The sequence below is a fragment of the Actinomadura keratinilytica genome (genome assembly GCF_039539665.1).
Taxonomy (GTDB): domain Bacteria; phylum Actinomycetota; class Actinomycetes; order Streptosporangiales; family Streptosporangiaceae; genus Spirillospora; species Spirillospora keratinilytica.
The window spans coordinates 1-57,671 of sequence record NZ_BAABDO010000006.1 but is presented as its reverse complement, the minus strand read 5'-3'; the positions used below and the strand labels follow the sequence as shown (position 1 = coordinate 57,671).

Genomic DNA, 57,671 nt, shown 5'->3' with positions numbered 1-57,671 from the left:
CGAACCGGTCGTCGTCCTCCTTGCCGAACAGGCTGCGCACGTACGCCTTGTGCCCGTCCTCCGTCCAGCGCGGCCAGGCGGGCTCGCCGCCGGGCGGCACGTACCCCCACTCCTCCTGGAACTGCCGCAGCAGCTCCCAGCGCGGCCCGGTGTCGGCCAGGTGCTCGGCGAACTCCTCCTCCGACATCCGCTCCCGGTCGTCCCAGCGCGGTATCACCCGCCGGAGCCGCTCCGCAAAGCGTCCATAGTCCACGATCCCCGTCACGAGGCCCGACCTTACCGACGGGGAGGGACACCCTGGCGCGGTTCGGGCGCCTTCGGGCACCGCGGGCGGCCGGGAACCGGCACTTGGCGCGTTCATCAACCGTTCACACTGATTTCGCCGATTACTAATCCATGTGTCGTCAAGCCTTTTCCACCGCGACGTAAACCGACCCGGAAGTCTGCCCGGAAACCGCTTCCGCCCCCCCGATTCCCCCGATTCAGGCATGGTGGGCGCACCGGCCAAAGTAAGCTGCATTCGGTGCCGATCGCTGGTTTGCCTGCTTGGCGCCGACCAGTATCGTCTCCCCTGACGCCGAGGAAGTTCCCGGACGCGGCGTCGCCCGTGAGGAGACCGCACGGCGAGCGGCACGCACCCCTGCGACATGCGGTCGAGCCGGTCGCGGCGGACCACCGCGACCGGCCCGTGGCGCACCCGATGAACGAATACGAGGGTCATTTTGAACATTCTGGAAGCGGTCTTCCTCGGCGCCGTGGAGGGGCTGACCGAGTTCCTGCCGATATCCAGCACCGGGCATCTGACGATTCTGGAGAGCCTGCTCGGATATTCCCCCGACGATTCTGATATCACCGCGTTCACCGCGATCATTCAGGTCGGCGCCGTCCTGGCGACGCTGCTGTACTTCCGCGCCGACTTCGCCCGGCTGATCGGCGCGTGGCTGCGCGGCCTGTTCCGCCCCGAATTCCGCGACGACCTGGACTACCGCCAGGCCTGGGCGGTGGGGCTCGGCGCGATCCCGATCGGCGTCGCCGGCCTGCTGTTCAAGGACCAGATCGAGACGACGCTGCGCAGCCTGTGGTTCGTCGGGTCGGCGCTGATCCTGTGGAGCGGGGTGATGTACTTCGCCGACCGCAGCGCCGCCCAGTCCCGCAGCGAGAAGGACGTGACCTGGAAGGACACCCTGGCCATCGGGCTCGTCCAGTGCCTGGCGCTGATCCCGGGGGTGTCGCGTTCGGGCGCGACGATGTCCGCGGGCCTGCTGCGCGGCCTGGACCGGGTCACGGTCACCAAGCTGTCGTTCTTCCTGTCGGTCCCCGCGCTGACCGCCGCGGGCGGGCTGCAGCTCGTCGACGAGTACGACACGATCTCCAAGGGCGTCGGCTGGCCCGCGACGCTCACCGCCACGGCGGTCAGCTTCATCGTGGCCTACCTCGCCGTGGCGTGGCTGCTGAAGTTCGTCGCCAAGCACACCTACACCGTCTTCATCGGCTACCGGGTGGTGCTCGGCGTCATCGTGCTCGCCCTGGTCGCCACGGGCACGGTCTCCGCCTCCTGAGCGGAGAACACGTGGCGACCGGCGCCGTTCAGGCTTTGCCGGGCAGGAAGGCCTCCAGCTCCATGGAGGGGTGGGGGTACTTCCAGTCGAGGCCGGCGAACGGGACGTACATGCCCTCGTGCCGGCCCGCGAGGAAGTAGTTGCCGTTCCACCGGTTGGGGTTGGTGACCGGGTCGCCGACCGGGAAGTTGGCGCCGAGCGGCTCGTGCGGCACGCCGACGCCGAACATGGCGTACACGGCGGCGTCCACGAAGTTGTTGTGCTCGATCGACCCGCGCAGGTGGGTGCCCTGGATGGCCAGGCCGTGCACCCGGTCGCGGACGAAGTACAGGGAGCTGAGGTCCTTGACGACCTGGTTGAAGTCGTGGGCGCCGTCGTGGTGGACGAACGCGCGGGTCTGCGGCTCGGCCGTCAGCACGGTGCTGACGTAGGTCGGCAGGTCGCCGTGGAACATCCGCACGCGCGCCATCGCGTTGGGGAACAGGCGGCGCAGCCGCTCGCGGGTGAACTGCAGGTAGGCGTGGTTGACGTCGACCAGGTCGAGTTCCAGCCCCATCGGCTCCACGCATCCGGCCAGGATGGCCGACGAGCCGCCCATGAAGACGCCGACGTCCACCAGCCGGGTCAGCTCCAGGTGGGTGCGCTCGACGCGGGTGAAGACGTCGAAGTAGTGGTGGGCGCTGCACTGGTCCTCGTAGGCCACCTGCGACGACTCGATCCGCGCGGTGATGCGGTCGAAGATCGTGCTGCGTCCGGCGAACTTCTTCAGCGGGGCGTGGTGCCCGCTGTAGATGGGGATGTTCAGCGCCTCGTGCAGCTCGTCGACGTCGGCCAGGGCGGGGTCCGGTTCGAGGAAGGTCCCCCAGGTCTCCTGGTGCATCGCGACGGTGGTGACGTAGTTGCCCAAATCGTCCCTCCTCAACGTGCGCGGCCGCGGCGGCGGGTCGGGTCCGGTCAGGATGCCGCGGCCGGGGTGTAACGATCGCGCGGCGCCCCGGCGTTCCCGGAGCGGGCGGCGCGGGTGCACAGCCAGGTCATCGTGCCGAGCGCGATCAGGCCGGCCGTCGCCGTGAGGAGGGCCGTGGCCGAGCCCAGCGGGGGATGCCACTCGCCGGTGAGCGGGTTCAGGGCGGGCACGCCGGGCCGCAGGCCGTGCTGGTACCTGATCATCGTATACGCCAGCCCCGCCAGGTGCGCGGGGAGCACGACCGCCGCCAGCCAGCGCGTCACCGACGGGGCGAACGGCCGGGCGAGCAGGCCGCGCTCGTCGACGGTGTAGGCGGCCAGCAGGGCGGCGCCGACCGCGCACGGCAGCATGTAGCGGCCCTGCGCGACCATGCCGTCGGACTCGGCGCCGAAGACGTCCATGCCCAGCGGCAGGGCGAACGCGCCCGCCACGGCGAGCAGCAGGCGGAGCCGGTCGCGGCCGGTGCCCGCGGCCAGCGCGGCGAGCAGCAGGAACCCGGCCGCGGCGAACCACACGGCGTAGAAGGCGGGCGGCATGTTGAAGTCCAGCCAGCCGAACTGGCCGACCATGGACTTCAGGTAGAACGACAGGCGTTCGACGGCGACCACGCGCAGCGCCTCGGCGGGGCCGAGCCCGGCGCCGCCGGGGACCGGCACCAGCTCGGTGGCCTTCATCGCCAGCGTCCAGATCCCCGAGGTCAGGCAGGCCGCGGCGACGGCCGGGGCGACCAGCCGGGCGGCGCGGTCGCGGGCCAGCCGGGCGAGGCGGGCGCGGCCGGCGGTGCCGACCAGGACGGCCAGGGCCAGCGCGACCGCCAGCGGTCCGGACGGGCGGGTCCACGCCACGACGGCGGCGGCGACACCGGCCAGCACCAGCAGCCGCCGGTCGACGGGCCGCTCGGCGGGCCGGTCAATGGGCCCGCCGCCGAGGACGGCGGGGATCAGGGCCGCCCACATCGCGATCGCCGCGGTGATCTCCAGCCCGTTCGGGTTGATCACGCCGGTCAGGTGCAGCGCGAGGGGCGTGGCGGCGACCAGCAGCCCGGCGAGCAGGAACGGCCGCCGCGCCCAGGCCAGCACGGCGTACGTCGCGGCGGCGAGGAAGGCCGCCGACAGGGCCGCGCTGAGCAGCCGGGCCAGCAGCAGTCCGGTGTCGTCGGGCCATATCCGCAGCGGCCAGCCGACCACCGCGTGGTAGGTGGGGTGGTAGCGGCCCGTGGCGGAGAACCCGTCCGCGGGCGCGTGCGGGCGCGGCGCCCGGGCCGCCTCGTCCAGGCAGCTCGCGGGCTGCTCGGGCTTGAACGCGAAACACGCGGGCGACTTGCGCAGCACCCCGGACGGGACGGTCTGGCGGGTGCCCGGCAGCGGCCGCGGGAAGCCGGGCACGGTCAGGTAGTCCGGCGGTGCGGCGACGTCCCCGCCGACCACGCCGGCCGCGCGGGTGATGTGCGCCTGCTCGTCCGGACCGCCGTCCCAGGGCAGCGCGATGGCCCAGCCGCCGCCGACCGCGAAGAAGCCGAGGAAGGCCAGGATCGCGATCAGCCGGGACGGCGGCGCCGGGGTCATCGCCCGTCCGGGTCCCGGCGCACTCTGGCGGTTATGGCCCGCCCCAGCTGGGTGACGGCGGTGCCGAGCTCGGGCGGTGCGGCGCGGCGCGGGGCCGCCCGCCGGGCCAGTTCGGCGCGCAGCCCCTCCAGTTCGCGCCGCCGGGTCGCGATCTCGGCGTCCCGTCGTTCGAGTTCGCCGCGCAGCCGTTCGATCTCCCGCTGCTGGGCGGCGATGGTCTCGGCGAGCCGGTTGGCGCCGTCGGCGTGGGTGCGCGCCTCGTACTGCAGCTGCAGCACCCGCGTGTACAGCGCGATCCGGTTGTTCTCCATGGCGGCGAGCAGGGCCGAGGACGTGTACGGCCGCAGCGCCGCGAACAGCTCCGCGGCGCCGGGGGCCGCGTCGCGGGCCAGCACGCCGAACCCGAACACCGCCGGGACGATCGCGAACCGCCAGCCCGCGCCGCCGTCGGCCAGCGCGTCCTCGACGGCCGTGAGCACGCCGTTGCGTTCGCCGCCCGCGTGCGCCGCGACGGTGTAGGCGCCGTCGCCGACGAATCCGGCCGGGGTGACCTCGTCGTGCCAGACGGTGGGCCCGTCGCGGGTGGCGTCGTGCACGTCCGACGGCGGCAGGGGGGACGGCTGGTAGTAGAAGTCCCGGCGGCCGCACGGCCACAGCACGTCGTGCAGCACCACGACGGCGTCCGGGGCGTGCTCCATGATCCAGGCCAGTTCGCGGCGGACGACGGCGTAGTTGTGGTCGCCGTCCAGCACGTACAGGTCGGCGGCGGGCAGCTCGCCCAGCACGTCGGGCGACGCCCCCTCGACCAGGTTGAGCCGCGGGTGCTCGGCCAGGAACTCGCGCAGCCGCTCGTCGGGGTTCGGCTCGACGCAGTACACGGTGGCGCCGAGGTCGGCGTACACGGCGCTGACCTGCCCGGACTCCACACCGACCTCGACGACGGCCGACACCTGGCGGTGCGCGAACACCAGCTCGAACAGCTCGCGGAACACCGACATGGAGTGCAGCAGCAGCGGCTGCTCGCGCGCGGCCCGGGCCTGGCGGTGCGGGTCGCCGCGCGAGCCGCCGATCTCGGCCGGGTTCAGAACGCACCTCCCAGCTTGCGCCTGGCGACGCGGCCCGCCCCGGCCGCCACGCCCTTGACCCCCGAAGTGCGGTACTCCTCGCGCAGCCGCCCCGACAGGCGGGCCGCGCGCGCCGACAGCTCCGCCCGCTTGTCGACGGGCATCCGCGGGGCCATCCCGCTCATCGACTGCGGCAGCATGGCGAAGGCGACGCTGACCTGGCCGGACGACACCACCGGCGCCCCGGCGCGGCGGGCGATCGGCAGCCACACGGCCGCGTGCGGGGCGAAGAACTCCATCAGGTTGCCGCCGAGGTAGCGGCAGTCGGCGTAGTGCAGGCCGACGAAGTCCTCCGGCTTGTCCCAGCGCAGCACCTGCTCGCGGCGGCGGCCGCCCGCGATGACCCGGGCCTCGATCCAGTCCACCCGCACGATCGCGGGACGGCCGGGGATCGCCAGGGAGATGTCCACGGTGTCGTGGTGCTCGAAGCGCAGCCGGGCGAACGACAGCCCGTTGTGGTTGACCCGGACGCGGCAGCGGATCGTCTCGTGCCAGCGGTCGTCCACGGTGCGGTAGCGCAGCCGGGTGTCGACCGGCTCCCCGGCCGGTTCCAGCGCCCGCCGGTCGAGGTGGCCGTCGGCGATGACCCGGGCGAGCGCGCCGAGCTGCGGGTCGGACGCGGCGATCAGACCGGGCCAGAACGAGTCGCGCATGTGCAGGTCGGCCAGGTCGTTGACGGACAGGTACGGCACGGCGGCGCGCAGGTCGTCCGGCAGCAGCGTGGTGACCAGGTCGGAGCCGAAGTTGTCCTCGTGCACCCAGTTGCCGAAGACGGCGGCCTCGGCGGGGGTCGGCGTCTCCAGGGCGGCCACCAGGATGCGGGCGAGGCGGTCGCGGGCGGCCCGCGGCTCGGCCAGGTCCGGCCAGGGGGTGTCGGCGGCCGCCGCGTACCGGTTCCAGTTGCGCTGGAAGGCCAGGATGCCGTCCTGGACGGCGCGCCGCTCGGCGTTCTGCGACGGCGTGTCGGCGGTCTCGCCGAGGATCGGGGAGCCGTCCTCCTCGAACCCGACCAGCGACCCGCACAGCGCGTTGACGCACTGCTCGACGATCTCGGGGCTGCGGGTGACGGTCGCGGCGACCCGCTCGGGGTGCCCGGCCTGCGCCAGGTAGCCCTCGGCGCGCAGCCCGGCCAGGTAGACGCGTTCGGACCGGCTGTCGGTGGCCAGGTAGAGCCCGGCGGGGGCGACGTCGATCCCGGCGATGCGCAGCGCCCGGGCCAGCTGGAGCTGGATGGTGCCGCCCCAGCCGAGGTCCACCAGGGTCAGCTCGCCCCTGCCGTCGGCGCTTTCGTCGAGGGCGCCGGCCTCGCGCAGCGAGCGGATCATCCGCTCCCGGGCGGCGGTGACGGTGACGGCGAGCCGGTTGCGCAGGTGCGGCGTCTCGGTCAGCGCGCGGGCGACGCGTTCGGCGATGTCGCCGTTGTCGATGACGGTGTCCAGCTCGGTGGCCAGGCCGGGCACCTCGCCCGCCTGCAGCTCCAGCACCGTCAGCACCTGCCGGACGGTCATCTGGTAGCCGCTGCGCACGAACGCGTGGACCGCCGCGGTGTCGAACGGGTCGAGCCCGGCCAGCGAGGTGACGAACCGGGACAGCCAGACCGGGTGCGCCTCGACGTCCCAGCCGCGGGTCCGCGCCGCGTTGTTGATCATCTGGGAGAGCAGTTCGCCCTCGCGCATGGGGCACCACAGCCGGCGGATTCCGGATGCGTGCGCGCGGGCGGCGGCCCACTCGGCGAACCCGGTGAGCACCGGGCCGAGCACGCCCGCGCCGTACCGCCAGGCGGTGTCGAGGGCGGAGGTGGCGTGCGGGCCGCCGGCGTGGATCGTCTTGGCGCGCAGGCTGGTCAGGCCGAAGTCGCCGTGCACCTGGTCCAGGTCGGGGGCGTGCGTGTCGAGGTCGTCCAGCGGTTCGCGCTCGCGCCGCAGCACCTCCTCGTAGGCGTCGTCCAGCCGCCGGTAGTGGACGGCGCGCACGCCCAGCTCGGCCGGGACCTCGAAGTCGGCGGTCTCGTTGTCGCCGATGTGCACGATCTGGCGGGGGCTGCGGTCCAGCTCGCGCAGCACGATCTCCCACAGGCCGGACGCCTTGTCGGTGCCGTGCTGGTTGGAGCGGAAGATCGCGACGTCGTGCATCGGGCCGAGCTCGGGCCGGTCGAGCAGCAGCGACAGCTGGTCCTCGGTGAAGTAGGTGTCGGACACCAGCACGATCTGGATGTCCTGCTTGCGGGCGGCGCGCACGACCGCGGCGACGTCCAGGTCGACCACGGTGACGTCGCGCTCCAGCCGCACCTCGGCCTCGACGAGCTGTTCGAGCTCGGCGCCGGCGAACACGTCGGCGGGCATGGCGCGCCAGATGTCGGCCAGCGACACCTCGCTGCCCATGGCGTCGCGGCCGCGGCGGGCGGTGCGCTCGGCGGCGATGCGCATGCGGCGGAAGGTGGCGTCGGTGACCCACGGCGGGCACAGGCCCTCGGCGCGCAGCCGGGCCGCCAGCAGCGCGAACGCGTCGGTGGGCCGCGGCACCCGCCGCCACAGCAGGGTGTCGAAGATGTCCAGGGACAGCACCGCGCACTGCTTGTCGGCGACGATGCGGTGGACCTCCTCCAGCATCGGGCACCCGATCTCGTGCTCAGCCAACGCCGTCCCCTCCTGCTGCCTTGCCTGCTCTGCCCGACGTGCGGATGATGGTGCGGACACCCTATCCACGCGCACTACTTCGACGCGTTATCTCTGGATGCGTTCCGTCATCGCGGCAGAATCAGGGAGCCGTCCCATTATGTCCGCCGGGGCCGCCGGGGCCGGGCGTCCCGCCGTGGCCGCTGGTGGCCGCCAGCCGGCGGGCCTGCCGGTCCTCGCGCCACAGCGCACCGGCCTCCGCCACGTCCCCGTCGAAGATCTTGCGGCCGTCCCGCATCATCACGCCGCGGTCGCACAGCCGGGTCAGCATCCGGATGTCGTGCGCGACGATCACCATGGTGCGGCCCTCGCCGCGCAGCTCGCGGATGCGGGCCAGGCACTTCTCCCGGAACGGCGGGTCGCCGACGGCCAGCACCTCGTCGATGAGGAAGATGTCCGGTTCGGTGTGCGCGGCGATGGCGAACGCCAGCCGCATGAACATGCCGGACGAGTAGAACTTCACCTGGTTGTCCAGGAACCGCTGCACCCCGGAGAACTCGACGATCTGGTCGAACTTGGCGCGGATCTCCCGTTCGCCCATGCCGAGGATGGCCGCGTTGAGGTACACGTTCTCCCGGCCGGTCAGCTCGGGGTGCAGGCCCGCGCCGACGTCGATCAGCCCGGCGATGCGGCCGCGCACCAGCACCCGGCCGCGGTCCGGCCGCATCACCCCGGAGATCAGCTTGAGCAGGGTGCTCTTGCCCGAGCCGTTCAGCCCCATCAGCGCCACCGTCTCGCCGGGGTGCACGGTCAGGCTGACGTCGTCCAGCGCGTTGAAGGTCTCCGACAGCTTCTCCCGCCGCATCGCCCGCACCGTCATCTCCTTGATGGAGCGGGCGTGCCGCAGCGTGAACCGCTTGCTGACCCGGTCGATGACGATCGACGGAGGGACGCCCGCCCCGCCGCCGTTCGCGGCGCCCCCGTTCCAGGCGCCGGCTGTCGCGTCACTGCTCACGGCTACAGCTCCTCGGCGAAGCGGCGCTGGGCGCGGGCGAACAGCAGCCTGCCGGCCGCCAGCACGGCCGCCGCCGCGGCCAGCGAGACCGCGGCCCGCGCGTACAGGTCGGGCGGGAAGGCGAAGTCCTGCCGGGCGCCGGGGAACCAGAACGCCCGCTGGAACAGGCTGACCGCCGAGACCAGCGGGTTGGCCAGGTAGGCGTCCAGCACCCAGTCCGGGGCCTGGTCGCGCACATGCGTCCAGGGGTAGATCATCGGCACGGTCCAGGTGATGACGATCATCAGGATGTCGACGACCTGCTCCAGGTCCCGGAAGTACACGTTGAGCGCGGCGCACATCAGCCCGAGCCCCAGCCCCAGCACGGTCACGATCGCGAAAGCCAGCACGGCGGCGCCCAGCCCGGCCGGCGTCGGCAGCCACCCGTACGCCGCCGACGCGGCGAGCAGGACGGCGAAGCCGGGCAGGAAGTGCACCAGCGACACCAGCAGCGACGCCACCGGGAACAGCTCGCGCGGCAGGAACACCTTCTTCACCAGCGGCGCGTTGCCGGTGACCGAGCGGGTGCACGAGTGCAGCGTCTCGGTGAACAGGTTGACCAGCACCATCCCGGAGAACAGGTAGACGGGGAAGTGCTGGACCGCCCGGTCCATGCCCAGGAACACGCCGATGACGTAGAAGTACACCGCGAAGTGCACGGCGGGCCGCACGTACGACCAGCCGAGCCCCAGCAGCGACCCCTTGTAGCGCGCCTTCAGCTCCCGGCGCACCAGCAGCCGCAGCAGGTAGCGGCGCCGGAACACCTGCGCCAGCCCGCCGTCGGCCTCGGGCGGGCGCAGCCCGTCGGCGGCGGCCCGCGGCGGAGCCGCCGTCATCGGTCCCCGGCGTCCGCGGCGTCGAAGGTGCGGCGCCAGGTCTCGGGGGCGGCCAGGTCGTGCATGGCGGCCCGGTAGCGGCGGCTCAGCTCGGGCCACTCGCGGGTGAGCCGGGCGTGCAGCAGCGACGTGCGCTTCATGATCCGCTTGAACCGGTCGGGGTCGCGCTGGTACCAGGCCACCTTCGTGCCGTCGGCCGACGACACCAGGGCGCTGTCGAACTTCGACAGCACGCCCCAGTGCCGGTCGATGTGCGGGATGACGGTCTGCGGGTTGTCGCGGGTGGCGGCGTCCACCGGGCGCAGCTGCCGCAGCGTGCCGAGCGCGGCGCCGACCAGCAGCGCCGCACGGCCGCGCGGGGGCCGCGGCTCGCGTCCCCGCTTGGGCGGCCGCCGCCGCTTGACCTGCGGGAACTCCTCGTGGCTGGAGCGGTTCTGGGCGTCGGGGAAGGCGGCCCTGAAGGCCAGGATCTGCGGCAGCTTCCCGGCGATCTCGGCGTGCATGTGGTCCGGTCCGCGCAATACGTCCTCGATCGCCTGCAGCATCAGCTCGGCGGTGGAGTACTGCATGGCCAGGGCGTGCTTGATCGAGATGATCAGGCTCTCCTTGAGGAGGTTGCCGCCCCGCTCGTAGGGCGAGTGCAGCAGCGCGGTCACCAGCCGGTTGCGCTCGTGGTAGTAGGCCTGCCAGTCGATGCCGTCGTCCTTGTCCTGCCACGGGACGTGCCAGGCGGCCATGCCGGGCAGCGAGACGGTCGGGAAGCCGGCTTCGCCGGCGCGTACGCAGTACTCGGCGTCGTCCCACTTGATGAACATCGGCATGGACAGGCCGATCTTGCGCATGACGTCGACCGGGATCAGGCACATCCACCAGCCGTTGTAGTCGACGTCGACGCGGCGGTGCAGCCACGGCGTCTCCAGCAGGCTGCCGGTGCTGGCCTGCTTGGCCGTCAGCGGGTTGGCGGGGCGGGCGAAGTCGTGCTCGCGCCGGGTGTGCGGCGCCTCCTCCCACCACCACCGGTACCGCTGGATGCTCTCGCCGTAGGCGTGCAGCTGCGACCGGACGAACAGGTTGAACATGTGCCCGCCGACGATGGTGGGCGTGCGGGCGTGGTCGCCGAACGCCACCGCGCGCAGGATGCCCTCGGTCTCGGTGACCACGTCGTCGTCGAGCAGCAGGACGTAGTCGCTGCGGCCGGCGCGCAGCGTCTCGTCCATGGCGCGGGAGAAGCCGCCCGAGCCGCCCAGGTTGGCCTGCTCGATGACGTGCAGCCGCTCGCCGAGCAGCTCCGCGGCGCGCGGGAAGTCCGCATGGTCGCGGACCTTCTGGGTGCCCTGGTCGACGACGTAGATCGCGTCGAGGACGTCCAGCACCTCGGGCGCGCCGCCCAGCGCGATCAGCTGGTCCACGCAGAACGAGGGCCGGTTGAACGTGGTGATGCCCACGCTGACCCGGCCCTGGCGGACCGGCTGCGCCCCGTCCGGCTCGGCGCACCAGTCGGCCCGCTCCAGCACGGCGGTGCGCTCCCCGGCCAGCACGTCGAACCAGTACCAGCCGCCGTCGATGAACGGCTGCAGCGACAGCCGGAAGGTCTCCTCGCGCGGCTCGTCGGAGTCGATGCGCACCGACGCCACCCGCTGGATGTGGCCCTTGGCGGACGACCGGTAGACGATCACGTTGGCCTGGCCGCGCACCCGGACCCGCAGCAGCACGTCCTCGACGCCGGTCCAGCGCCGCCAGTAGCTGGCCGGGAAGGCGTTGAAGTAGGTGGCGAACGACACGCGGCGGCCGATCGGGACCACGACGGTGCGCCGCCCCACGTCCTCGGCGGCGACCTCGGGCGGCAGCTCGGCGGCCCGGGCGATGTCGTTCTCGGCGGCGCGTTCGGCCTCCAGCGCCTCGGCGCCCCGGGCGATGCGGCCCTCCACGTACAGCTTGAGCACGTCCAGGTCGCGGTCCACGGGCAGCACCACGCGCTGCAGCACGCGCAGATCGCCGGGCGCGCCCGGCGCGCCGGTCACCTCGGTCACTCGTCTGCTCCTCCGGTCACGAGACGCGCTCCCTCCGTGAAGTGGGGGCGCAGTTTGTTGTCGACCATGCTGAGCGCGCTGGCGATGGCCATGTGCATGTCCAGGTACTTGTAGGTGCCCAGCCGCCCGCCGAACAGCACGCCCTCCTCGCCGCGCGCCAGCCGCCGGTAGGCCAGCAGCCGGTCCCGGTCGGCGGGGGTGCCGATCGGGTAGTACGGCTCGTCGTCGCGCGCGGCGAACCGCGAGTACTCCCGCATGATGACCGTCCGGTCCGGCGGGTACCAGTCGCGCTCGGGATGGAAGTGCCGGAACTCGTGGATGCGCGTGTACGGCACGTCCTCGTCGGCGTAGTTCATCACCGCGGTGCCCTGGAAGTCGCCGGTGTCCTTGACCTCGGTCTCGAAGTCCAGGGTGCGCCAGCCCAGCTCGCCGTGCACGTAGCCGAAGTAGCGGTCCAGCGGCCCGGTGTACACCACCGGCACGTTGCCCACCACGTCGTCGCGCACGTCGAAGAAGTCGGTGTTCAGCCGCACCTCGATGCGCGGATGGTCGGCCATCCGCTCCAGCCACGCGGTGTACCCGTCGACCGGCAGCCCCTCGTAGGTGTCGTTGAAGTACCGGTTGTCGAAGGTGTACCGCACCGGCAGCCGGGTGATGACCTCCGCCGGCAGCTCGCGCGGATCGGTCTGCCACTGCTTGGCCGTGTACCCGCGGATGAACGCCTCGTACAGCGGCCGTCCGATCAGCGAGATCGCCTTCTCCTCCAGGTTGGCCGGGTCGGACACCTCGGCCGCCTGCCCGGCGATCAGCGCGCGCGCCTCGTCGGGGGTGAACACCCGGCCGAAGTAGGCGCAGATCGTGCCCAGGTTGATGGGCATCGGGTACACCCGGCCCTTGAAGGTCGTGTACACCTGGTGCCGGTAGCCGGTGAACTCGGTGAACCGGCGGGCGTACTCCCACACCCGCTCGTTGGAGGTGTGGAACAGGTGCGCGCCGTAGCGGTGCACCTCGATGCCGGTCTCGGGTTCGGGCTCGCTGTAGGCGTTGCCGCCGATGTGCCCGCGGCGCTCCAGCACCAGCACCCGCAGGCCCAGTTCGGCGGCGCAGCGTTCGGCCACCGTGAGCCCGAAGAAGCCGGACCCGGCCACTACTAGATCAACATTCACAGGACGACGCCGTCTCCGCGGGGGGCTTCGGGGGGTCTGACATGGGCCTGCTATCGGCCGATCGGTACTGATTCGGGGCTAAGATACCCGGGGTTCCACTGGTACAAGTGCAAGTCCGTGCGGATCCGCCGTCGGCGGGCGTCAGGATTCGCACGTCGACGCGTACGGCAACGAGGATCTCCGTGCCCCCGACCCCTTCCGGCAGCGTGCCCTCGGGCGACCGACCCGTGGTCTTCCTGCACGTGGGGGCGGCCAAGAGCGGCACCACGTACCTGCAGACGGTGCTGTGGCACAACCGCGAGCGGCTGCGCGCCGAGGGCGTGCTGTACCCGGGCCGCGACTTCGCCGCCCACGTCCGGGCCGCCTTCGACCTGCGCCGCACGTTCTTCCGCGGCGCCAGCGACCCGACGGTGCGGGGCGCGTGGCGCGAACTGGTGGACGCCGCCCGCGACTGGCCCGGCACGACCATCATCTCCCAGGAGCTGTTCGCCCCCGCCCATCCGCGCTGGGTGGCGCAGGCGCTGGACGACCTGGACTTCGCCGAGGTGCACATCCTGTTCACCGCCCGGGACCTGGGCCGGCAGATCCCGGCGCACTGGCAGGAGGACGTCAAGAACCGCTTCACCTGGACGTTCGAGGAGTTCGTGGCCGCGCTGTCGCGGCCCGACTGGGAGAACTTCGAGGCCGCGCGGCTGTTCTGGGGGCTGCAGGACCCGGTCGCGGTGCTGGCCCGGTGGGGTGCGCGGCTGCCGCCCGAGCGGGTCCACGTCGTCACGCTGCCGCGGCCCGGCGCGCCCCGCGACCTGCTGTGGCGCCGGTTCTGCGCGGCCGTCGGCCTGAACCCCGACGCCTGCGACCTGTCCGCCACGTTCGCCAACCCGTCGCTGGGCCTGGCCGAGACGCAGTTCCTGCGGCTGCTGAACGAGGCGCTGGAGGGCCGGGTCGGCTGGCACGTCTTCAACGACGAGGTCAAGCTGTTCCTGGCGCAGGAGGTGCTCACCCGGCGGCCCTCCCCCATCAAGATCCGGCTGCCCGCCGAGCACCTGCCGTGGGCGGTGGAACGGGCCGTGGAGACGGTCGAGGCGCTGCGCGCGGCCCGCTACCGCGTCGTCGGCGACCTGTACGAGCTGATCCCCGGCTACGAGACCCCGCCCGGCGCGCCGCCCGCGCCGCCGCCGGACGTCCCGCGCTGGACCGAGGCCGCCGACGTGGGCACCGATGCGATCGCCGCGCTGCTGGGGCGGCTGCTGGAGCGCGAGCGGCGGGCGGCGGCCGCGCCCGCCGGCGACGCGGCCGTCCACGAGCGGCTCGACGAACTGTCCGCCTACGCGCCCGCGCTGGCCGACCTGACCGCGCGGATGGCCCGCGACGCCGCCCCGCTCGCCACGCGCGCCGCCCTCGGCATGCGGCGCTACCCTGCGGTCCGGCGGCTGGGCGGCGCCTACCGCCGCATCCAGGCCCGGACCGGTGCCCGGCCGGACGCCGGCGCGGCCCGGGACGACCGCGCCGACAGCGAGTGAAAGTGAACGCGCACATGGCCGAACGACCCGCCGAACGACCCGCCAAGTCCGTCTTCCTGCACGTCGGCGCGCCCAGCGCCGGCGCGGAGTTCCTGCAGCGGGCGCTGTGGAAGAACCGGGCGCGGCTCGGCGACGCCGGGGCCTGCTACCCGCTCGGCGGGCGGGGGGAGCACTTCGGCGCGGTCATGGACCTGCGCGAGATGTCGTGGGGAGGCCGCCGCGACCCCGCCTGGGACGGCGCCTGGCAGCGCGTGGCCCGCCGCGCCCGCGAATGGGACGGGCCCACCGTGCTGTTCTCCCAGGAGCTGCTCGGCGGCGCCACCGAGGAGCAGGTCAAACGGGCCGTGGCGGCGCTGGAGCCGGCCGAGGTGCACGTGGTGTTCATCACCCGCGACCTGGGCTGGCAGCTGATCCTGGACTGGCAGGCGCAGCTGCGGCACGCCCACACCATCACCTTCGAGCGGTTCGTGGACGACCTGGTCGAGCTGGGCATCGCCGCGCCCGAACCGTACGGGCCGATGTTCTGGGGCCTGCACGACCCGGTGCGGGTGCTGCGGACGTGGGAGTCGGCGGTGCCGCGCGAACGGATCCACGTCATCACGCTGCCGCCGCCGGGGCCGGGGCCCGAGCAGCTGTGGCGGCGGTTCTGCCGGGTCACCGGGCTCGACCCGGACGCCTACGACGTGGCGGGCATCGCCGCCGAGGAGCCGTTGACGGTGGTCGAGGCGGAACTGCTGCGCCGCCTCAACGTCAAGATCGGGCCCGCGCTGGGCGCCGACTACGAGCGGGCCGTGCGCGACCACCTGGTCGGCGCCGGGCTGGCCGACGCCGCCGAGGACGCCGGCCGCACCCCCATGGGCCTGCCCGCCCGGCACGCCGCCTGGGCCGCCGACCGCACCCGCGAGCTGGCCGGTTCGCTGCGCGCGTCCGGCTACCGGATCGTCGGCGACCTGGACGAGCTGACCACCTCGCGGTCCCCGCGGGCCACGCTGCTGCCGGGGGACGTGCCGGACGAGCAGATCGCCACCGCGTCCGTCGCCGTCGCCGCCTACCTGCTGGAACGCATCGCCGAGGCGGGCGAGCGCATCGGCCTGGCCCATCTGCACAGCGAGCTGGCCAACGTGCGGCGCAACCTGGACCGGCTCATCGAGACGGCCGCGTCGCCGTCGCCCGGCCTGCAGCGGGCCGCCCGCCGCGCAGCCGGAAGGCGCACCTCGTGAGCGTCGCCGTGACGGCCGTGGTCGTCACCTTCAACCGGCGCGACCTGCTGGCCGAGGCGCTGACCGCGCTGCGCGCCCAGACCCGCGCCCCGGACCGGATCGTCGTGGTGGACAACGCCTCGTCCGACGGCACGGCGGCGATGGTGCGCGACCGGTTCCCGGGCGTCGACCTGCTGGAGCTGCCCCGCAACATCGGCGGCGCGGGCGGGTTCGGCGCGGGCATGGCGCGGGCGCTGGACGGGCCCGCCGACCTGCTGTGGCTGCTGGACGACGACACCGTCCCCGAGCCCGGTGCGCTGGAGGCGCTGCTCGCGGCGCGCGACCGCGCCACCGCCGGCGACGGCGCGCCCACGCTGGTCGCCAGCCGGGTCGTGTGGACCGACGGCCGCGACCATCCGATGAACACGCCGCGCGCCAAGCCCCGCGCCACCGCCGCCGAACGGCGGATCGCGCAGGCGGCGGGGTGCGTGCCGATCCGGTCCGCGTCGTTCGTGTCGGTGCTGGTGGAGGCGGCCGCCGTGCGCGAGCGCGGGCTGCCGGTCGCCGACTACTTCCTGTGGAACGACGACTTCGAGTTCACCACCCGGCTGCTGCGCGGCCGCCGCGGTGTGCTGTGCCCGGACAGCGTGGTCGTGCACAAGACCCGGGCGTTCGGCGGGACCGAGACCGACCCGGGCGACCGCTTCTTCTACGAGGTCCGCAACAAGATCTGGCTGTTCACCGGAAGCCCGGGGCTGTCGCCGCCGGAGCGCGTGCTGTACGCCGGGTCGACGCTGCGGCGCTGGTCGCGCACGTTCGCCGCGTCCTCCGACCGCAGGGTGCTGCGCCGCGCCCTGGTCCGCGGGCTCAGGGACGGGGTGCTGTCGCGGCCCCGGCCGACGGCGGCGCTGCTGCGCGAGGTGGGTGTGGACGCGACGGGCGGCGCAGGCGGGGGAACGGAGGGGAACGCGGAGGCGAACGCCGTGAACAAGGCGTCGCACTCCGTGGACGAACCGCCGCGTTCTTAGGCATCATCCCCAGATGTCCTACGCGACGTCTAATAAACACGCGCGCGCCGTGGACCATCGCACGCCCTCCCGGGCGGTCCGGCTGATGCCGCTGCTGCCCGCGGCGGCTGCGCTGGCGGTGACGCTGGCCGGGATCGGCGGGCCGTCGTTCTGGCTGGACGAGTCCGCCACGGTCAGCCTGGCCGGCCGTCCCGTCGCGGACCTGCTGCGGGTCTTCGACCACCTCGACCTCGTGCACGCCCCCTACTACCTGCTCATGCGTCCGTGGGCGGCGGTGTTCGGCACGGGCGAGCCGGCGCTGCGGCTGCCCAGCGCGCTGGCGACGGCCGCGGCCGCCGCCGGGATCGCGGTGGTGGGGCGGCGCTGCCACGGTCCGCTCGCCGGGCTGCTGGCCGGGCTGGCCTACGCGGGCGGCGTCACGGTGTCGCGGTACGGGCAGGAGGCGCGCTCGTACGCCATGGTGGCCGCGGCCGCCGTCCTCGCCTCCTACCTGCTGGTGCGGGCCGTGCAGCGGGACGCGCGGCGGCCGTGGCTGTGGTTCGCCGCCTACGCGCCGGCCGTCGTGCTGCTGGGGCTGCTGAACCTGGACGGCGTGCTGCTGGTGCCCGCGCACGCCGTCACGCTGCTGGCGGCGCACAGGGGGCTCGCGCGCCCCGGGCGGGTGTGGGCGGGCTGGTCGGCGGCCGTGGCGGTCGCGGCGGCGGCGCTCGTGCCGTTCGGGCTGGCCGCTTCCGGACAGAAGGTCCAGATCGACTGGCTGCGCACGCCGACGTGGCAGACCGCCGAGAAGCTGCCGGAGTTCCTGACCGGCGGGCGGTGGCTGGTCGCGCCGGTGCTGGCGCTGGCGGTGGTCGGCGCGGTCGCGGGCCGGCGGTCGCGCGGCACGGCCCCGCTCACCGCGCTGGCCGTGCCGTGGCTGCTGCTGCCCCCGGCGGTGCTGGTGGTCGTCTCGCTGGTGTCCGACCCGATGTACACCGAGCGCTACGTCTTCTTCTGCGTCCCGGCGCTGGCGCTGCTGACCGGCGCGGGCCTGGCCCGCCTCGGCGCGCTCGGGCGTCCGGCGGTCGGCGCGGCGGCCGTGACGGCGGTGGCCGCGGCCGTGGCGGCCGCCTCGGTGCCCCAGCACGTGGCGATCCGGCGGCAGGACAGCCGCCTCGACGACTTCCGGGCCGCCGCCCAGGCCGTGCGGGCCCACGCACGCGACGGCGACGCCATCGTCTACCTGGCGGGCATCGCCCGGTGGGGCGCGGCGGCCTATCCGCGCGTCTTCGGACGGCTGCGCGACATCGGGCAGGCGCAGTCCCCGGTGCAGGCCGAGAACCTCAAGGGACGCGACCTGCTCCCCCGCCAGATACGCGCCCCGCTCATCCGCTCGCAACGCGTCTGGGTGATGCGCACCAGGTCGATCGTCACGCGCCCGGGCGACGTGGTGTGGCGGCGCGAGCAGATGGTCCTGGCCACGGGGCCGTGGCGGGTGGTCGGCACGTGGCGGTTCCGGGGCGGCATGCTCACCCTGCTGGAGCGGACCGGCCCCTACCGCACCTCGACGTAGTCGATCTGGCCGCCGCCGTCCAGGCGCCGCAGGCCCAGCGTGTTCCACCCGGCGCTCAGGTCGCGCTGGACGGTCGCCGACGTCCAGGAGCCCTTCTTCGTCCTGCGCAGGCCCAACGGCGCGGGCGCCGCCCCGTTCACCGTCACCTCCAGGCGCGCTTTGGCACGCGACCAGTTGGCGTACTGGATCCGCACCGAATAGCGCCCGGCGACCGGCGCGAACACCGCGACGTCCACCGAGCAGCCCGGACCGCCCGACGGCCCGGCGGCCCTGCCGCCGGACGCGCGGGGCCGGCGCAGCGGCGTCATGCACCCGTTCAGCCGCGCCCGCTCGGCCTCGTAGCGCACGGGTGCGCCGCGCACCACGGGCCGCGCGCCGTCCCAGCCGAGCGCGGCCACGTACATGCCCCGGTTCACCTTCGACCCGCCGAGCCGCTGCCGGATGCCGTGGAAGACCAGGTAGTCGCCGCCGGTGTCGGCGAGCACGTCCACGCTGCCGGGCCCGCGCACCCGGCCGCCGTACCCGCCGGTCGACAGCAGCGGCCCGGCGGCCTTCTCGTACGGGCCCTCGATCGACGAGGCGACCGCGTACCGGGTCTGGTAGGAGGAGTCGAAGTACCAGCCGGCCGAGTAGAACAGCACGTACTTGCCGCCGCGCCGCACCAGGTCCGGCGCCTCCACCAGGACGGGTTCGCCGGCCCCGCGGCCGAGGATGCGCTTGGGCGGGCCCGCCAGGCGCAGCCCGTCGGCGGTCAGCCGGACGAGGTGGATGGCGGCCTTGCTGCGGGCGTCGGTCTTGTAGAGCAGGTAGCGGGTGCCGTCCTCGGCGATGTAGGAGGCGGGGTCGATGGCGCCGCCGAGGTCGGTCGGGCACACCAGCGGCTCGCCGTCCAGCGGGACGAACGGGCCCGCGGGCGAGGTCGAGGTGGCCACGCCGATGCACTGCATGTCGCGGTCGTTGCGGCGGGCGGAGAAGTACAGCAGGTAGGTGCGGCCGCCCGGACGCGGCGGCACGACCTCCGGCGCCCACGTCCACCCGGAGGCGGCCCACGCCGGCAGCCGCGCCAGGCCGTCGCCCGGCCTGCGGGTCCACGGCCCGGTCGGCGACGGGGCCGTGGCCACCGGCATCATCGCGTCGGGGCTGTTGGTGCCGTAGGCGTAGTACGTGCCCGCCGCCTTCACGACGGTCGGGTCGGCGAAGTAGTCGCCGATCACCGGTTTGACGGGCGAGTACCCGGGCGCGGTGAACGGCGTCGCCGTCTGCGCCGGGCTCGGCACCGGCGGCGCGGGCGTCCGCGATGCCCCGGCCGATGCCCCGGCCGACGGCGCAGGCCGTCCGGCCCGGGGTCCGTTCCGTCCGTCCGCCCCGGCCAGGCCCGGGTCCGGGGCGTGCAGGCCCGCGAGCCCGGCCAGCACCACGAGCGCCGCCAGCGCGCTGACCGGCGCGACGGCCCTGCCGTGGGGTCCGCCGGACGACAGCGGTCCGCGTGCTCGCAGGTCCACGATCAACTCCCTCGCCCCGCATGATGCCAAAACACCCGGCCCGCATGCCCGTTTCGACCTTTTTTGTCACTTATTACGCGTTCGGACCGCTCCGCAGGGACCTAATACGCTTACTGGTCGATCCCCGCCGGAGAGGAGACTCGGGACTTGTACCGGCCTAGGCGTCTCGGCACCGCCCGCCCTCCTCTCGTCATCGCACTGCTGCTGGCGCTCACGCTCGGCCTGGCGGGGTGCCTGGGCATCGGCCTGTCCCCGTTCGGCGGCGACCGCCCCTCGGTCGCCCCGCCGCCGAAGAAGCCGAACATCGTCTTCGTGCTCACCGACGACCTGTCCTGGGACCTGGTGCCGCACATGCGGCGCGTGCAGGACATGCGGGCCAAGGGCACCACGTTCGGCAAGTTCATCGTGGCCGACTCGCTGTGCTGCACGTCCCGCGCGACCATCTTCACCGGGCGGTATCCGCACAACACCGGCGTGCGCACCAACTTCCCGCCCGACGGCGGGTACGGCGTGTTCAAGGCGCGCGGCGGCGAGCAGGCGTCCTACACCCCGGCCCTGCGCAACGCCGGCTACCGCACCGCCCTCATGGGCAAGTACCTGAACGGCTACCTCCCCGCCGACACCCAGGGCGGGCCGCGCCCGTACGTGCCGCCCGGCTGGGACGAGTGGGCCGTCGCCGGCAACGGCTACCCCGAGTACAACTACAACCTGAACGAGAACGGCAAGCTCGTCCACTACGGCAACCGCCCGCAGGACTACCTCACCGACGTGCTGGCCAACAAGAGCGTGGACTTCATCAACCGCGCCGCAGCCGACCGCAAGCCGTTCTTCCTGCAGGTCGCCACGTTCGCACCGCACGGCCCGTTCGTGCCCGCGCCCCGCCACAGCCAAGCCTTCCCGCAGGTGACGGCCCCCCGGCCGCCGTCGTTCAACGAGGCGGACAACTCCGACAAGCCGTCCTGGCTGCGGTCGCGGCCCCGGCTGCGCAAGCCCGGCATCGCCCGCATCGACGCCGGCTTCCGCGACCGGGTCCGCATGGTGCAGGCGGTGGACGAGCTCATCGGGCGCATCCAGCAGGCGCTCGCCACCACCGGCCACGACCGCGACACCTACCTGGTCTTCGGCTCCGACAACGGCTTCCACCTGGGCCAGTACCGGCTGGCGGGCGGCAAGATGACGGCCTACGACACCGACATCAAGGTGCCGTTCGTCGTCACCGGCCCGGGCGTCCCGGCGGGCCGCACGACCGACGCCCTCACCCAGAACACCGACCTCGCCCCCACGTTCCTGGAACTGGCGGGCGCGCCCGTGCCGGCCGCGACCGACGGCCGCTCCCTGGTGCCGTTCCTGCGCGGCGAGGACCCCGGCGACTGGCGGAACGTGGCGCTGATCGAGCACGTCAAACCGCCGCCCAGCCCCGAGGACCCCGACCGGCAGGACTCCGGCCCCGGCGCGCCCCCGACCTACAACGCGCTGCGCACCGAGAACGAGCTGTACGTCGAATACGCCAACGGCGAGCGCGAATACTACGACCTGGCGCGCGACCCGCACGCCCTCGACAACCGCGCGAAGGCGATGCCGCCGCAGCGCGCGCAGGAACTGTCGGGTCTGATGTACGCGCTGACCCGCTGCTCGGGCGCCAAGTGCCACTCGGCGGGACGCACCCGCTGAACCACCCGGTCCCGTGCTCCGCAACATGCCGCCTTTACGAAAATCGAAAAACGCTCTGACGCACGTTCCCGCCTGTCACAGGCCGTTCCCGGCAACGGATGTGCCGCCGGGCACTGCCCGGCAAGACCGTTTCACGCGGCGCCGCCGATATGATCCGTGACGAACCTTTCTGATGGGCATCGAGCGCGCATACTTTGAGGCGCGCACAGTCGGGCGTCACACGATCACTGGAGACGGGCGTGACCGCACCCAGGACCCCGGACGGCGAACCGGGGCGCGACCAGCAGCAGGCGTCGAACCCGCAGGACGCGGCGGCCCCGAAGGACGCGGCGGCGCCGCCCCCGCCGCGGTGGCTCACCGAGGCCGACTCGCAGGCCGAGGCTCCCCTGCTGCCGGAGGCGCCCCCGCCGCCGTTCGACGCCGATGACGACGACGCCGACGCCACGCGCTTCGACGCCGAGGCCACCCGCGTCGACGGCGGGGCCATCCGCGTCGACGGCGGCGCCGGGCGGGACGGCGGCGAAAGCGGCGACGACGCCGACGCCACGCGCACCGACGTGTATCCGGCCAAGGCCGCCGCCGCGTCGCCCGCCGCCTCCCAGCCGTCGTTCGACGAGACCGTCACCGACCTGTCCCCGTGGCCCCCGTCGAAGGGCGAGGCCGCCTCCGCGGCCGAGGATGACGACGACGAGGAGGACCTGGAGCGCACCCGCGTCGACCGCCCGCGGCTGTCGAAGGACGAGTCGGCCGAACAGCCTCCGCCCCCGCCGCAGCCCGCGCCCGGGGTGACGGACGAACCCGCGCCGTTCCCCTACGCGCAGCAGATCCCCGGGACCCCGCTGGCCGCGCCCACCCCCACGGCCCAGCCGCCGGCCCCGCCCATGCCGTCCCCCTACTACGCCCAGCCGGACCCGTCGTCCGCGCCGCCCGCCCCCGGGCCGGCGCCGACGCACCAGCCGCCGGCGCCGACGCACCAGCCGCCGGCCCCGCCGGCGGAGAACCAGCAGCCCGCGGCGCCGTTCCCGTTCCCGCAGGAGATCCCCGACAACAAGCCGCAGCCGACGCCGTTCCCCTACGCCCAGGAGATCCCCGGCCACGAGCAGAACGCGCCCGGCCTGTCGGAGACGCGGTTCGACCTGCAGCCCGTGCCCAAGCCGGTGGCGCCGCCGCCGCAGATCGACGAGCCGTGGCGCACCGCCCCGAAGGCCAAGAAGAAGCGCGGCAAGCTCGGCAAGCGGATCGCGCTCGTCGCCGGCGCCGGGCTCGCCGCCGCGGCGCTGGTCGCCGGCGGCTTCGCGGTCGTGTCCAACCTCGGCGGAGACGACGAGGGCAGCGGTCCCGGCGCCCAGCTCGCCCGGTCGGTCTTCCCGGTGGACGCCACCGCCCGCACCGACGGGTACGAGCAGCGCCTCACCGGTGTCGCCGCGTCCGGCTCCACCGTGGTCGCGGTGGGCGGCGAGACCGGCGTGCGCGGCTCGCGCGGCGTGTTCCTGGTCTCCACCGACGGCGGCCGCACGTTCACCACCGCCCAGGTGCGCGGCGCCGACGGCGCCGCCCCCCGCGCCGGCGACGTCCCGGCCGCCGTGGGCGGATCGTCGCGCGGCTGGGTGGCCATCGGCTCGCGGGTGACCGGCGGCGCGGTGTGGACCAGCAAGAACGGCCGGGAGTGGCAGCGCCAGCCGGACGCGGTCGGCGACGTGTTCGGCGGCAACGTCCGGATCACCCGGATCGTGGCGGCGGGCGACCGCTACCTGGCCGTCGGCGAGACCTCCGCCAAGGGCGACTTCTCCGACGCGGTCCCGGCCGTGTGGCTGTCCGGCGACGGCCGCCGCTGGGAGCCGCGCTCGGGCGACCAGATCGGCCTGCAGGTCCGCGACGCCGACCTGCGGCTGGTCACGGCCGCCTCCAACGGCGACGTCATCCTGCTGGAGGCGCTGGTCACCCCGCGCAGCGGCCGCCAGAACGCCTACCGCAGGGTGTGGCGCTCGCAGGACGGCGGCCGCACCTGGACCAACTCCGAGGTCCCGGTGCCCAAGGGCTCGCGCGGCCTGATCATCGGCGGCGGCCCGGCCGGGTTCGTCGCGGTGCGCGAGCTCGGCACCGGCGGTTCCGCGCACGGCCAGGCGTTCACCTCCAAGGACGGCGTCTCGTGGACCCGGGCGGGCGCGCTGCGGATGTCCGGCTACCGGGTGACCAAGCAGCTGCTCGGCGACGACAAGGGCTTCGCCGCCGTCGTCACGCGCGGCCGCGACGTGCTGCTGTCGCGCAGCTCCGACGGCCGGTCCTGGCGCGACGCCGGGACGCTGGCCGCCCAGCCGGGCCGCGAGGTCACCGACGCGGCGCTGTCGGGGGCGCAGACCGTCCTCGTCGGCACCGAGCCGGGCGGCGGCGACGCCGACCCGCTGCTCGGCGTGTGGGACGACGGCGGCCGCCAGCTGCCCGTCGACCTGACCAAGGTGCCCGGCGCGGTCCGCTCCGACCACTCGGTCGTCGCGGTCGGCGCGTCCGGCGACCGCGCGGTGGCCGTGGGCAGCGCGGCGGGCGACGCGGCCGTGTGGACGTCCCAGGACGGCGCCACGTGGCAGCCCGCCCAGGGGCTCGGCGCCGCCTTCACCCGGCCGGGCTCGCAGCAGCTCCTGGACGTGACCTCGGGCGGCGCCGGCTGGCTGGCCGTCGGCTACGACCAGGTCGCGCCGCGGCGTCCGCTGGTCGTCACGTCCGCCGACGGGGTCAACTGGCAGGCCGCCGACACCGCCAACGCGGCGTTCCGCGGCAGCTCCCGGGCGGTGCCGACGACCAACGCGGCGGCGTCCGGCCAGTCCGGCTACGTGGTGGTCGGCACCGAGGGCACGTCGGCCGCCGCCTGGTTCTCCGCTGATCTGAAGAACTGGGAGCGCGGCCGCGCCTCGGGCGCCGACGCCGGTCCGGACGGCGCGCTGAACAGCCGCAACGGCGACTCCCGGTGGATGCTCGACGTGACCGGCGGCTCGTTCGGCTACGTCGCCGTCGGCGGCGTCCGCGATCGGAAGGCGGGCAACCGCCCCGGCGTGTGGACGTCGGCGGACGGCAGGCAGTGGACGCTGCAGGTGCTGTCGCTGCCGGCCGGCACGAAGGAGGCGCACTTCACGCACGTCGCGTCCAGCGGCAACATGCTGGTGGCCGCGGGGATCGCCGCCACGGGGCAGGGCCTGGGGTGGCTGGGCTACTTCTCGTCCGACGGCGGCAAGACGTGGCAGCCGCTGCAGGCGCCGGGCGGCGACGCCAAGGTCACCGTCACCGCGCTGGCCTCGACCGGCAAGGGCTTCACCGCCACCGGCACGACCGGCGAGGCGGGCTCGGGGGACGTGGTGGCGTGGACGACGGCCGACGGTTCGAACTGGTCGGCGGACAAGCCCGGCGGCACGGGCCTGGCGGGCGACGGCGAGCAGCAGGTCACCGGGCTCGCCGTGTTCAAGGGCAAGCTGCTCGGCGTGGGCCGCACCGCCGACCAGACCGACGACCAGCCCATCCTGTGGACGCGCCCGGCCCCCTGACGGCCGGTCAGCCCTCGCTTCCGCCGCCCGCGACCGCGTCACGCCGGTCGCGGGCGTGGCGGGGCACGTAGCGGGACGACTTCGACCGCCCGGCCGCGCCTTGCGACCGCCGGGCCGCGGACGGAGCCTGCTGCTGGGCGGGCGGCGCCTCGGGCACGCCGCGGTCGCGGTTGCGGCGGGCGCCGTAGGGGGCGACGAGCATCCGGTAGACGGGGCGGCGGATCAGCGTGGGCGTCAGGCGGTAGCCGCCCCGGATGGCGACGTTGCGCCAGTACTGCAGGCGGCTGATGAAGCCCTCGCGGTACATCTCGCGCTGCAGGCGCAGTTCCGAGCGCAGCAGATCGCGCCCGCCGCGCCGCTCGTACGCGCCGTCGCCGACGCGGTAGTACACCAGGGGCTCGGGGATGTTCACCACCCGCGCCCCGTTGGCGATCATGCGGACGAACAGCCAGTAGTCCTCCATCAGCGGCAGGTCGCCGTAGCCGCCGACGGCGACGACCGCGCTGCGCCGGTACACGACGGTCGGATGGTTGAACGGGTCGTGCAGGCGCGAGTAGCGGGCGATGTCGCAGGGGTCGCTCGGCGGGATGCGGCGGCCCACCACGTCGTCGATGTCGGTGCCGAACTCCAGCAGCCCGGCGCCCACCAGGTCGGCGCCGTCGCGCACCAGAGGCACCTGCCGCTGGAAGCGGTGCGGCATGGCCACGTCGTCGGCGTCCATGCGGGCCACGATGTCGAACCGGCTGGCCTGCAGCCCGGCGTCCAGGGCGGGGCCGAGGCCGCGGTTGTGCCGGAGCTGGACGAACGTCACCTCGACCGGGCTTTCGGCGATCAGCCCGCGCAGGCAGAACTCCAGTTCGGGGGAGACGGGGCCGTCCTGGACGAGGACGACCTGGTCGGGCCGGAGCGTCTGGTCGTGTACGGAGCTGCGGAAGGCGTCCCGGACGTACTCCTCCCGGTCACCGCCGTAGACGGTCATCAGGAGGGCGAAGGGTTCGGGGGGGCTGTCGGCCTTCAAGAACTGTCCATTCCCGGGAGCGGGCCGTCATGCGGTGTCGGGGGGTCGCACGCGGCCCCGCGGTCGTCACGGGCGGGGAGCCGTCACGTTCGGTCGTTTCCTTGCCAGGTGAGTGAAAGGTTCGTGAGCGTCGCCAAGATACAGCGCTGTCGGACGGACCATCGACCGGTTGCTGGCGTTCCTCGCTGGATTCACCCTCTTGTAACCTTCCCCCGCGCCTGCCCCGCGAGTGGCATGCCGGTCATGTCTGGGCGCAAACGTCCTGGTCGGCGCGGATCTCCCCGGCCACCTTGGGCACCTGGCTGGTCGTTCCTGCGACGTTTGCCCCGTCCCGTCCGATTACCAGGTACACCTGGCCGGGTTTGGCCGTCGGGGACGGCCGCGGCTGGCGTCCGGGCAGCACGGCGGCCAGCGCGGCGGCGTGCCGCGCGGCGCCGGTGCCGTAGAGGATCTGCGTGCGGGCGGTGGACTTGGCCTTGGTGCTGCCGACGCTGACGACCTGGAAATTCTTCTCGGTGAGCTGGTCGGCGACGCGCTGGCCCAGCCCGTCGGTGGCCGTCCCGTTGAGGACGACGACCTTCACCTGGTTCGCGGGCACGGGCTGCTGCGCGGCGCCCTGCTGCGCGGCGCCGGCCTGCCCGTTCTGCCGGCCCGCGGCGTTGGCCTTGGGGGCGGGTTTGTTCTGCGGGACCTCGTTGTCCTGGCGGATCGCCTTGAACAGCGGCCGGGCCTGCGCGTTGTTGAACTGCACCCGGTTGGGGTCGGGCGGATACTCCTGCACCGGGACGGTGACGAACCGCACCTTGCCGGCGCTGAGGCCCTGCAGGCTGCCCGCGAGCTGCTGCATCACCGACAGCGTCAGCCGGTTGTCGGTTCTGATCGACTTGGTGACGGCCGACAGGAACCCGTACACCCTGCCCGGGTCGGTCAGCATGCCCTGGCTGGTGGCCTTCTTGACGACCGAGGCCATGAACTGCTGCTGGCGCTTGATGCGCGACAGGTCCGAGCCGTCGCCGAGGCCGCCGGTGCGGGTGCGCACATAGCCGAGGGCCTGCTCGCCGTTGACGGTCTGCCGGCCCGCGCGCAGGTACAGCTCGGCCTTGGGGTCGTTGACGGCCTTGGGCACGCAGATCTCCACGCCGTCCAGGGCGTCCACGACCCGCTTGAATCCGGTGAAGTCCACCTCGACGTAGTGGTCGATGCGGATGTCGGTGACGGCCTCGATGGTCTTCCAGGTGCAGGCCGGGCCGCCGATCGAGTACGCCGCGTTCAGCATGCTCAGCCCGCCGGGCAGGGTGCCGCCGCCGCGCGTCTTGCAGGAGGGGCGCTGCACCATCAGGTCGCGCGGGAAGCTGATGCCGATGGCCCGGTCGCCGCCCGGGGAGATGTGCAGCAGGATCGTGGTGTCGGAGCGCTCGCCCTGCTCGGTGCCGTACCGGGCGTTCTCGCCCTGCCGGCTGTCGGAGCCCAGCAGCAGGATGTTGATGGAGTTGTTGAGCTTGGCCGGGCGGTTCTCGCCCAGCTTGTCGTCGACGTTCTCGCGGGTGATCTGCCCGTCCAGCCGGCGCCAGAAGCCGTAGGCGGTCAGGCTGCCGACCACCAGCAGCGCCGACAGCGCGATGGACACCCAGCCGAGCACGCGCCAGCGCCGACTCCGCCCGGGTTCCGGGGGCGGGGCCGCGCCGCTGTCGAAGTACACGCGCGGGGGCGCCACCGATCTCTGCATCCGTAACATTTCAGCACACAGGGGACAGCTGTCACGGGGTTCACGGCAAAGTCAGGCGGCCGCCCGCTCCGCCCGCTACGGGGCGCTATGGCATGACTAGACTCCGGTGAGGATGAGCATCGTGGACGCCCTCACCGACCAGGCGATGGTCGTGCTGCAGGACCGTCCCCTCGTGGCGCTGCACCCCTGGCTGGCCGGACTCCTGGACGACTGCACCGCCTCCGGGCGCACGCTGCACCTCGTCACCCCGATCGGCACGCGGCTGTCGCTGCCGCTGCGCTCGGTCGCGGCCGGGCGGACGGCGCAGTGGGTGGTGCGCGACGGCGACGGCTTCTACGCGGGCCTGACCGGGCGGCCGCTGCGCTGGGACGGCGCGACGTTCGTCCCGGTGCCCGACGCCCGCGACTACGCGCCGGGCTTCAAGACCCGTCCCACCGCACCGATCGGCGCGCAGCTCGCGCTGGTCTACCGTGCGCGGCACCGTCGCGGCGGCGGGACTCTCGGCGGCGCCGCCGGCCATCTGCTGCGGCTGCTGACCGGCCGTCCGCCGGCCGCGTGGGGCCCCGCCGAGCCCCTGGCGCACCCCTGGGATCCCGACCGGTTCACCGAGCACGCCCGCGGCCGCGCCTCGGCCCGGCTCCTCGTCATCGGCGACGGGCCGCGCACCGCCCAGGCGGTGTGCGAGTTCACCGCGGCGGGCAAAGGCGCGACCACCGAGACGACCACCGTCACGGTCGGCCACGCCCCCGGCGCCCCGCCGCCGCTGGGGCGGCTGCCGTCCCTGATCGCCGAGCTGGCCGCCGAGCAGCCGGTGGCCTCGCTGCTGGCCCAGCTGGTCCCGGGCCGCGCCGACCTGACCACCGAACCGCGCTGGACGGGCGAGCCCGCCGTGGTCTCGCTGGCCGTCGCCGGCGCCGTCGCGGGCCCGCCCGGCATCCCCGGCCGGCAGATCGGCCCGCCGGACGCCCCGGTCACCCTCTTCCCGCTCGGCGACGGCCGCTCCCCCGACGGCTGGCGGCGCCACCGCGAGGTCATGCGGCACCTGCAGTCCGCCCTGCGGCCGTCCTGACCCGCGGGCCGTCCGGCGGCGCCGCCGACCGTGGGCGCCACCAACGGCTCGCTAGACTGACGCGCATGAGCGCCGCGGCCGACGACGGCACCCCCGCCCGCCTGAAGGACGCGGCGAGCTGGCTGATCAACCAGGTCTCGCTGCACTCCCAGCGGCTGGTCTCCGAGGGCATGGCCGCCGCCGGCGCCCGCGGCTACCACTACCGGCTGCTGGCCGCCCTGGAGGAGTTCGGCCCCGCCAGCCAGGCGGCGCTCGGCCGCCGCACCGGCATCGACCGCAGCGACGTGGTCGCCATGCTGAACGAGCTGTCCGACCAGGGGCTGGTGCGCCGCTCGCCCGACCCCGCCGACCGGCGCCGCAACGTCATCACCCTCACCCCCGAGGGCACCCGCCGCCTGCACCGCCTCGACCGGGTGCTGGCGCGGATCCAGGACGACCTGCTCGCCCCGCTCTCCCCCGCCGAACGCGCCGAACTGGTGCGGCTGCTGTCGGTGCTGCTGGCCCACCACTCCGGCCGCTGACCGGCGCGAACGCCCGTCTCACGGTTCTTTCCGGACGGGGGAACGGCCGCGGCCGGCGTTGCGTCCCATGAACATCGGCCGCCTCGACTGCATCGAAAGAGACGGCCGAAACAGCGACAAACGGGGACTAAACGGGCCGCCTGTTGGCCGCCGAACCGTCCATGTCCCGCTGAAACCTCACCGTTCGACCTGTTCGGAGGGACCATGCAGCCGCCTCAATGGCCCGGGCAGCCGGGCTACCCGCCGGGGCCCCAGCAGGGGCCGCCGCTCGGTCCCGGCATGCCCAAGCCGCCCCCGCCGCCCAAGAGCGACGGCGCCGGCGGTGTCATCATCGCGCTGCTCCTCGGCGGCGGCTTCCTGGTGCTCGTGCTGATCGTCGCTGTCATCGTGGTGCTGGCCGGCGGCGACGACGATGACGACCGGACCTCGCCCCCGGTCACGGTGTCGACGCCCACGTACTCGCCGTACCGGTCCCCGACGCACTCGCCGTACAGCACCCCGACCACCAGCAGCGGCGGCATCGACCCGCGCGGCGTGCTCAAGCCGACCATCCGCACCGCGCGCGGCAACACGTTCACGCGGGTCGGGACGCGTGTCGACTCGTGCACCGCGCGGGCCAACTCCACCATGCTGGAGCGGCTGCGCACCTACCCGTGCACCGACCAGATGTACTCGGCGGTGTACGCCAACCCGTCGCGCACCATCGTCACCGTCATCTCGGTGGTGAACACGGGCAGCTCGACCGACGCCGGCGGTCTCAGCCGGGCCGTGTACTCCCAGGGCTGGCCGCGCCTGCTCAAGCCGTCCGACGACAGCGGCATGCCGCAGCTCAGCCAGGAGCCCAGCAGCTGGACCCGCGCCTGGACGCTGGACTCCACGGTCGTCTACGCCCAGTCGTACTGGGCGCGCGGCGGCTCCGTCGGCGACCGGAGCGGCTCGGTCTACAACACGGCGGGCGAGCTCGGCGTCGAGGTCACCAACGCCCTGCGCTTCAGCAGCTGACGATCCCGCACAGGGCCGTACCGCCGACCGGTACGGCCCTTCGCCATGTCCGCGGACCGGGCCTCAGCCGGCGGCGGCCCCGCCGGCGCTCGCCGCCTCGGCCGCCGTGCCGGCCGCCGTCTCGGGGGCCGCCTCGGCCGCCGTCTCGGCCGCGCGCCAGCTGCGCGGCCGGCCGTCGCGCTCGCCGTCGGGGTGGACGGCGCCGCCGAGCCAGTGCACCAGGGCGTCGGCGAAGCGGCGGGCCACCTGCCAGGCGTCCGGCACGTCGGCGGCGGCGCGGACGTCCACCCACCAGAGCCGGTCGAAGGACGCCAACGGCTCGGCGAACTCGGCGCCCAGCAGCCGCCGGATCTCCCCGGGGCCGGCCACCGGCAGCGGCGCCTCGATGGAGACGATCAGCCGTCCCGCCGAGTCGTACAGCCGGGTGGCCGCGGGCCCGCCGCCGCGGACCTCCACCGGCACCCCCTGGGCGACCAGCCCGTCGACGACCGCCCGCACGTCCGGCGGGCGGCGCACCACGGCGACCAGGTCGCGGCTCACCCGCCCACCTCCGGCGCGCCGATCGCACGGGCGAACACCTCGTAGGCGATGCGGCCCACGGCCGTCCCGGTCGCGTCGGACAGCCTCCCGGCGTCGACCGCGCCGCCGACCGCCAGCCGCCGGTCGTACGGCACGTGCACCACGGGCAGCCCCCACCGGCCGAGCATCTCCTCGGCGCGCTCCAGGTCGGCGCTCGCCCGCGGCGCGTGCGTCACCGTCGCCACCACGGTGCGCCCCAGCAGCGCCTGCCGGCCGTTGTCGCGGAACCACTCCAGCGCGCCGCCGGCGCTCAGCGCGCCGTCCACCGTGCCCGGCGTGACCAGGACGAGGCCGTGCGTGCCCGCGAGGAGGGCTCGGTGCAGGTCGGTGCGGACGCCCGAGCCGCAGTCGACGACCGCGGCGGCGAAATGACCGGCGACGGCGCCGAGCGCGGTCTCGAACACGTCGGGGGTGAACCGCTCGGCGATGCGCCCGCCGCGGGCGGCCGACAGCACCCACAGCCGTTCGCCCGCGCGGGTGAGGTAGGGCGCCGCCTCCTCGAACGACCGGGGCCGGCGCTGCACCAGGTCGGACAGCGAGCGTTCGGTCCGCACCCCGAGCCGCGGCGGCAGCGAGCCCAGCTCGGCGTCGGCGTCCACGGCCAGCACGCGGTCGGCGCGGTACCGCGCCAGCTCGGTCGCCAGCAGCGCCGCCAGGGTGGTCTTGCCCGCGCCGCCGCGCACGCTGACCACCGTGAGCCGCCGGAGACCGGGCACCGGGCGCCGCAGCATCTGCACGACCTCGGCCCGGCCGTGGCCGCCGGACGTTCCGGAGCCGCCGACGGCCTTGCGCACGCCCCGCCCCATCCGCACGAGCAGCGGGTCGCCGTGGTGCGGTCCGCGCCCCGGCTCGGCGCCGGCGCTCCCGTCTCGCGGCGCCGCGTCGTCCGGACGCCCGGACGGCGCCGCCGGGGCGGCCTCCGGCCGCACCACCGGAGCGGGGTGGGGGTGCGGTTCGCGCCGGGGGCCGCGCGGCCGCGGGTCGAGGGCGGCCAGTCCGCGCTGGGACACTCCCATCTCGCGCAGAACGCTCTCCTGCCAGCCTGCGTCGGACACTGCCTCCCCTTCGTCACCGCAAGCCTAATCACCGTCACGGCGGCCCGCGGCGCCCCGATCGGCGCGGACGGTGCGGGCGGCCCGCGGGGCACGGACGTCCGCCGATCGTCCAAGGAATGGCTCCGTATCCGACCATGCGGCGTCATATGCTCCTCTGGCGGACGGGATTCGATCTTGGAGGGGGACGAGGGTGGCGGAGTTCTCGGGCGCGGAGCTGGAACGGATGCTGACCGAGGCGCGCGAGACCCTGGAGTCGATGCGGCAGGGCGGCACGGCGCCCCGTCCGGCCAGGACCGCCGAGGCCGCGGACGGCGACGCGCTGCAGGGGGTCGGCGAGGCGGCCGGCGGCGCGGTCAGGGTGGTCGCCGAGGCCGCGGGCCGCGTCAAGAGCGTGCACCTGGACGAGAAGGCGATGCGGCTGTCCCCCCGGGAGCTGGGTGAGCAGCTGGTGACGGCGGTCAACGCCGCGCTGGAGGACCTGCGCGTCAAGGCGGCGACCGCCGCGGCGGCCCGGCGCGAGGCGGAGCCCGGCGAGCAGTCCGCGGACCTCCAGGACCAGAGCCTCCGCCAGATGGAGCTGCTCACCCAGGCCATCAACGACACCCTCGCCAAGATCGGCGGAAACCGCTGAGCACCGCGCCGCACCGGGCCGAGCCGGGGCGGTGACGGACCTCGGCCTGCCGGCTGTCGCAAGCCGGGATTAGCATCTGGCGCGTGCGAGCCTCCACGTCGACGACACCGCCCACGCGGCCGCGGTGGCTCGTGCCCGCATCGGCGGCGGGCGCGGCGGCGGTCCTGGTGCCGGTGCTGTGGCTGACCGGCGGGCTCCGCGAGACGCCGCAGGAGCCGATCAAGGCGCCGGGCCGGCCGATCGACCAGGGCTGGTTCGACGTCACCGTGCGGGACGCGCGCATCGTCAACGTCACGCCGCTGTTCGGCACCACGCCGCAGCGGCGGCTCGAAGTGCGCATGCGGGTGGTGAACAAGGGCAAGGAGACCGCCTCGCTGGGCCTCAGCGGGTTCGGCCAGGGGGTGGCGGCGCGCACCGCGAAGGGCAAGTGGGTCAAGCCCGAAGAGGTGGCGGGCACCGCCGCGGGCTCGGCCACCGACGCCGTCCAGCCGGGGCTGCCCGTCGAGGCGGCGGTGCGCTGGCGGCTCGGACCGCAGGAGACGCCCGCCACGTTCACCGTGGGCCTGCGCAAGTGGAAGTTCGGCACCGGATTCACCGACACCTCGTTCCGGTGGCGGGTGGAGGCCGAGGACGACGCGGGCCTGGCCGGACGGCTCACCCTGCCGGTGGGGCGGTCATGAACGCGGGCCGGCTGCTCGTCCAGGGCGGCGCCGCGCTCGTCGGCACCGCCCTGCTCGCCGCGGCGATGTGGCTGTACGACCTGACGCCCGAGGTGGAGTCGCGGCAGCTGGACCCGATCCGCGACACCGGCCGGATCGGCCAGGTCGTCGCCAACACGCGGTTCAGCATCCAGGTGCGGCGGGTGGCCGCCGCCCGTTCGCTGGCGTCCGCCACGCCGCGCACCGGGCCGCCGGTGCGCACCGAGGGCGTCTTTTTGATCGTCCACGCGCGGGCGACGAGCAGGCGCGAGCCGCTGCGGCTGCAGACGGCGCGGCTGGAGACCCCCGGCGGCTACGCGTTCCGCGCGAACCCGCGGCCGTCGGTGTCGCTCGGGCCCGATCCGACGTTCCAGCCGCTGATCTGGGACGAGACCGCGTTCGTGTTCGAGCTGCCGCCGCGGCGGCTGGCAGGCGCGCGGCTGGTGGTCGGGGAGGGCGGGCTGCTGCCGCAGCTGTCGGCCGCCGCCGAGATCGACCTCGGGCTGACCCGGGCGCGCGCCGCCGACCTGGTCCGCCGCGCCACGGACAACTACGACCTGCGGACCGCGACGTCATGACCCACCGGGCACCTTTCCACGACCCCGGCGACCGGCCCCGGCAGGCTGCGGGCGGGCGCGATGCGCCACCGCCCGCCGGTCCCGATCCGGGGGGCGAGCGGCCCGGCGGCACCGCACCGCGCGGGGTGCCTGCCGCGGGCCGCTACAGCAGGACGGCGCGCAACGGGATCGCGCAGCCGGCGGCCCGCCCGCCCGCGCGGCAGCGGGGACGGCCGCGACCCGAGCAGGACGGCCTCCCGGACGGCGCCGCGGACGGCTCGGCGGGCGCGGCGCGGCCGCGGCGGCGGATGCGGCCCGCGGACCGGCGGTTCCTCCAGGCGATGGCCCTGGTGACGTTGCTGCCGGCGCTGGTCGGGCTGCACTGGCTGGACGACACCCGCACCATCCAGCAGCGGCTGGAGCGCCCCGAGAAACCGACCACGGTGGCCAAGGACAAGGTCGGCGTGCTCGCCGACACCCGCTGGCTGTTCGTCCGGCGGACGGTCGCCCAGGCGCCGCTCAACCCGGACCCGAACGTGGCGGAGGTGCGGATGGTCGTGGCGATCAAACCGCTCACCCAGGAGGGCGCCAAGACCGTCGGCTCGTTCGGGATGTCCTACCGGCTGCGCGACGACGAAGGGCACATCTGGTCGGCCACCGCACTGCCGTCGTCCACGCCGCGCGCGGGCGCCATCACGCTGCTCACCGTCCGGGGGGTGCTGCCCCGCGCCAAGGCGCAGACGGCGACGCTTGAGGTGCGGCCGCCGACGACATACCGGCCGAAGGAGCCGCTGCCTTCGCTGCGGTTCGCCTCGTGACCCTGGCCACGACCAGGTCGAACGCCGCCGCCAGCAGGCAGATCCGCAGAATCTGGAACACCAGGGCGGTGGCGAAGCCGATCAGCGTCAGGCGGGGCACCCACCAGGCCGCCGAGTGCGGGCCGATCAGTTCGTAGATCTGCCGCCGGGCCAGCCGCTCGGCGACGTCCAGGCCCATGAACAGCGCGCAGAACAGGCCGAACGGCACCACCCCCGACCGGCGCACCAGCCGCAGCCCGTACCAGGCGGGCAGCCACATCTCCCGCAGGCCGCGGGTGGCGACCTCCCGGGGGCTGCCGGTGCGGTCCAGGTCGCCGGCGCGGGCCAGCCGCCGGGCCGCGGCGCTGCGGCCGAGCACGACCCGCTCGTCCGCGGTGTCCAGGCCCAGCACCACCCCGGCGATCACCAGCCAGATCAGCGAGCCGAGCACGGCGTGCTTGACCGACGGCCACAGGTCCAGGCCGCCGCCCGCGGCCTGCTCGACCCAGTCCCACGCCCGCCGGTCGGCCGCCCACTCGCCCGCTTCACGGCGCAGCCGGTCCACGGTGAAAATGCCGAAAAGCGCGAAATTGATCTCCAGGAAGGCCAGCAGAACGGCGCCGGGGGCGCCCAGCCGCCGCCGGGCCAGCCATTCGAACGCCACCTTCAGCGCGAAGAACCCGGCGGTGAGGGCCACCGCCAGCGCCAGGTGCCGTTCGAGGGTGATGAGCATGCCGAGGCCCTCGATCTGGCCGGTGAGTCCGCTCTCGGCGAAGCCGCGGCTCTGCGCCATGTCGACGAACTCGCGGGCGTCCTCGCGGTGCAGGCCCCAGCCCAGGTAGAACACCATGAACGGCAGGACGGCGCGGCCCAGCGCCTCCAGCGCCGTCTCCCGGTTGCCCACGGCCCAGGGGGTGAGGTCGCCGCCGGGTTCGCGGGCGTGCACCGCGTCCAGGCCCTCCCGGACGCAGTGGATCATCGCCACCGTGACCGTCAGGGAGATCATGACCAGCAGGCTGACGGTCACCAGCGGCGCCACCGTGGCCGCGGCGCCCTTCAGCTGGCCCAGCCGGTAGCCGCCGTACATCGCCCCGTACCGCAGCAGCTCGCCCACGGTGAACCACAGCGCCAGCGGCAGGGCGAAGCGGCCGGCGAGCCTGAGCGTCGCCCACGGCAGAACGAGCGGTGAACGCGCCGACAGTCCAGGCATTCCGTGAATGCTACACAAACGACATGTGATATGGCTTTTCGCCCTCGGTAATCTGCCGGGGCATGAACACTCCCCCCAAGAGCCCGGCGGTGACCGTTCTGGCGGTATTGGCGTTCCTCGCCCTCGCGCTGTGCGTGGTCTTCACCTTCGCCACCCTTTCCAGCGGCACCAGCCAGGTCAACGGCACGGTGAACTGCGGGACGGGCCGCGACACCGACATGGGCTGCTACGCCCAGGCCGAATTCGTCCAGCGCGGCCAGATCGCCGACCGCGAGGCCAACATCAAGATCGGCATGACCTTCACCCTCGCATGCGGATTCGCCGCGCTCACGCTGGCGGCGTGCGCCGCCGCGTTCGGCGCGAACCGGGGCCCGTCCGCCAAGGCGGCCCCCGTGGCGTTCCCCGCCTCTTCCGGCACCCCCGGCGGGGCCGCATATCCGCAGCCCCAGCCCGGCGTCCAGCAGCCCTACTCGCCGCCGCAGCAGCCGCCCGGCAACCGGGCGTGAGACGCGGCGGACCCCGGCGCCCGCATGATGACGGGTGCCGGGGTCCGCCGGTCGTTCGCGATCGCGTCAGCTCAGATGGCGACCTCGACGGCGGCGACCTCGCCGGTCTTGGCGGTGACGGTGGTGTCGACGCTCACCCCGCCCGCGGCCAGCACGCGGACGGTCCAGTCGCCGTCGGCGGCGAAGAAGCGGAACACGCCCTCGTCGCCGGTGACGACCTCGGCGGTGAACTCGCCCGTCGAGTCCAGCAGCCGGGCGTAGGCGCTGGTCACGGGGGCGCCGTCACGGGTCACCTTGCCCTGGATGACGGCCTCGTTGGACAGGTCGACGGTAGCGGGCAGATGCGCCGTCTGCGCGGGCGCTGCGCAGCCCTGGGTGGTCATTTACTCCTCCACATCTCCGGGACACGGCGGGCACGGCCGCCGGGCGGCTTGGCGGGTCTCGGCCGTCGGGTGCGGCCTGGCATCTCGACCGGCCGGGGGTTGCCCGGCCGGGTGTTACTTGGCCTCGCCGAGCTCGATCGGCACGCCGACCAGCGAGCCGTACTCGGTCCAGGAGCCGTCGTAGTTCTTCACGTCCGTAAGGCCCAGCAGCTCGTGCAGGGCGAACCAGGTGTGCGACGAGCGCTCACCGATGCGGCAGTAGGCGATGGTGGGCTTGGACAGGTCCACCCCGGCCTCGGTGTAAAGCCGGCGCAGCTCCTCGTCGGACTTGAAGGTGCCGTCGTCGTTGGCCGCCTTCGACCACGGGATGTTGCGCGCGGTCGGCACGTGGCCGGCCCGCTGCGCCTGCTCCTGCGGCAGGTGCGCCGGGGCCAGCAGCTTGCCGCTGAACTCGTCGGGCGAGCGGACGTCGATCAGGTTCTTGCTGCCGATGGCGTCGACGACCTCGTCGCGGAAGGCGCGGATGGCCAGGTTCTGGTCCTTGGCCTTGTACTCGGTGGCCGGACGCGACGGGACGTCGGTGACCAGCTCGCGGGAGTCCAGCTCCCACTTCTTGCGGCCGCCGTCCAGCAGCCGGACCTTCTCGTGGCCGTACAGCTTGAAGTACCAGTAGGCGTAGGCGGCGAACCAGTTGTTGTTGCCGCCGTACAGGATCACCAGGTCGTCGTTGGCGATGCCCTTGGCCGACAGCAGCTGCTCGAAACCGGTCTTGTCCACGAAGTCGCGGCGGACCGGGTCCTGCAGCTCGGTCTTCCAATCGATCTTGATGGCGCCGCGGATGTGGCCCTTGTCGTAGGCGGACACGTCCTCGTCGACCTCGACCAGAACCAGGCCGGGGTCGTCGAGGTGGGCCTCGACCCAGTCGGCGTCCACGAGGACGTCGGAGCGGCTCATGCGGGAACCTCCCTGTCGGAGCGGATCTTCGGAGTGGAACGGCGGGTCAGCAAGTGCATCTCGCGGAGGCAGAACCCGAACGCCGCGTTCAGGAACCCCTTACCCGCAGCGAAGGCGGCGGCACCGTTGCCGAGCCGTCCGGTCTCCCCCACGTGCCGGCGCACGTGTCGGCATGCGTGCCGGCGGGCGTACCCGGCGGTCGCGGCCTGGGCGAGGACCGGGCCTGCGCCATGCGCCGCCTCGGACGGACCGGCGGTCTTCGGTTCCCGCGGCGCACCCGGCCGGAGCCGTGTCCGCATCTTCGCAGGCGGCCTGCCCGAGGCGTGGCGCGCCCCCTGGCTTGCCGCGATGGCGAACCCCGCGGGCCGACCGGCGAGCGGCCACCGGCGTGCGGTCGCCGGTACCGCGCCGGAGACCACCGTCGTGACGGCCGCGGCCCGACGCTGCCCACGCGGGTCTACCTGCATCCGGGATGCTCCTGGCGGAGAGGAGGCGTGCGTACGGCGGGGTTCGACGAGATCGAATGGGGCTCGGGGCGGAAACGGGCTCGATGCCTCAGGCCATACGACAGAGCGCGGTGGTCACGCGGCAGAAGTCGACCGCGCGACGCTTGGTGAGCAGCTGCTCCGTCCGGTAACGCACGAGCCGATGGTAAGCCGACGATCGGCGCCCTGTCACATCTGTCTCGGCTAGCGAGACAGTGACAATCTCTTCGGCGCAGGTCAGCGCGTCCTGCCGCCGGGTCCGGCGGCGGACTCGACGGCGGACTCGACGGCGGACGGTCACCGGTCACCCGCGGACGGTCAGCAGCGGCCGCCCCTGCACCGTCATGATCTCGAACGAGAAGATCTGCTCGCGCTGGAACATCGTGGACGCGTCGTACCGGCCGTAGCCCTTGCCGTAGGGCACGGACCAGCTGCCCAAGGCGTCGCGCTGCCCGTCCCGCGCCACCGCGTACCACTTGCACCGTTCCCCGCTCGGAGCCCCCGACAGGTACAGCTCGACCTTGGTGCCCCACTGCTTCTTGTAGAGCATCACGTAGGCGTCGATGCGCGTCCGCGGGTCGGAGGCGTTCAGCCGCTCCACGGGTGCCACCTGCGGCTGGGGGTCGGCCGTGACCGTCCGGGTGGCCGCGGGACGCCCGCCGTCCCCGAACGGCCGCACCAGCCCGCCGAACAGCACCCCCATCAGGAACAGCACGCACGCCGCCGCGGCAAGCGGCGCCCACCGCAACCGCCCCAGCCCGCCCCGGAACCGGCGGGACCGCCGCTGCTCGACGGCGCGGGCCAGCAGCGAGTCGAGCAGTTCGGGCGGCGGCTCGGCGACCTGCCGGATCTGCGCCTCGTCGACCCGGCCGAGCAGCGCGGGCAGCCCGGCCAGCCCGGCGAGCTCGTCCCGGCACGCCGGGCAGGAGTCCAGGTGCTCCTCCAAGCGGCTGCGTTCGGCGGCGTCGATCGCGCCGACGACGTACACGCCGAGCGCCGTGCGCACCTGCGCGCACTCGTTCATGGCGCCAACCCCCGCTCCTCCAATGCGAGTTTGAGCGCCCGCAACGCGTAGTAGGTACGGGATTTGACGGTGCCGGGCGGGACGCCGAGCGCCTTGGCCGCCTCGGCGACCGACCGGCCCCGGTAGTAGGTCTCCACGAGCACGGCCCGGTGCGACGGGCTGAGGTCGGCCAGGGCCTCGGCCACCGTCCACGACTCCAGCGCCCGGTCGATGTCGTCCGACCCCGGGGTGGCGGCGACCTGCTCGTCGATGCCGGTCTCGGGCGGACGCGCGCGCCGGGCGCGGTGGGCGTCCACCACCAGGTTGCGCGCGACCGTGAACAGCCAGGGCCGCACGGGACGCCCCGCCAGCGCCTCCGGATGCCGCCAGGCGCGCAGCAGCGTCTCCTGGACGACGTCCTCCGCCAGCGGGCGGTCCCCGCCGGTCAGCCGCATCACGTAGCCGAGGAGGGGACCACCGTGCTCGCTGTACAGGGCGCGCAGCAGCCCCTCATCCGCCGTGGGACCCACACCCTCATCACGTCCGGGCTCCCCCATCGGTTCAACCGGGCCGCAGATCGTCCGCGGTCACGTGTTCGGCAGGTCGTTGAGGTGGACGTTCTCGGCGGTCGCGGCCACGCGCAGGCCGTCCGGCGTCGGCTCGACCCGGCTGATCCGGGAGCCGACGGGCAGGTCGGTGACCGGCACCGTCCAGGCGAGCCGCTGCCGCATCAGCGTCAGCGGCACCTGCAGGCCGCCGGAGGCGCCGACCGACTTCGGCGTGATGGCGATCCCCCGGGACGTGGCCTTGACCTCGACCACCGCGCTGCCCGACAGCGGGATGCCCGCGATCGAGCCCGCCAGCTCCACCTCAAGGTCGTCGCCGCGCTGCGCGATGCTCCGCACCTCCCGGGGCGCCTGCTTCTTGATCACCTCGTAGGGCACCACGGCCGAGGCCGTCGCGGTCCGCGCGGTGACGTTGGCGCCCGCCCCCTTGGCGATCTCCGACAGCGGCGCGTCCACCCCGCGCATCTCGACCTTGACGTCGTGCACGGTGACGCCCTGCTCGGTCCAGCGGCCGAGGTCCACGTCGATGCCCTCGTACTCGCCCTGGAGGGCCTGCAGCAGGAAGGAGAAGCCGTGGAAGGTGACCTCGGGCCGGGTCGACAGGTTGTACTGCGCCGCCACCTGCCTGCTGATCTCGTTCTCGGCCCGGTTGCGGGCGATCGGGTCGGCGATGAGGCCGAGCACGCCCACCACCACGGCCAGAAAGCCCAACACCACCAGTAGCTTGCGCATGCCTCTCCTCGGGCCCTCGCGGGTTCGGACCTGCCGCCGGCGACGGTCGCCTCACGATAGTGCCGTGCGTGCGGCGTCCGCAGGGTCGCCCTGCGGGATGACATCCCGGAAATGTCCGTACGAACCCGGAGCCATGTGCGGGCCCGGCGGCCTGCGTCTGCGACGGCGGGGTCAGCCGCCCGCGAAGGGCGGGAGCACCTCGACCACGCCGCCCTCGGGCAGCGCCACCGCGTCGTGGGGGCGGGTGCCGACGGGGGCGCCGTCGATGAGGAACGAGCTGCGCGCCAGCACGCGCCGGAAGTCCTCGCCGCGCCCGTCCCGTCCGGCCGCCGCGGTGAGCGCCTCGGCCAGGGTCGCCGCGTCGTAGGGCTCCTGCTCCGCCCCGGCCGCCGCCTTCGCCGCCGCCCAGTATCTGATCGTTCCCTTGGCCATCGTCACCAGCCGCTGAGAGTCGCAGAGGAAAGAGAAAGCGTCCCCACACGATGGTCCCACCGGCGGCCGGATGCGGTCCGGCGGGGTGGGCGCGGATCCGTCCGTTGCCCGGCAGGCCCCCTGGGATATGCTCGGGTGTTAGGGATCCGGGCGATGGGGCCGAGGAGTTCGAGAGAACACCCTTCATGGTCACCCCGCCTTCGGACCGGCGACCGGGCCGGACGGAGGACGCGAGCCTGGGTCCTTCATCGTTTTTATGGGCGAGGAGGCGGCACTTGAGCAACCTGCTCCTGCTGACCAACGCGTTGGAACCCTCCGACGAGGTCCTGCCCGCACTGGGGTTGCTGCTGCACTCGGTGCGCGTCGCCCCCGCGGAGGGGTCCGCGCTGATCGACGCTCCCCCGGCCGACGTGGTGATCGTGGACGCCCGCCGCGACCTGGTGCAGGCCAAGAGCCTGTGCCGGCTGCTGCGGACCACCGGGCTGGACTGCCCCCTGCTGGCGATCGTCACCGAGGGCGGCCTGGCCGCGCTGAGCCCCGAGTGGGGGCTGGACGACGTGCTGCTGCAGACGGCGGGCCCCGCCGAGGTGGAGGCGCGGCTGCGGCTGGCGGTGGGCCGGGCGGCGGCCGCGGCGGAGGCCGACGACGTCCCCGGGGAGATCCGCAGCGGGGAGCTGACCATCGACGAGGCCACCTACACCGCGCGGCTGCGCGGCCGGGTCCTGGACCTGACCTTCAAGGAGTTCGAGCTGCTCAAGTACCTCGCCCAGCACCCCGGGCGGGTCTTCACGCGCGCTCAGCTCCTGCAGGAGGTGTGGGGGTACGACTACTTCGGCGGCACGCGGACGGTGGACGTGCACGTCCGGCGGCTGCGCGCCAAGCTCGGCGCCGAGTACGAGTCGCTGATCGGCACGGTGCGCAACGTCGGGTACCGGTTCGTCCCCGACCACCGTCCGGGTGAGCAGGAGGAAAGCGCCCCGGTCCCCTCCTGAGCGCCGTCCGCGCGGCTCTTTTCGGGAACGCGCCAAAACCCCGCGCGTGCTGGGCCGCCCGGCCGGGCGGCGCAGTCATCCCACCGCGTCGCGGCCTCGCACGCCGCCGCCAGGGCCCGCCCACCCCACGGCGCCGACGCCCGCCCCCGCGCGCGTCGGCCCGCGCCGCAAGGCATCGGGCCCGCGCCGCGTCTCGCCCCGCAGGCGCGCGGTCTTCAGCCGAAGCGGCCGGTGATGTACTCCTCGGTGGCCTTCTGCTCGGGGTTGGTGAAGATCTTGCTGGTGTCGCCGATCTCGATGAGCTTGCCGGGCTTGCCGATGCCGGCGATGTTGAAGAACGCGGTGCGGTCGCTGACCCGGGCGGCCTGCTGCATGTTGTGCGTCACGATGACGATCGTGTACTGGCTCTTGAGCTTGGCGATCAGGTCCTCGATGGCCAGCGTGGAGATCGGGTCCAGCGCCGAGCACGGCTCGTCCATCAGCAGCACCTGGGGCTGCACGGCGATGGCGCGGGCGATGCACAGCCGCTGCTGCTGACCGCCGGACAGGCCGGCGCCGGGCTTGTTCAGCCGGTCCTTGACCTCGTTCCACAGGTTGGCGCCCTTGAGCGACTCCTCGACGATGTCGTCGAGCCGGCTCTTGCGGCGCACCCCGTTCAGCTTCAGCCCCGCGGCCACGTTGTCGTAGATCGACATGGTGGGGAACGGGTTGGGGCGCTGGAACACCATGCCGACCACGCGCCGCACCGCCACCGGGTCGACGCCGGGGCCGTACAGGTCCTCGTCGTCCAGCATCACCTTGCCCTCGACGCGGGCGCCGGGGATGACCTCGTGCATCCGGTTGAGGGTGCGCAGGAACGTGGACTTGCCGCAGCCCGAGGGCCCGATGAAGGCCGTCACCGAGCGCGGCTCGATGGTCATCGAGATGTCCTCGATGGCGTGGACCCCGCCGTAGTAGGCGTGCAGTCCGGACACTTCGATCCGCTTGGCCATGGGGGATTCGCTCCTATCGGGTCCTACTGTGCGGGTCTCACAGGGCGGGTCTCACGGGTCTCACGGTGCGGGGCGCGCAGCCCGGCCGCAGCTCGCCCGCGGATGCGGGCCGACTCGTCTTCCGGCGGGGCGGTCAGCGGCTCACCGGCCGGAAGAACCGCGCCACCAGCCGCGCGCCCAGGTTGAACAGCATGATCAGCAGAATCAGCACCAGGGCCCCGGTCCACGCCCGGTCGATGGACGCCTGGTTGGGGTCGCCGGCCTGCTCCCAGATGAAGGTGGGCAGCGCGGCCTGCGGCCCGTCGAACGGGTTGGCGTTGATCGCCTTGGTGAAGAAGATCGTCAGCAGCAGCGGGGCGGTCTCCCCCATCACCCGGGCGACGGCCAGCATGACGCCGGTGATGATCCCGGTCAGCGCGGTGGGCAGCACCACGAAGCAGACCGTGCGCCAGCGCGGCACGCCGAGCGCGTAGGACGCCTCGCGCAGGTCGTTCGGCACCAGCTTGAGCATCTCCTCGGTGGCCCGCACCACCGTGGGGATCATCAGGATGGTCAGCGCCAGCGACCCGGCGAACCCCGAATAGGTGAACCCGAACGTCAGCAGCCACAGCGCCAGCACGAACAGGCCGGCCACGATGGACGGGATGCCGGTCATGACGTCCACGAAGAAGCTGACCGCGCGGGCCAGCCGGCCGTTGCCGCCGTACTCGACCAGGTAGACGGCGGTCAGCACGGCGATCGGCACCGCGATCGCGCTGGTGATGGCGACCTGCTCCAGGGTGCCGAGGATGGCGTGGTAGGCGCCGCCGCCCTCGTCGCGGCCGCCCACGCCGTTCATGGAGAACTGCAGGAAGGTGGCGTCCAGGCGGCCGAGGCCGTTGGCCAGGACGGTCCACAGCACCGACACCAGCGGCACGACGGCCAGCGCGAAGGCGATGTAGACCAGGACCTGGACGAGGCGGTCCTTGAGCTTGCGCGCGGCGGAGACCGAGCCGAGGGAGCCGCGGGCCGCGGGCGGCAGGTCGCCGGTGGGCTTGGTCAGGGTGGTCACACGAACTCCTTGCGCCGGGCGACGACGGCCCGCGCCGCCATGTTGACGATCAGCGTGATCACGAACAGCACCAGACCGGAGGCGATCAGCGCGCCCCGGCCGGTCTCGGTGGCCTCGGCGAAGCTGTTGGCGATGTTGGCGGCGAAGGTGGTGCCGCCGTCCTCCAGGATGTGCCAGTTGATGCCGGGCACGAACGTCAGCACCATGGCCACGGCGATCGTCTCGCCCATGGCCCGGCCGAGCCCCAGCATGGAGGCGCCGATCATGCCGGACCGGCCGTAGGGCAGCACGGCCAGCCGGATCATCTCCCAGCGGGTGGCGCCGAGCGCCAGCGCCGCCTCCACATGCGCCCGCGGCACCTGCAGGAACACCTCGCGGGAGATGGACGAGATGATCGGCAGGATCATGATCGCCAGCACCACGGAGGCGGTGAAGATCGAGTTCTTGCCGGGGTCGTCGCCGCCGAACAGCGGGATCCAGCCGAGCGCGGAGTTGAGGAACGAGCTGACGCCCTCCATGTGCGGGGCCAGCACGAGCAGGCCCCACAGCCCGTACACGATGCTGGGCACGGCGGCCAGCAGGTCCACCAGGTAGCCCAGGGGGCCCGCCACGGACCGCGGCGCGTAGTAGGAGATGAACAGCGCGATGCCGATCGCCACCGGCGTCGCCATGACCAGCGCCAGCAGCGAGGAGATCACCGTGCCGAACGCCAGCTGGGCGATGCCGAACCGGGCCGGGGTCCCGTTGGGGTCCCACTGCTGGCTGGTGAGGAAGTCGGCCTCGTTCTTCTGCAGCGCGGGGATCGCCTTCCAGATCAGGAAGACGGCGATGGCCGCCATGAGGGCCAGCACGAGGATCCCCGAACCCCGTGCGGCCGAGACAAAGATCTTGTCACCGGCGCGTCCGGTGCTCATGGCCGCGCCGCGCACGGGGCTCTGGACCGCGGCGGCGCTCTTCACGCCCGTGTCGGTGGTCACGGGGGTCCTCCTTCGCTGACGGGGCGGAACCCAGGCGTGCCCCGCCGCCGAGGTGCTCGGCGGCGGGGCTGCGGTCACCGGGGCTCCGGTCTTTAGGACAGGGCCTTCACGCTCGCCTGCACCTTGCTCAGCACTTCCTGCGGAACCGGCGCGTAGCCCACGCTGGTCAGCACCTTCTGGCCGTCGGCGCTGGAGGTGTAGCTGAGGAAGGACTTGACGAACTTCGCCTGCTCGGCCGGCAGCCCCTTCTCGCAGGCGATCTCGTAGGTCACCAGGACGATCGGGTAGGCGCCCGGCGTCGTGGTGGCGTAGTCGAGCTCCAGGGCGACGTCGTTGCCGGTGCCGACCTGCTTGGCGCCCGCCAGTGCCTTGGAGGCGCTGTCGGCCGACAGCTCGACGTACTCGCCCGCACCGTTCTTGATCTTGGCGGTCTGCAGCTTCAGGTTGTGCGCGTAGGACATCTCGACGTAGGAGATGCTCCCGGCGGTGCTCTTGACCTGGCCGCTCACGCCGTCGGACTTGGCCGCGCCCTGCCCGGCGCCGATGGACGGCCATTTCTTGGCGGGGTCGGCGGTCCACACGTCCGGCGCGGTCGCCTTGAGGTACTTGGTGAAGTTCTCCGTGGTGCCGGACTCGTCGGACCGGTACACCGGCTTGATGTCGCCGTCGGGCAGGTCGGCGCCGGCGTTCTCCTTGGCGATCGCCTGGTCGTTCCACTTCTTGATCTTGCCGGTGAAGATGCCGGCCAGCGTCTCCGGCGACAGCTGCAGGCCGTCGACGCCCTCAAGGTTGTAGACCACCGCGATGGGGCCGACCACCATCGGCAGGTTGACGGCGTTGCCGCCCTGGCAGCGCTGCTTGGCGGCGGTGACCTCCTCGGGCTTGAGCACCGAGTCGGACCCGGCGAAGGCGACCTGGCCGTCGGTGAACGCCTTGATGCCCGCGCCCGAGCCGTTGGGGTTGTAGTTGAGCTGGGTGCCCGAGCACTTGGCCGTGTACTGCTTGACCCACTCGTCCATGGCGTTCTTCTGCGCGCTGGACCCGGCCGCGTTCACCATGCCGGTGGCGCAGTCGATGTCTCCGGTGGGTGCGTTGCTGGCAGTGGCGGTCGTGTTGTCGTCACTGCCGCAGGCGCTCAGGGCGAGAGCCCCGGCGACCACCACACCGCCCAAGGCGGCCAACCGAGAACCGTTCTTCACCGGTCAATCTCCTCTTAGTCGTCGGGCGGCGCCCCGTCCTGGTCACACCCGACCAACCCACCCCGTCCGACCGCCGCGCGCCGGCGGTCCGTCTGGGCTCATGGGGTCACCGTCGAGTGAGAAGTTAGGCAGGGGAGGTGACCAGCCCCCCTGGAGAAGGTGAACGGACGGTGAACTGGGTCAGGCGACGTTGAAAAGACCGTCTCGCCTGGGCATGGACAGCGGGTTAACACCGCAGGTTACGTTCGGCCGCGGCGAAGGGTCCCGCGCCATAAGAGACGCCCGATACGACGGCTGTGCGGCGGGCTGTACGCCTACCTAGGCGACTACCTAGGCGACGCCGTACATGACGTCGACGGCGTGGCGGGTGAAGCCGAGCGACTCGTACAGCCGCACCGCCGCCGTGTTGGCCTCGTCGACGTACAGCATGATCTCCGGAACGCCGCGTTCCCGCAGGTGGCGCAGGCCGGCCACGGTGAGGGCGCGGCCGAGGCCGAGGCCCTGCGCGGCGGGGTCGACGCCGACCACGTACACCTCGCCGACGCCGTCCGGGTGGATCTTCGTCCAGTGGAACCCGGCGAGCGCGCCCCCGCGTTCGGCCAGGAAGAACCCGGCCGGGTCGAACCACGGCTCGCGCTCGCGCTGGAGCACGTCGTCCAGCGTCCAGGCGCCCTGCTCGGGGTGGGAGGCGAAGGCGCGGGCGTTCACCCGCAGCCAGTCCTGCTCGTCGCGGCCGGGCTCGAAGGTGCGCAGCCGCACGCCCTCGGCCAGGCGCGGCTCGGGCAGCGGGTCGGCGGCGGGACGGCGCATCTGGAACAGCGCGCGCACCCGCGCCAGGCCCTCGGACCGGGCCAGGCCCGCCGCGGCGGGCAGGTCGCCGTGGGCCCACACGCGCAGCCCGTCGCCGGCCTCACGGCGCAGCGCCCGCAGCAGCTCCCGGCCGTGGCCGCGCCGCCGGTGGTCCGGGTGGACGACCAGTTCGGCGGACGCCTGCTCTTCGCCGGTGGCCGGGTCCAGGTGCGCGTAGGCGACGACGGCGCCGCCGGCGGTGACCGTCAGGGCGCGCGACCGGCCCGGGCCTTCGTGCGCGCGGCGCAGCCACAGGCGCGCGTGCTCCGACAGCGGTCCCACGCCGTCGTGCTCCTCGGCCGCGGCCACCAGCGCCGCGACCTCGGCGATCTCCGGTTCCGTCAGCGTCCGCCGCACCGCCGCACCACTCATGATCACAGGTTATGCGGCATACGGGATGGTCCGGACGGGTACCCCCGCCGGTCCTGACGAAACCGTCACGCAAACGTCATTGGGGTCGCCTATGACCGGACGTGCGACTGGCTTACGGTGCCCGCATGATCAGACGACGCATCACCCTGGCCTGCGCGCTCGCGGGCCTGGCGGTGGGCGTGGCGGCGCAGCCCGCCGCGGCCGCCGGCCCGAAGGGCCCCACCGCCCCCGTGCGGCTGCTGGCGCTCAACGACTTCCACGGCAACCTGGAGCCGCCCTCGGGCAGCTCGGGCACGGCGGTGGACGAGCACGGCGCGTCCGTGCCCGCGGGCGGCGCCGCCTACGTCGCCGCGCATCTCAAGCGCCTGGCCGACCGCAACACCGTCACCGTCGCGCAGGGCGACCTGATCGGCGCCTCGCCGCTGCTGTCGGCCGCCTACCACGACGAGCCGTCGGTGGAGTTCCTCGGCAAGGTCGGCGTGACCGCCTCGGCCGTGGGCAACCACGAGTTCGACGAGGGCTACCAGGAGCTGCTGCGCATCCAGAACGGCGGCTGCCACCCCGTCGACGGCTGCTCGCCCGCGGGCCGGTGGAAGGGCGCCAAGTACGACTACCTCGGCGCCAACGTGCTGTCGGAGAAGACGAACAAGCCCGCGATCAGGCCGTGGACGATCCGCAGGATCAACGGGGTGAAGGTCGGGTTCATCGGCGTGGTCACCAAGACCACCCCGGCGATCGTCACCCCGTCCGGCGTCCAGGGGCTGCGGTTCGACGACGAGGTCGCCGCCGCCGACCGGGCCGCGGCCGAGCTCAAGCGCCGCGGCGTGCGCGCCATGGTGCTGCTCGTCCACGAGGGCGACGAGGTGCCGTCCGGGCACCGGCCCGACTCCTGCGACGTGGTGGCCGGCGCCGGCACCCGCATCGCCCGCGACGCCGACCCCGAGATCGACGTCGTCCTGGCCGGGCACACCCACCAGCAGTACGTGTGCCAGATCGCCGACCCCCGGGGCAGGCCGCGGCTGTACTCCTCGGGCTCGTCGTTCGGCCGGGTGATCACCCAGGTCGACTTCCGCGTCGACCGGCGCACCGGCGACGTGGTCCGCTCCTCGCTGAAGGGCGACAACCGCGTCGTCACCCGGGACGTGCCGCCCGACCCCGAGATCAGCCGGTTCGTCGAGACCTGGAAGGAGCGGGTGGCGGAGGTCGCGAACAAGCCGATCGGACGGATCACCGCCGACCTCACCCGCACGCCGTCCCCGGCCGGGGAGACCGCCCTGGGCGACGTGATCGCCGACGCGCAGCTGGCGGCGATGCGGGACCAGGGCGCCCAGATCGCGGTGACGAACCCGGGCGGCGTACGCGCGGACCTCACCTACGCCGCCTCCGGCTCGGAGGGCGACGGCGTGGTGACCTACGGCGAGGCGTTCGCCGTGCAGCCGTTCAGCAACATCGTGGGCGTGGTGTCGCTGACCGGCGCGCAGCTGGACGCGCTGCTGGAGCAGCAGTGGACGTCGGCGGGCGAGAAGATCCTGCAGCCGTCGTCGACGCTGCGCTTCACCATCGACCGGTCCAAGCCGATCGGCGACCGCGTCTCCGGCATCACGGTGGACGGGCAGCCGGTGGACCCCGCGGCGACCTACAAGGTGGCGGCCAACAACTTCCTGCTCGGCGGCGGTGACGGCTTCACCGTCTTCACCGAGGCCCCCGACCCCGTGCTCGGCCCCATCGACCTGGACGCCTTCCAGCAGTATCTGGAGGCCAACTCGCCCATCTCGCCGCCCGCGCTGAACCGCATCTCCGGCCAGTGAAATGGACGGGCGGGGCCGCGCGCGGCCCCGCCCGTCCAGACGCGAAGGCGCCGCGGCTCAGGCGCCGAAGAAGTGGACGAGCCAGTAGACGACGGCGGCCACGGCGGCGGCCATCGGCATGGTGAGGATCCAGGCGGTGACGATGTTGCCCGCCACGCCCCAGCGGACCGCCGACAGCCGCTTGGTGGCGCCCACCCCCATGATCGCCGCGGTCATCGTGTGGGTGGTGGAGATTGGAGCGTGCCAGATGTAGGCGGTCACATAGAGGACCATCGAGGCCGTCGCTTCGGCGGCGAACCCCTTGGGCGGGTCCAGTTCGATCACCTTGCGGCCCAGCGTCCGCATGATCCGCCAGCCGCCCGCGTACGTGCCCAGCGACAGCGCCCCCGCACACGAGACGATCACCCACAGCGGCACCGTGTCGCCGGTGGAGTGCCCGGTGGTGACCAGCGCGAGCACGATGATGCCCATGGTCTTCTGGGCGTCCTGCAGGCCGTGCCCGAGCGCCAACGACGCCGCCGACAGCGACTGGGCGACGCGGAAGCGGCGCCCCACCCGGCTGGGGTGCGCCCGCCGGAAGATCCACAGGATCGCCACCATCACCAGGTACGCCAGGCAGAACCCGACGACCGGCGACACCACCATCGGGATGGCGACCTTGTCGACGACGCTGCTCCAGTTCACCGAGGACGCCGAGGCCAGCCCGGCGCCCACCACGCCGCCGATGAGGGCGTGCGAGGACGACGACGGCAGCCCGAAGTACCAGGTGATCATGTTCCAGGTGATCGCGCCGAGCACCCCGGCGGCGACCACGGTGAGGCCGTGCAGGCCGGTCGGCGGGGTGATGACCTCGCTGATGGTCTTGGCGACCGCCACGCCCAGCAGCGCGCCGACCATGTTCATGACCGCGGCCATCAGCAGCGCGACCCGCGGTGTCAGCGCCCGCGTCGACACGGAGGTGGCGATGGCGTTGGCCGCGTCGTGGAACCCGTTGGTGTAGTCGAAGACCAGCGCGACGACCACGACCAGCACCAGCACCGCCGTCTGGGCGTCCTGGCGCAGGCCGAGCGCCCCGGCCAGCATGACCGCGACGATGCCGACCGGCAGCGCCAGCCAGAACTTGCGCGGCCCCCGGCGCGCCTGCTCGGCCAGGGACGGTTCGGCCCCCGGCGCGGTGCCCTTGGCGTCTTCGGCTGCCAGCGTCGCCCCCGGATTGCCGGCCGCGCTCATGATTCTTTGACCGCGATGGTCTCGACGGTGTTGGCCACGTGCTCGAAGGCGTCGGCCGCCTCCTCCAGCCGGTCGATGACCTTGTTCAGCTTCATCACCGTCATCGGGTCGTACTCGCCGCTGAACAGGGTGGCCAGCAGCTTGCGGTAGACCTGGTCGCCCTGGTTCTCCAGCCGGTTGATCTCGATCCAGTACTCGTTGAGCTCCTTCATCGAGCGCAGCCGCGGCATCGCCTCGGCGGTCAGCTCGGCGGCCCGCTCCAGGACCTCGACCATGTGCACGATGCCCTTGGGCAGCTCGTCGAGCTGGTAGAGGACGACGAGGTCGGCCGCCTCCTCCATGGCGTCCATCACATCGTCGATGGTGGAGGCCAGCCGGGCGATGTCCTCGCGGTCGAACGGCGTGATGAACGTTTCGTTCAACCTGCGCATGATCGCGTGAGTGCACTCGTCGCCCGCGTGCTCGCAGGCGCGCAGTTTCTCCGCGATTGCTTCCCGGTCGGCGCCGTCGCTGATGAGCTCCACGAGCAGCCTGGCGCCGGTGACCAGATTGTTCGCCGAGTCGGCGAACATGTCGTAGAAGCTGTCCTCACGCGGCGTGAGACGCAAGCGCACGTCGTACTCCTGAAGTGCCGGAACGGTCCGCAGAGGATCGTAGGGGCAACCAGCTGTAAAAAGAACCTTTGCCCCTCCGTCGGCTGCCGGTCCCCATCCTCTCACCTAGAAGATGCCCGAGATCAAGAGGTGCACACTCCGGACATAGCCTGCGATCTGGGCGGATGTGCCGCCCCGGCGGGCGGAGGCGCGGCGGAGGGGCGGCGGAGGGGCGGCCGCACGGCTCCGCGGACGGCGCGTGATATTCGTTACAGCCCGCTTCCGGTCATGCCCGGGGCGTCGTGCGGCGGCCGGACGGGCCGTCCGGGTGGCGAAGACCAAGGGCTCACCAGGGCGAAGGGCCGCGGATCCGAAGGGCGCCGGACACGGATGTGCCGGGGGACGCTTGCGCGTTCCCCCGGCACATCCCGGTCTCCGATAGCCGGTCCCGAGCCGGCTAGTCCCGTGGCGTCAGCTCGCGACGACCGTTTCCGTCGGGACGCACGCCGAGCACCACGTCGATCTCCGCGAGCGACAGCGGCCCCTCGGCCGCCGCGACCGCGCTGAGCATCTCGGCGTAGAGCTCGATCTCGTCCAGCGCGACACGGTCGTGGACGCGCAGGTCGACATCCTGCTGGCGCACCGCGTCCACCTCCGTTCGTTCCCCGCACCCAACGTTGAGGCTACGCGTCCGACCCCCGGCGGCACATGACCCAAGCGGGCCATTCGGGGGTCACTCTCATTGCCCGGTCTTCCCGTGCGCCGTGGGGATGATGCGTGCCATGTCCGACCTAGTCCGCCTATGGTCAGACATGACCCGCCGGTAGCATCCAACCCCCACCGAACAAGACATACAGCGACACACTCGGGCAGACAGGGCGGAGCGACCGAGTGGTCACTGACCGGGGCGCAGCTCGCCCATCATCTCCTGCAGCGGCGACTCGGGCAGGTCGCGGACGGTCAGCCGGGCCACGGTCGCGGCGTTGACGTCCACGCCCGCCAGCCGCGCCGCCTGCCGCGCCACGGTCTGCTCGAACAGTTCGCGCACGGTGCGGGCGTAGGCGAACGAGCGGTCCTGGCGCATCCGCTCGAAGCGGGTCAGCAGCTCGACGCGCAGCTCCTCGTCCAGCACGTACAGGTCGCGTTCGGCGTAGTCCTGGAACAGCCGCACCAGGTCGCGGTCGGCCATGCCGGAGAACTCCACGACGCGCCCGAACCGGCCGCGGAACGCCGGATTGCCCGCCAGGAAGCCCTCCATCTCCGCCGCCGGGCTGGAGCAGACCACCATGAACCGGTCGCCGCGCTCGGCCATGCAGCGCATCAGCTCGTTGACCACGGCGGGGGTGCGGTCCAGCCGGTAGGCCTCCTGGATCAGCAGCACGCCGCCCATGGCCTGGTCCACCATGGCGTGCACGCGGTCCTCGGCGTCGACCGCGTCGCGTCCGGCCAAATGGACCGGGCGGCAGGCGACCACGTGCCCGGCGTCCAGCAGCCCCAGCGCGGCGTACATCCCGCCGACCAGCCCGGCCACGGTGGTCTTGCCGGTGCCGGGCGGGCCCACGAAGATCAGGTTGCGGTCGGCCCTGCCGCGCAGCCCGTGCCGCACCCGCTCGGCCTCGACCTCGGCCTCCTCCAGCAGCTCCCGGACGGCGGCCTTGACCTCCTCCAGCCCGTACAGGCCGTCCAGCCGCTCCAGGTAGCCGTCGACGTCGCCGGGCGGGCGCAGCGCGGGCTCGATGCCCTCGGCGACGCCCTCGAAGTCCTCGGGGGTGAGCACCAGGCGGTCGCGGGAGGCGCTGCCCGCCCGCTCCAGGTGCCGCTGGCACGCCTGGTCGAGGTAGGCCTCCACCAGGCGGGCGTTGACCAGGTCGCCGGGCCCGCGCAGGCGGTCCAGGTCGGCCTGCACGACCTCCAGCGCGGCGGGCGGGAGCGTGACGCGCCGCTCCGCGGCCAGCACGTGCAGCAGCGTCATGCGCCGGTCCAGGTCGGTCAGGTCGGGCATGCGGAAGACCCGGAACAGCTCGACCAGCTTGGGGTGGTCCTCGCGCAGGCGGCGGAACGCGCGGGGGGCGCAGGTGGCGATCAGCACCGTGCTCGCGGCCGGACTGAGCCGGGCCCGGCGCACCGCGTCCACGACCGCCTTCGGGTCGGGGGCGGAGTCGATGGCGACGTCGAGCCGCTCGAACAGGATCGTCGGGCCCTGCCGGGTGAGGATGTGCGCGGTGCGCTCGGCGGGCGCGGCGCGCACGTCCTCGGCGTCCACCGCGCGGATGGCGCCGTCGCCCAGGCCGGCCTCGGCGACCGTCAGGGCGATCAGCCGGGCCAGGCGCCGCTGGCCGGTGTGCGGGCTGCCCACCAGCAGCACGCTGGGCACGCCGGGGCCGGGCGCCGCTCCGCCGTCCACGCGGGTCAGGCCCGTGGCGGACTCCCGCCGCGACGGCCTGTCGAGGCGCGTCACGGGCTCGGCCGCGCCGCCTCCCGGGCGGTCCACGCGGGTGGCCTCCAGGTCCGACCCGGCGGGGGCCGCCCCGGCGTTCCACTCCTCGACCTGGGCGCGCAGCTCGTCGAGCAGCTCGCCCGCGTCCTGCGCCCCGGACACGAAGCCGATCCCGTACCGCTCCAGGACGCGCCGGTCCTCCTCCGGGACGCGCGGCGGCGGGATCTCGTGGACGGGCCGGTCGGGGGCGGGCGTGTCCTCCAGGAAGTCGAAGCTTCCGATCATGGTCTCGGACATGACCCGGGTGCCGGGACCGGCGGCCGCACCGGACGGCCGCGCGGGCTGCTGGGGCTGCTCCCCCTGCTCCTCCAGGCCCTGCAGGTCCTCGCCGGTGAAGACGCGCGTGCGAGGCGGGTCCTGCTGCCCGGGCTGCCCGGGCTGCCCGGGCTGCCCGGGCTGCTGCCGGGCGGGCGGTTCGGGTTGCGGGGGCTGGGCGGGGACGGGCGGCACAGGCGGCCCCTGGGCGGCCCCGGGTGGCGCCCCGGGGCGCTGGAAGCCGAGCGCGGTGTACGGCGGGGCGGCGTTCTCCGCCTGCTGCTCCTCCTCCGCCGGCTGCGGAGGCTGGATCTGCGGCGCCTGAGCCTGGGCGGGTTGAGCCTGACCGGGCTGTCCCTGCGGGGCCTGGGGCCGGGCGGGCTGGGACGCCCCGTACGGCTCCGGTGCACCGGGGGCGGGCATGTCGAAGACGGCGGCCGCGTCCCCCGGCGAGACCGCCTGGCCGGGCGGCGCGGCAGGGCTCGCCTGGCTCGGCATGCCCGGACGCTGGAAGCCGAGCTCGGTGTAGGGCGGGGCCACGCTGTCGGGCTCCGTGTCGTCCTCGGGAGCCGACACCGGCGGCTCGAGCGACGCGTACGGCATGTTCGGCGCCGGGCCCGGCATCCGGCCAAGGTCGCGCCGTTCCCTGCGGTCGGCGTCCGCGGGGGGCTGCACGAACGGCCGGTCGGGCCCGCTCACCCCGCCCGGGGGGCCGGACGCCGCACCCGGCGGCAGCCCCGGCTGCCCCTGCGCGCTCATGGGGCCGAACGACGGCGCCGCCCCGAACGACGGGTCGGGCGACGGCTGCGCCGGGGACGCGGACGACGACGGCGCCATCGTCGACGCCGACGCCGTGGCGCGCACGCGGTGCCGTCCGATGATCTTGGCGAGGACGGCGTTGGGCACGGGGAACCCGCGGGGACGCGCGGGCATCCCCCCGGCCAGCCTGCACCACGCCAGGTCCAGCGCGTACATCGCGGCCAGCAGGGTCTCGGCGTCGTCGCCCCGGGAGGTCGCCGATCGGAGCGGCTCGGGCAGGCGCAGGTCCTCCGGCCACAGGCGCCGCAACGGGTGGCCCTGCTGGTCGAGCACCGCCTGCACGGTGTAGCGGATCTCCGGGTCGAGCCAGGGGACGATGTTGCCGGCCACGTCCCGGCGCACCACGTTCAGGTCGGCGGCCAGCAGCGCGGCGGCCACCAGGCGCGGCTCGACGTAGGCGGGGTCGGCGTGCTGCCCCGACAGCCTCCCCACCACCTCGGCCAGGGTGTAGAAGGCGTGGCGGAAGTTGTCCCCCGGGGAGCTCTCGTCGCGCAGGGCGGGCACCAGGTTCGGGGGGCAGCGGGTCAGCCACTGCTGGACGAGGGCCTGGTCGCCGTACGGCAGCACGTCGTAGTCGACCGTGGGGTTGCTGAGCGTCACCCCGAGGATGGCCAGCAGCGCGTCGGCACGCGCCCGGAAGCGGACGTCCTCGCGTAGGGCGCTGGCCACCGCCCACATGGTGCGCAAAACGACGACGGCGGCGTCCACGCGGCTGGCCCGGAGCCGTTCGGCGTACAGCCCCGCCAGCGCCTCCAGCGACGGGGGCGTCAGCCAGCGCGGCCCGTCCACCTGGGGCAGCGGCTTGGCGCGGTAGGGACGCCACAGGTCGAGCATCTGCTCGTCCATGCGCGCGTCGAAGACGGGGGCGGGCGCGCACCACAGCATCACGCCCCAGGCGGCGACGACCGTGGACGGCGTCTGCGGCGTGAACTGCTGCCACGTGTGCGGGTACTCGCTGACGGGCAGCGCGGCGGCCGACTCCACCGTCGAGCGCACGCGGGACGTCAGGTCGGGCAGGAACGAGCGCCGGACGAAGGGCTGCGCCTCCGGGGCGTCGTAGGAGAAGTCCGGCCCCGCCGGGATGACGTGGGGAGGCAGCGCGGGCAGCGGCCCCATCGCCCCGTGCTGGGCCGGGCGCGCCGCCATGCGGATCTGCGGGGAGCGCGGGGGCGGGCACAGGTACCACTGGCCGTCGGAGGGGTGCAGGCGGTACCAGCGGGCCCACGCGCCGAACAGCCAACGGGTGCCGTCCGGGAGCACCAGCACCCGCCCGCTGAGGGCGTGCTGGCGCTGCTGGGGAGGGGCCGACGCCCACCAACCGGCGGCCACCATCGCCTTCGTATCGTGCTCAGCCGCCGAGAAAGGATCCTGCCCCCTCGGGGGGCTGGGCGGCGGAGCACTTCCATAGCCCGGTCCCCACACCACGTCGTCATCGTAGTCAGCATGACGGGGCCGCCACTCCGGCGATCAACCGATATGGGCGGCATCGCCTGGTGGGAACGGCCTTGTCAGAGGGGGGATCGGGCGGGGAAATGTCACTCCCAGGAGGCTTCGCGGTGCCGCCGCGCCTTCTCCATGTAGGTGTCGGGGGTGTACTGCAGGACGAGCCGGTCGTCGTCGGTGAGCTCCCGCACGACCTTGCCCGGCACCCCGGCGACCAGCACCCCGGACGGGATCTTCTTGCCCGGCGGCACCAGCGCCCCGGCCGCGACCAGGGTGCCCGCGCCGATCCGCGCGCCGTTCAGCACGATCGCGCCGATGCCGATGAGCGACCCGGTCTCCACGTGCGCGCCGTGCACCATCGCCTTGTGCCCGAGGCTCACCCGGTCCTCCAGCACGGCGGGCACGCCCGGGTCGGAGTGCAGGCAGCTCAGGTCCTGGATGTTGCACTCGTCCCCGACGATGATCTCCTCGTCGTCGCCGCGCAGCACCGACCCGTACCACACGCTCGACCGGCGCCCGAGCGTCACCTTGCCGACGACCACCGCGCCCGGCGCCACCCACGCCTCGGGGTGGATGCGCGGCGCGTCCTCGCCCAACGAACCCACATAGCTCATGGGGCGATGCTAGGCCCGCCCCGCGCCGCGGCATGCGCGCGGGGGCGTGTCGGACATATCCCGGCTTTACGGCCGAGCCGCTAACGTGCCGCTGTGGCGCAGGACAAGAAACGGCAGCGAGAACAGGCATTCCGGTTGCGCGAACGGGGTGTGGCGCACGAGAGTCAACTCTGACGTTCCCTACCCTTAGCGACGTCCCGCCCACCCTCACGACGCAGTGAGCAGCGACGTAGAAGCCCGTGCAGTCCCCGACCCCGACGGGGTGACACCCCGGCGACGACCCCCCAAGGCACCATGAGCAACGAAGCGGAAATCCTGCCGAACCTCCTCCGCGAGGACAACTTCGAGATCGTCATGCGCGGCTACAACCGCCGCCAGGTCGACGAGTACATCGCGCGCAGCCAGCAGAAGATCCAGGAGCTGGAGGCGCGCCTGGCCCGCGCGCTGGACGACGTCGAGCGCACCCGGCGCGAGATGGCCGAGCTGCGCGAGGCGCGCAAGCCCACCGGCGACGACCTGTCCGACCGGCTCCGCCAGATCATCAACCTGGCCGAGGACGAGGCCAAGGACAAGGTCGCCCAGGCCGAGGCCAAGGGCGCCGAGATCCGCAAGGAGGCCGAGAACGAGTCGCGGCGCATCATCGACGAGGCCCGCGCCCGCGCCGACCGGGACGTGGCGCACGCGCAGGAGAAGGCCGAGCAGGTGCTCTCGGCGGCCAAGAAGGAGGCCGACAGCGTGCTGTCGGCGGCCAAGTCCGAGGCCGAGCAGACGGTCACCAGCGCCCGGCTGGAGGCCGAGCGGACGCTGACCGCCGCCGAGCGCCGGGCCAGCGTGATCAACGAGGGCGCCACCCAGCGGCTCAACCACCTCACCAAGAACCACACCACGGCGCTGCAGCGGCTCACCGAGATCAGCGAGACGCTCAACCGCCTGCTCACGGCCGAGAACGAGGCCGGGCCGCTGGAGAAGATGGTCGAGGACGCCGTCAAGGCCGCCACGCCGCCGCGCAAGCAGGCCGCCCCGGCCCCGGGCAAGGCCCCGGCCCAGGGCAAGCCCGCCGCCAAGGCCCCGGCCGCCCCGGCGGCCAAGCCCGCCGCTCAGCCCGCCCCGTCGGCCCCGTCCGCGCCGCAGGCGG

The 57,671-nt window shown here is 73.6% G+C and carries 51 protein-coding genes (1 of these 51 running past the window's edge); 18 read left to right on the top strand and 33 right to left on the bottom strand.

The window, feature by feature from the left end; genetic code table 11:
• Window positions 1-265 carry the 5' portion of a WD40 repeat domain-containing protein gene (locus tag ABD879_RS03595; RefSeq protein ID WP_345017378.1) on the bottom strand. Its footprint begins 1,757 nt before the window's first position, so 265 of the gene's 2,022 nt are visible here — the first part of the coding sequence; the start codon lies at window positions 263-265; the stop codon falls past the left edge of the window.
• 457 nt (window positions 266-722) lie between these two features.
• Here ABD879_RS03595 and ABD879_RS03590 point away from each other — a divergent pair, with 457 nt between their 5' ends.
• Entirely contained in the window at window positions 723-1,559 is an 837-nt protein-coding gene (locus ABD879_RS03590; protein WP_345017376.1) for an undecaprenyl-diphosphate phosphatase, read from the top strand.
• 28 nt (window positions 1,560-1,587) lie between these two features.
• On the opposite strand, the gene ABD879_RS03585 is transcribed toward ABD879_RS03590, so the two are convergent.
• The 8 genes from ABD879_RS03585 to glf form a co-directional block, all read right to left on the bottom strand.
• Window positions 1,588-2,466, bottom strand: a complete 879-nt coding sequence (locus ABD879_RS03585) for a class I SAM-dependent methyltransferase (RefSeq protein WP_345017374.1) — start codon at window positions 2,464-2,466, stop codon at window positions 1,588-1,590.
• 47 nt (window positions 2,467-2,513) lie between these two features.
• A complete protein-coding gene (locus ABD879_RS03580) occupies window positions 2,514-4,091 on the bottom strand; it encodes a DUF2142 domain-containing protein (RefSeq protein WP_345017373.1) in 1,578 nt (525 codons plus the stop codon).
• The gene (locus tag ABD879_RS03575) at window positions 4,088-5,089 is read right to left on the bottom strand and encodes a class I SAM-dependent methyltransferase (protein ID WP_345017371.1); all 1,002 of its coding nucleotides are present in this window, start codon (window positions 5,087-5,089) and stop codon (window positions 4,088-4,090) included. The genes ABD879_RS03580 and ABD879_RS03575 overlap by 4 nt, the downstream gene beginning before the upstream one ends.
• An 83-nt stretch (window positions 5,090-5,172) precedes the next feature.
• Window positions 5,173-7,851, bottom strand: a complete 2,679-nt coding sequence (locus tag ABD879_RS03570) for an HAD family hydrolase (RefSeq protein ID WP_345017370.1) — start codon at window positions 7,849-7,851, stop codon at window positions 5,173-5,175.
• A 121-nt stretch (window positions 7,852-7,972) separates the two neighbouring features.
• Window positions 7,973-8,845, bottom strand: coding sequence for an ABC transporter ATP-binding protein (locus tag ABD879_RS03565; protein ID WP_345017368.1), 873 nt, complete (start codon window positions 8,843-8,845; stop codon window positions 7,973-7,975).
• Window positions 8,846-8,847: 2 nt separating this feature from the next.
• Complete coding sequence (locus ABD879_RS03560; RefSeq protein ID WP_345017366.1) at window positions 8,848-9,720, bottom strand: ABC transporter permease; 873 nt, start codon at window positions 9,718-9,720, stop codon at window positions 8,848-8,850.
• Complete coding sequence (locus tag ABD879_RS03555; protein WP_345017364.1) at window positions 9,717-11,750, bottom strand: glycosyltransferase; 2,034 nt, start codon at window positions 11,748-11,750, stop codon at window positions 9,717-9,719. The genes ABD879_RS03560 and ABD879_RS03555 overlap by 4 nt, the downstream gene beginning before the upstream one ends.
• On the bottom strand, window positions 11,747-12,898 hold the full coding sequence (glf, locus tag ABD879_RS03550) for a UDP-galactopyranose mutase (RefSeq protein ID WP_345017362.1): 1,152 nt from the start codon (window positions 12,896-12,898) through the stop codon (window positions 11,747-11,749). Before glf ends, ABD879_RS03555 begins: the two co-directional genes overlap by 4 nt.
• Window positions 12,899-13,098: 200 nt before the next feature.
• Here glf and ABD879_RS03545 point away from each other — a divergent pair, with 200 nt between their 5' ends.
• From ABD879_RS03545 to ABD879_RS03530, 4 genes are read left to right on the top strand one after another with little or no spacing between them, the layout of a single operon-like run.
• Entirely contained in the window at window positions 13,099-14,436 is a 1,338-nt protein-coding gene (locus ABD879_RS03545; RefSeq protein WP_345017360.1) for a hypothetical protein, read from the top strand.
• A 14-nt stretch (window positions 14,437-14,450) separates the two neighbouring features.
• A complete protein-coding gene (locus tag ABD879_RS03540; RefSeq protein WP_345017358.1) occupies window positions 14,451-15,656 on the top strand; it encodes a hypothetical protein in 1,206 nt (401 codons plus the stop codon).
• Window positions 15,653-16,663 (top strand): glycosyltransferase, encoded by a 1,011-nt coding sequence (locus ABD879_RS03535; protein ID WP_345017356.1) that lies wholly within the window; start codon window positions 15,653-15,655, stop codon window positions 16,661-16,663. Before ABD879_RS03540 ends, ABD879_RS03535 begins: the two co-directional genes overlap by 4 nt.
• A gap of 13 nt (window positions 16,664-16,676) precedes the next feature.
• Window positions 16,677-18,215: a glycosyltransferase family 39 protein gene (locus ABD879_RS03530; protein WP_345017354.1), complete on the top strand. Its 1,539-nt coding sequence runs from the start codon at window positions 16,677-16,679 to the stop codon at window positions 18,213-18,215.
• Here the strand turns inward: ABD879_RS03530 and ABD879_RS03525 are convergent.
• Window positions 18,197-19,717, bottom strand: a complete 1,521-nt coding sequence (locus tag ABD879_RS03525) for a family 43 glycosylhydrolase (protein WP_345017352.1) — start codon at window positions 19,715-19,717, stop codon at window positions 18,197-18,199. The two genes, ABD879_RS03530 and ABD879_RS03525, sit on opposite strands and share 19 nt — an antisense overlap.
• A gap of 147 nt (window positions 19,718-19,864) precedes the next feature.
• On the opposite strand from ABD879_RS03525, the gene ABD879_RS03520 reads away from it, so the two are divergent.
• Window positions 19,865-21,388, top strand: a complete 1,524-nt coding sequence (locus ABD879_RS03520; RefSeq protein WP_345017350.1) for a sulfatase family protein — start codon at window positions 19,865-19,867, stop codon at window positions 21,386-21,388.
• Between the two features lie 239 nt (window positions 21,389-21,627).
• On the top strand, window positions 21,628-24,921 hold the full coding sequence (locus tag ABD879_RS03515; protein WP_345017348.1) for a hypothetical protein: 3,294 nt from the start codon (window positions 21,628-21,630) through the stop codon (window positions 24,919-24,921).
• A gap of 7 nt (window positions 24,922-24,928) precedes the next feature.
• Here the strand turns inward: ABD879_RS03515 and ABD879_RS03510 are convergent, their stop codons facing one another.
• Together ABD879_RS03510 and ABD879_RS03505 are read right to left on the bottom strand one after the other, a co-directional pair.
• Window positions 24,929-25,939, bottom strand: coding sequence for a glycosyltransferase (locus ABD879_RS03510; protein ID WP_345017346.1), 1,011 nt, complete (start codon window positions 25,937-25,939; stop codon window positions 24,929-24,931).
• Between the two features lie 241 nt (window positions 25,940-26,180).
• Window positions 26,181-27,665: an LCP family protein gene (locus tag ABD879_RS03505; protein ID WP_345017344.1), complete on the bottom strand. Its 1,485-nt coding sequence runs from the start codon at window positions 27,663-27,665 to the stop codon at window positions 26,181-26,183.
• 112 nt (window positions 27,666-27,777) lie between these two features.
• On the opposite strand from ABD879_RS03505, the gene ABD879_RS03500 reads away from it, so the two are divergent.
• The 3 genes from ABD879_RS03500 to ABD879_RS03490 all read left to right on the top strand — a co-directional run bounded on the left by ABD879_RS03500 (window position 27,778) and on the right by ABD879_RS03490 (window position 30,257).
• Entirely contained in the window at window positions 27,778-28,734 is a 957-nt protein-coding gene (locus tag ABD879_RS03500) for a DUF6177 family protein (RefSeq protein WP_345017342.1), read from the top strand.
• A 65-nt stretch (window positions 28,735-28,799) separates the two neighbouring features.
• Window positions 28,800-29,255, top strand: coding sequence for a MarR family winged helix-turn-helix transcriptional regulator (locus ABD879_RS03495; protein WP_345017341.1), 456 nt, complete (start codon window positions 28,800-28,802; stop codon window positions 29,253-29,255).
• Between the two features lie 204 nt (window positions 29,256-29,459).
• The gene (locus tag ABD879_RS03490; RefSeq protein WP_345017339.1) at window positions 29,460-30,257 is read left to right on the top strand and encodes a hypothetical protein; all 798 of its coding nucleotides are present in this window, start codon (window positions 29,460-29,462) and stop codon (window positions 30,255-30,257) included.
• A gap of 63 nt (window positions 30,258-30,320) precedes the next feature.
• On the opposite strand, the gene ABD879_RS03485 is transcribed toward ABD879_RS03490, so the two are convergent.
• Together ABD879_RS03485 and ABD879_RS03480 are read right to left on the bottom strand one after the other, a co-directional pair.
• Window positions 30,321-30,797 (bottom strand): hypothetical protein, encoded by a 477-nt coding sequence (locus ABD879_RS03485; RefSeq protein WP_345017337.1) that lies wholly within the window; start codon window positions 30,795-30,797, stop codon window positions 30,321-30,323.
• The gene (locus ABD879_RS03480) at window positions 30,794-31,891 is read right to left on the bottom strand and encodes a MinD/ParA family ATP-binding protein (protein WP_345017335.1); all 1,098 of its coding nucleotides are present in this window, start codon (window positions 31,889-31,891) and stop codon (window positions 30,794-30,796) included. The genes ABD879_RS03485 and ABD879_RS03480 overlap by 4 nt, the downstream gene beginning before the upstream one ends.
• A gap of 190 nt (window positions 31,892-32,081) precedes the next feature.
• On the opposite strand from ABD879_RS03480, the gene ABD879_RS03475 reads away from it, so the two are divergent.
• The 4 genes from ABD879_RS03475 (at window position 32,082) to ABD879_RS03460 (ending at window position 34,595) form a co-directional block, all read left to right on the top strand.
• Window positions 32,082-32,522, top strand: coding sequence for a YbaB/EbfC family nucleoid-associated protein (locus tag ABD879_RS03475; protein ID WP_345017333.1), 441 nt, complete (start codon window positions 32,082-32,084; stop codon window positions 32,520-32,522).
• 83 nt (window positions 32,523-32,605) lie between these two features.
• Window positions 32,606-33,202, top strand: coding sequence for a hypothetical protein (locus ABD879_RS03470; RefSeq protein ID WP_345017332.1), 597 nt, complete (start codon window positions 32,606-32,608; stop codon window positions 33,200-33,202).
• Window positions 33,199-33,798: a hypothetical protein gene (locus ABD879_RS03465; RefSeq protein WP_345017330.1), complete on the top strand. Its 600-nt coding sequence runs from the start codon at window positions 33,199-33,201 to the stop codon at window positions 33,796-33,798. The genes ABD879_RS03470 and ABD879_RS03465 overlap by 4 nt, the downstream gene beginning before the upstream one ends.
• 125 nt (window positions 33,799-33,923) lie before the next feature.
• A complete protein-coding gene (locus ABD879_RS03460; RefSeq protein WP_345017329.1) occupies window positions 33,924-34,595 on the top strand; it encodes a hypothetical protein in 672 nt (223 codons plus the stop codon).
• Here the strand turns inward: ABD879_RS03460 and ABD879_RS03455 are convergent.
• Window positions 34,480-35,784 carry a hypothetical protein gene (locus ABD879_RS03455; protein ID WP_345017328.1) on the bottom strand — a complete coding sequence of 435 codons (1,305 nt, stop codon included), beginning with the start codon at window positions 35,782-35,784 and terminating at the stop codon, window positions 34,480-34,482. The two genes, ABD879_RS03460 and ABD879_RS03455, sit on opposite strands and share 116 nt — an antisense overlap.
• A gap of 62 nt (window positions 35,785-35,846) precedes the next feature.
• Here ABD879_RS03455 and ABD879_RS03450 point away from each other — a divergent pair, with 62 nt between their 5' ends.
• A complete protein-coding gene (locus ABD879_RS03450) occupies window positions 35,847-36,290 on the top strand; it encodes a hypothetical protein (RefSeq protein WP_345017327.1) in 444 nt (147 codons plus the stop codon).
• A 71-nt stretch (window positions 36,291-36,361) separates the two neighbouring features.
• On the opposite strand, the gene ABD879_RS03445 is transcribed toward ABD879_RS03450, so the two are convergent.
• The 8 genes from ABD879_RS03445 to ABD879_RS03415 form a co-directional block, all read right to left on the bottom strand.
• Window positions 36,362-36,673, bottom strand: coding sequence for a DUF1416 domain-containing protein (locus tag ABD879_RS03445; protein WP_345017325.1), 312 nt, complete (start codon window positions 36,671-36,673; stop codon window positions 36,362-36,364).
• A gap of 114 nt (window positions 36,674-36,787) precedes the next feature.
• On the bottom strand, window positions 36,788-37,627 hold the full coding sequence (locus tag ABD879_RS03440) for a sulfurtransferase (RefSeq protein WP_345017323.1): 840 nt from the start codon (window positions 37,625-37,627) through the stop codon (window positions 36,788-36,790).
• Window positions 37,624-38,094, bottom strand: a complete 471-nt coding sequence (locus ABD879_RS03435; protein WP_345017322.1) for a DUF4395 family protein — start codon at window positions 38,092-38,094, stop codon at window positions 37,624-37,626. The genes ABD879_RS03440 and ABD879_RS03435 overlap by 4 nt, the downstream gene beginning before the upstream one ends.
• Window positions 38,095-38,182: 88 nt before the next feature.
• The gene (locus ABD879_RS32890; protein ID WP_378272683.1) at window positions 38,183-38,269 is read right to left on the bottom strand and encodes a putative leader peptide; all 87 of its coding nucleotides are present in this window, start codon (window positions 38,267-38,269) and stop codon (window positions 38,183-38,185) included.
• Window positions 38,270-38,416: 147 nt separating this feature from the next.
• Entirely contained in the window at window positions 38,417-39,136 is a 720-nt protein-coding gene (locus ABD879_RS03430) for an anti-sigma factor family protein (protein ID WP_345017321.1), read from the bottom strand.
• Window positions 39,133-39,672 carry a sigma-70 family RNA polymerase sigma factor gene (locus ABD879_RS03425; RefSeq protein ID WP_345017318.1) on the bottom strand — a complete coding sequence of 180 codons (540 nt, stop codon included), beginning with the start codon at window positions 39,670-39,672 and terminating at the stop codon, window positions 39,133-39,135. Before ABD879_RS03425 ends, ABD879_RS03430 begins: the two co-directional genes overlap by 4 nt.
• Before the next feature lie 30 nt (window positions 39,673-39,702).
• Window positions 39,703-40,413: an LmeA family phospholipid-binding protein gene (locus tag ABD879_RS03420; protein ID WP_345017315.1), complete on the bottom strand. Its 711-nt coding sequence runs from the start codon at window positions 40,411-40,413 to the stop codon at window positions 39,703-39,705.
• A gap of 171 nt (window positions 40,414-40,584) precedes the next feature.
• On the bottom strand, window positions 40,585-40,845 hold the full coding sequence (locus ABD879_RS03415; RefSeq protein WP_345017489.1) for a MoaD/ThiS family protein: 261 nt from the start codon (window positions 40,843-40,845) through the stop codon (window positions 40,585-40,587).
• Between the two features lie 275 nt (window positions 40,846-41,120).
• On the opposite strand from ABD879_RS03415, the gene ABD879_RS03410 reads away from it, so the two are divergent.
• Window positions 41,121-41,837 carry a winged helix-turn-helix transcriptional regulator gene (locus tag ABD879_RS03410; RefSeq protein WP_345017313.1) on the top strand — a complete coding sequence of 239 codons (717 nt, stop codon included), beginning with the start codon at window positions 41,121-41,123 and terminating at the stop codon, window positions 41,835-41,837.
• A gap of 215 nt (window positions 41,838-42,052) precedes the next feature.
• On the opposite strand, the gene pstB is transcribed toward ABD879_RS03410, so the two are convergent.
• The 5 genes from pstB to mshD all read right to left on the bottom strand — a co-directional run bounded on the left by pstB (window position 42,053) and on the right by mshD (window position 47,277).
• Window positions 42,053-42,829: a phosphate ABC transporter ATP-binding protein PstB gene (pstB, locus tag ABD879_RS03405; RefSeq protein WP_345017311.1), complete on the bottom strand. Its 777-nt coding sequence runs from the start codon at window positions 42,827-42,829 to the stop codon at window positions 42,053-42,055.
• Window positions 42,830-42,962: 133 nt separating this feature from the next.
• Window positions 42,963-43,871 carry a phosphate ABC transporter permease PstA gene (gene pstA, locus ABD879_RS03400; protein WP_345017487.1) on the bottom strand — a complete coding sequence of 303 codons (909 nt, stop codon included), beginning with the start codon at window positions 43,869-43,871 and terminating at the stop codon, window positions 42,963-42,965.
• A gap of 5 nt (window positions 43,872-43,876) precedes the next feature.
• A complete protein-coding gene (gene pstC, locus ABD879_RS03395) occupies window positions 43,877-44,857 on the bottom strand; it encodes a phosphate ABC transporter permease subunit PstC (RefSeq protein ID WP_378271488.1) in 981 nt (326 codons plus the stop codon).
• A gap of 92 nt (window positions 44,858-44,949) precedes the next feature.
• A complete protein-coding gene (gene pstS, locus ABD879_RS03390) occupies window positions 44,950-46,056 on the bottom strand; it encodes a phosphate ABC transporter substrate-binding protein PstS (RefSeq protein WP_345017309.1) in 1,107 nt (368 codons plus the stop codon).
• 330 nt (window positions 46,057-46,386) lie between these two features.
• On the bottom strand, window positions 46,387-47,277 hold the full coding sequence (mshD, locus tag ABD879_RS03385; RefSeq protein WP_345017308.1) for a mycothiol synthase: 891 nt from the start codon (window positions 47,275-47,277) through the stop codon (window positions 46,387-46,389).
• A gap of 125 nt (window positions 47,278-47,402) precedes the next feature.
• Here mshD and ABD879_RS03380 point away from each other — a divergent pair, with 125 nt between their 5' ends.
• A complete protein-coding gene (locus ABD879_RS03380; RefSeq protein ID WP_345017305.1) occupies window positions 47,403-49,085 on the top strand; it encodes a bifunctional metallophosphatase/5'-nucleotidase in 1,683 nt (560 codons plus the stop codon).
• 57 nt (window positions 49,086-49,142) lie between these two features.
• On the opposite strand, the gene ABD879_RS03375 is transcribed toward ABD879_RS03380, so the two are convergent.
• The 5 genes from ABD879_RS03375 to ABD879_RS03355 form a co-directional block, all read right to left on the bottom strand.
• Window positions 49,143-50,315, bottom strand: a complete 1,173-nt coding sequence (locus ABD879_RS03375) for an inorganic phosphate transporter (RefSeq protein WP_425549615.1) — start codon at window positions 50,313-50,315, stop codon at window positions 49,143-49,145.
• Window positions 50,312-50,929: a DUF47 domain-containing protein gene (locus tag ABD879_RS03370; protein WP_345017303.1), complete on the bottom strand. Its 618-nt coding sequence runs from the start codon at window positions 50,927-50,929 to the stop codon at window positions 50,312-50,314. Before ABD879_RS03370 ends, ABD879_RS03375 begins: the two co-directional genes overlap by 4 nt.
• A 436-nt stretch (window positions 50,930-51,365) precedes the next feature.
• Window positions 51,366-51,551, bottom strand: coding sequence for a hypothetical protein (locus ABD879_RS03365; RefSeq protein ID WP_345017301.1), 186 nt, complete (start codon window positions 51,549-51,551; stop codon window positions 51,366-51,368).
• Between the two features lie 252 nt (window positions 51,552-51,803).
• Window positions 51,804-55,811: an AAA family ATPase gene (locus ABD879_RS03360; protein ID WP_345017299.1), complete on the bottom strand. Its 4,008-nt coding sequence runs from the start codon at window positions 55,809-55,811 to the stop codon at window positions 51,804-51,806.
• A 203-nt stretch (window positions 55,812-56,014) separates the two neighbouring features.
• Window positions 56,015-56,536, bottom strand: coding sequence for a gamma carbonic anhydrase family protein (locus ABD879_RS03355; RefSeq protein ID WP_285496629.1), 522 nt, complete (start codon window positions 56,534-56,536; stop codon window positions 56,015-56,017).
• A 294-nt stretch (window positions 56,537-56,830) separates the two neighbouring features.
• Here ABD879_RS03355 and ABD879_RS03350 point away from each other — a divergent pair.
• The coding region (locus ABD879_RS03350; protein WP_345017296.1) for a DivIVA domain-containing protein at window positions 56,831-57,671 on the top strand (841 nt) is incomplete at its 3' end.

Coding starts and splice junctions, on each gene's coding strand:
- ABD879_RS03580 (WP_345017373.1), bottom strand. CDS start 4,091: ATGACCCCGGCGCCGCCGTCCCGGCTGATCGCGATCCTGGCCTTCCTC.
- ABD879_RS03575 (WP_345017371.1), bottom strand. CDS start 5,089: ATGTCGGTGTTCCGCGAGCTGTTCGAGCTGGTGTTCGCGCACCGCCAG.
- ABD879_RS03560 (WP_345017366.1), bottom strand. CDS start 9,720: ATGACGGCGGCTCCGCCGCGGGCCGCCGCCGACGGGCTGCGCCCGCCC.
- ABD879_RS03540 (WP_345017358.1), top strand. CDS start 14,451: ATGGCCGAACGACCCGCCGAACGACCCGCCAAGTCCGTCTTCCTGCAC.
- ABD879_RS03530 (WP_345017354.1), top strand. CDS start 16,677: ATGTCCTACGCGACGTCTAATAAACACGCGCGCGCCGTGGACCATCGC.
- ABD879_RS03505 (WP_345017344.1), bottom strand. CDS start 27,665: ATGCAGAGATCGGTGGCGCCCCCGCGCGTGTACTTCGACAGCGGCGCG.
- ABD879_RS03500 (WP_345017342.1), top strand. CDS start 27,778: ATGAGCATCGTGGACGCCCTCACCGACCAGGCGATGGTCGTGCTGCAG.
- ABD879_RS03495 (WP_345017341.1), top strand. CDS start 28,800: ATGAGCGCCGCGGCCGACGACGGCACCCCCGCCCGCCTGAAGGACGCG.
- ABD879_RS03490 (WP_345017339.1), top strand. CDS start 29,460: ATGCAGCCGCCTCAATGGCCCGGGCAGCCGGGCTACCCGCCGGGGCCC.
- ABD879_RS03465 (WP_345017330.1), top strand. CDS start 33,199: ATGAACGCGGGCCGGCTGCTCGTCCAGGGCGGCGCCGCGCTCGTCGGC.
- ABD879_RS03455 (WP_345017328.1), bottom strand. CDS start 35,784: ATGCCTGGACTGTCGGCGCGTTCACCGCTCGTTCTGCCGTGGGCGACG.
- ABD879_RS03450 (WP_345017327.1), top strand. CDS start 35,847: ATGAACACTCCCCCCAAGAGCCCGGCGGTGACCGTTCTGGCGGTATTG.
- ABD879_RS03445 (WP_345017325.1), bottom strand. CDS start 36,673: ATGACCACCCAGGGCTGCGCAGCGCCCGCGCAGACGGCGCATCTGCCC.
- ABD879_RS03440 (WP_345017323.1), bottom strand. CDS start 37,627: ATGAGCCGCTCCGACGTCCTCGTGGACGCCGACTGGGTCGAGGCCCAC.
- ABD879_RS03435 (WP_345017322.1), bottom strand. CDS start 38,094: ATGCAGGTAGACCCGCGTGGGCAGCGTCGGGCCGCGGCCGTCACGACG.
- ABD879_RS03430 (WP_345017321.1), bottom strand. CDS start 39,136: ATGAACGAGTGCGCGCAGGTGCGCACGGCGCTCGGCGTGTACGTCGTC.
- ABD879_RS03425 (WP_345017318.1), bottom strand. CDS start 39,672: ATGGGGGAGCCCGGACGTGATGAGGGTGTGGGTCCCACGGCGGATGAG.
- ABD879_RS03420 (WP_345017315.1), bottom strand. CDS start 40,413: ATGCGCAAGCTACTGGTGGTGTTGGGCTTTCTGGCCGTGGTGGTGGGC.
- ABD879_RS03415 (WP_345017489.1), bottom strand. CDS start 40,845: ATGGCCAAGGGAACGATCAGATACTGGGCGGCGGCGAAGGCGGCGGCC.
- pstB (WP_345017311.1), bottom strand. CDS start 42,829: ATGGCCAAGCGGATCGAAGTGTCCGGACTGCACGCCTACTACGGCGGG.
- mshD (WP_345017308.1), bottom strand. CDS start 47,277: ATGAGTGGTGCGGCGGTGCGGCGGACGCTGACGGAACCGGAGATCGCC.
- ABD879_RS03380 (WP_345017305.1), top strand. CDS start 47,403: ATGATCAGACGACGCATCACCCTGGCCTGCGCGCTCGCGGGCCTGGCG.
- ABD879_RS03375 (WP_425549615.1), bottom strand. CDS start 50,315: ATGAGCGCGGCCGGCAATCCGGGGGCGACGCTGGCAGCCGAAGACGCC.
- ABD879_RS03360 (WP_345017299.1), bottom strand. CDS start 55,811: ATGGTGGCCGCCGGTTGGTGGGCGTCGGCCCCTCCCCAGCAGCGCCAG.
- ABD879_RS03355 (WP_285496629.1), bottom strand. CDS start 56,536: ATGAGCTATGTGGGTTCGTTGGGCGAGGACGCGCCGCGCATCCACCCC.